This window comes from Neobacillus dielmonensis, assembly GCF_000612665.1.
GTDB lineage: Bacteria > Bacillota > Bacilli > Bacillales > Cytobacillaceae > Neobacillus > Neobacillus dielmonensis.
This window is the reverse complement of sequence record NZ_HG942018.1, coordinates 1-48189: the sequence shown is the minus strand read 5'-3', so window position 1 is coordinate 48189 and position 48189 is coordinate 1. Positions and strand designations below refer to the sequence as shown.

Sequence of the window (48189 nt, the reverse complement as noted above, 5' to 3'; positions counted from 1 at the left end):
TTAGTTTTCAAAGAGCAATGCGCCGCTTAAAGCGACCTTGTAATGATAACAAGTTATCAACTGAAAGTCAACAACTTTTTTCTTTTTGCTTTTGCGAAAGACTTAATGTCTCGCAACAACATTTAATACTATAACACCATTATTAGTTTCGTGCAATAGTTTTTTTACTAATCTTTTAAAGTTGGAATTTTCTAATTCTGTGGTATTGATTTATGACTATAATAAATCAACACATTAATGTACATAGAATTAAATACTATATAAAAAGCGCCGAATTAAATCGGCGCTTTTTGAATTAGCGATTACGCATTAGCGGGAATAACAACACATCACGGATTGATGGTGAATTGGTTAATAGCATCACCAAACGGTCAACACCAATTCCTAATCCACCAGTAGGCGGCATTCCATATTCTAATGCCTCAACAAAGTCCTCATCCATCATGTGGGCTTCATCATTGCCTTGTTCGCGTTCTTTTAACTGTGCTTCAAAACGTTCACGTTGGTCGATCGGGTCGTTTAATTCTGTAAACGCATTGGCATGTTCACGGGCAACAATAAATAATTCAAAACGATCGGTAAATCGTGGGTCTTCTTCATTTTTCTTTGCAAGTGGTGAGATTTCTACTGGGTGTCCATAAATAAAGGTTGGCTGTATGAGCTTTTCCTCTACCTTTTGTTCAAAGAATTCATTTACAATATGTCCATATTGCATATGCTCGGTAATCTCTACCCCATTTTCTTTTGCAAGGGTACGTGCTTCTTCAACACTCATTTCCTTCCAGAAGTCAACACCAGTATATTCTTTAATGGCATCAACCATATGAAGTCTCTTCCATTGTGGGGTTAAGTCAACCTCATATTCTCCATATGTGATTTTAGTAGTGCCTAACACTTCTTGAGCAATATGGGCAATTAGATTTTCTGTTAAGCTCATGATATCTCGGAAGTCAGCATAGGCTTCATATAGCTCAATCATTGTGAATTCCGGGTTATGTCGAGTAGACACACCTTCATTTCTGAATACACGTCCGATTTCATAGACCTTTTCTAGGCCTCCGACAATCAATCGTTTTAAATGTAGTTCAATGGCAATCCGCATGAATAGCGGAATATCTAATGCATTATGATGCGTGATGAACGGACGTGCTGCCGCACCCCCGGCGATAGCATGCATCATTGGTGTTTCCACTTCCAGGTACCCGTGGTCATCTAAGTAACGTCGCATAGCTTGAATGATTTTACTGCGGGTAATGAATGTTTCCTTGCTTTCCTGGCTCATGATAAGGTCCAAATAGCGCTGACGATAGCGCTGTTCAATATCTTTCAATCCGTGGAATTTATCAGGCAATGGACGCAGCGCTTTTGTTAGGAAAGTGAATTCTTTCACTTTGATTGAAAGTTCGCCTGTTTTTGTTCTAAAAACCGCTCCTTCAACTCCAACAAGATCACCTAAGTCGACAGAATTAAAAATTTGATAGGCTTCTTCTCCGACTGCATCCTGTCTAACATATATCTGAATTTGTCCTGTTAGGTCTTGGATGTGGGCAAATCCGGCTTTACCTTTTCCGCGCTTTGTCATGATACGTCCAGCAAGACGGACAGAGTCACCTTTTGCCTCAAGCTCCTCAGCTTCCAAATTACCGTATTGTTTCTGCACATCCCTTGCCGTATGAGTACGTTCATACCGTTTACCAAATGGGTCAATACCATTTTCACGCATTGCCGCCATTTTTTCACGTCTGACGATTAATTGGTCATTTAATTCTTCCTGACTCATGTTTTAATCAACTCCAATATTTCTAAATATGTATATCACTAGGTATTCTGCGTGGACATTTTTTCACATACTATATTATTTTACACAAAATCAATTGTTCAGACATCAAAAATGTTCAAATAAATAAAAACTGCCAGTTTTCCACTGGCAGTTTCAATTATGGCTGTATTCATTATAGGAAAAACATCCATCCACTGTCAAATAGCTGTTAATGCAGAGTTTTAACCTACTATTGCCTGATCTTCCTTTGCTTCCATGTCGGCAACTAATTCATTTAAAACACCGACCACCTGTTCACGTGTTTGACATTCGTTGATTGCACTGCGTGCATTTGCATTTCCGCGAATCCCCTTAAGGTACCAAGCGGCATGCTTACGCATTTCCCGTACGGCGATATATTCATCTTTTAGAGCAATCAATCGGTCTAAATGGAGAATGCATACATCCATTTTCTCTCTTACAGACGGATCACCCAACAACCTGCCCGTTTCTAGGTATTGAACCGTCCGATAGATCATCCATGGGTTTCCGAGCGCTGCCCGTCCAATCATGACGCCGTCAACACCTGTTTCATCCAACATTCTTTTTGCATCCTGTGGTGTTTTGACATCTCCATTGCCGATTACTGGAATGCCGACAGATTGCTTCACTTCCCGGATAATATCCCAGTTGGCTGTTCCCTCGTACATTTGAACACGTGTCCGGCCGTGGAGAGCCACAGCCTTTCCACCAGCACGTTCAACAGCTTGGGCATTTCTAACCGCGTAAATATGACCTTCATCCCAACCCATCCGCATTTTAACAGTAACAGGCTTTTCTACTGCATCTACAACAGCAGATACCATTTCATAGATTTTATTTGGGTCTAACAGCCATTTTGCTCCTGCATCACACTTAGTGATTTTAGGAACAGGGCAGCCCATATTGATATCAATAATATCTGCATTTGTATTTTGATCAACGAATTTGGCTGCTTCCACGAGAGTTTCCTTTTCGCCGCCGAAGATTTGCAAACTTAATGGTTTTTCCCGTTCATCAATATAGAGCATATTCATCGTCTTTTCATTCTTTAAAACGATTCCCTTGTCGCTGACCATCTCGGCACAGACTAAACCTGCTCCGAATTCCTTAACAGTCAGACGGAATGCAGAGTTGCAAACCCCAGCCATTGGCGCTAGTACAACGGGATTTTTCATCTCAATATTCCCGATTTTTAGCAATGAATCTTTTCCTCCCATCTTTTATTTAATTGTCTTTAGGTGTTAAATCATCAAGGCTTATATTTAAGCTCGCAGCTATTTTTACTAACAAGTCATTCCCAGGCAGACGGTTTCCTCTTTCAACTTCTCCTAAAATGGAAACTGATACACCTAGTTTTTTTGAAAAGCCTTCTTGGGTATACCCCTTTAGCTTCCGATAGGCTCGGATTCGTCTTCCCCATTTTTCCGCTTCCATATTCGGACTCCTTCTTTAGGTAATCTAGTAGACCATGCTGTAAGTAGTTCTTCATCGAACATACGTAAATCAGGATTTAATTCCAATAATGGCACCATCACAAATGCCCGTTCAAGCATTCGCGGGTGTGGGACTATTAGCTTATCTGTTTTAATATTTTCTTGATTATAGAGAAGAATGTCAAGGTCTACTGTTCTGGGCCCCCATCTTATTTCCCTTTTTCTCCCAAGACTTGTTTCAATCGATAGACACCGATCCAATAATTCAAATGGATTCAGTACAGTAGATACCTTAATCACCATGTTTAAAAATAAATCTTGGTCCTCATAACCAACCGGGTCAGTTTCATAGATTGAGGAGTAATTTACCAACTGAACGTCATGGTTAGCAGTTAATTGGCTGACGGCACTCATCATATTATCATAGCGGTTTCCGACATTTGAGCCAAGTGCAATAAATGCTGCGTTTTCCACATTTATCTCCCCCTTGTAATTTCTACCGCTACAGAATCATAATGTCCTGGTATTGGAGGGTCCGGTTTGATAACTTTAACTGTTGCTTCAACTACCGATTGAAACCGTTCGAGCACACTGGAAGCAATACTTTCAGCCACTGCTTCAACTAGTTTTTTCGGCTTTCCTTCCGTGACTTCCTTACACAGCTGATAAAGCTCACCATAATTTACGGAATAGTTGAGGTTATCCGTTTCACCAGCTCTTTTTAAATCCAAGGAAACAGTTAAGTCCACGATGAACCGCTGGCCTAGGACGGTTTCTTCTGGAAAAACACCATGATAGCCGTAAAATTCCATTCCTGTGACATAGATTTTATCCAATTTATTCACCTTTCCCCATTAACGCATCCATCATTCGCGCCATTCGGCTCATTTCCTTCACATCATGCACTCGAACCAACTGACAACCTTTTTGTATTCCATAACATACCGTGGCACCTGTACCCTCCATCCGTTCATTTACCGGAAGGTCTAGCGTTTCGCCAATTAGTCTCTTGCGGGAAGTAGCCAACAGCACCGGATAACCCAGCATCACCAGCTTGTCCAGGTTCTGCATCATGAGCAGATTTTCCGAATAGTTTTTAGCAAAACCAATGCCGGGATCCAAGATAATGTTCTCATCCTTTACCCCTGCTTTTTTCACTAACGCAATACTTTCATAAAGATCGTTCAAGACGTCCCTGACAAATTGAGTATAATGTGGGTCTTGCCTATTGTGCATTAAGATGATGGGGACTCCAAGTTCAGCGGCAACCCGAGCCATTTTTTCATCTGCCTTGGCTCCCCATATATCATTAATGATGTGGGCACCCGCCATAATTGCCTGTTTAGCCACCTCAGACTTATATGTATCAACAGATAAAGGCACGGGAACATGTTCGGATAGTGCTTCAATCACTGGGACGATTCGTTCAATTTCCTCTTCATCTGAGATTCTCGTATGGCCCGGCCGTGTTGATTCCCCGCCAATATCGATTATATCAGCTCCATCCGCCACCATTTGTTTCGCATGTTCAATCGCTAGGTTGATTTGATTATATCTTCCTCCGTCTGAAAAGGAATCCGGCGTGACATTTAAGATACCCATAATCATCGTTTTCTTTGAATAATCTAAAGCATATGGGCCGCATTGTATTTGTTCTAGTTGAACTTGTTTCATAGTTACCCCCCTATGCAAATTTCATCCCTTTTATCATACAGGAAAACCTATTTCTTTTCATAATTTGTGTATATAAAAAAAGTCCTGGCCATAAGCCAAGACCTTAATCATATTACTCCGCATCATATTGGTATAGTTGTGTACTTAAGTAACGTTCACCATTATCAGGAATGATGGCAAGCACTTTTTTACCTTTACCAAGTTCTTTTGCAACCTTTAATGCTGCGGAAATAGCAGCACCTGAAGATATTCCACCTAGTATGCCTTCTTCTCTTGCTGCACGGCGGGCAGCTTCGAACGCTTCTTCCGTAGAAACTTGAATAACCTCATCGTAAATATTGGTATTAAGTGTATCTGGAACAAATCCAGCACCTAAACCTTGCAATTTGTGCGGACCTGGTTTACCACCTGAAAGTACAGGAGAATCTTTAGGTTCAATTGCATAAATTTTAACATTAGCGAATTTTTCACGAAGAACACTTCCTGCACCGGAAATGGTTCCACCTGTTCCGATTCCAGAAACAAATGCATCAAGGTCATCCATCTGTTCAGCAATCTCTTTACCAGTTGTTCTGCGGTGAACTTCTGGGTTAGCTTCATTTTTGAATTGCTGTGGCATAAAATAGCCGTTTTCAGAAGCCAAGGCTTCAGCTTTAGCAATAGCACCCTTCATCCCTTCAGGACCTGGTGTTAATACAAGCTCTGCACCATAGGCACGCAATAGATTTCGTCTTTCTAAACTCATGGTTTCAGGCATAACGAAAACCGCTTTATATCCTTTAGCAGCTGCAACCATCGCAAGACCAATACCAGTATTCCCACTGGTTGGTTCAATGATCGTACTTTCGCCAGGTTTAATGAGACCTTTTTCCTCAGCTGCTTCAATCATTGCTAAACCGATACGGTCTTTTACACTGCTGCCAGGGTTAAAATACTCGAGCTTTAAATAAACATCTGCACTGTTTTCATCTACTATTCTGTTTAACTTCACAATTGGTGTTTGACCGATTAATTCGGTAACTGAATTTGCTACACGAACCATAATGGCACCTCTATTCCGAGTAATTTTATTGGATTTATATAAAATGTATCAGCTTACCCCTTGTATTGTCAATCAATTTGTATCAGGATTCCTAAATAATTTGAAATTTTTGGGGCCTGTCCCCCATTACGTTAATACAATACAGCAATGGGGGACAGGCCCCATAAATAAAACACAGAAGGGTTCTCTGTGTTTTATTGTTCTTGTTTTGTGTTGCCGTAAAACCAATCTACTTTGGCGGCTTCCCAGAGCGGCTCTGCTGATGCAGGGGTATTCATTTGTTCTAAGGCGATTTGCCGGCGGATTTGGTTTTTAACTTCTTTAAATGAATAGGTTTTGCCGCTGATTTTCCCTTCTAGTTTTACGATCGCATAGCCCTGGTCAGTTTTAATCGGTCCGCCATAAGCACCTTTTTTGAGTTTTTTTGCGGTTGTGATATAGCTGGAAGGGTAAAGCTCATCTTCACTTGTAATATATCCAATGTTTCCACCCTCATTCGCCGAAAATTCATCAATGGATCGCTCCATGGCTAATGCTTGGAAACTTGAACCTTGTTTTAATTCCTTTAAAGTCTTTTCTGCCTCTTGCTTCGTTTTTACCACAATATGTGACAAACGGTATGCTTCCGGAACATTATACAAATCTTTATTTTTCTCATAATAATTTTTTATCTCTTTTTCAGAGACGATTGCATCTTTGGTCAGTATTTCTTCTAGTAGCAAACTATTTTTGATTTGTTCCTTCCACTTTTTCTCTGAAGGGAAATTTTTTTGGTTAAAAGAGTTATTTGTAGCCTGAAGCAGCCGATATTCCCGGTCAACTTCTGAATCAGCAGCCTTTATGTGATATTTGTCCGCCAATTCTTGAACCACCTTCTGGTCCACCATTTCCTTTAATACATCTTTTCCATATCTCGTTTCGAGCTCGTGAAGCCAATCCTGCCGTGTTATTTCTTGAGACCCTATGGTTGCGACAGTCTCACTGCCGCCAGAAGCTTCTGTGTCCCTTGAAAGAAAATAGGCAACGGTCAAACAATTGAGCATCAAAAGCCCGGCAATTACCAACCAAAGCTGCTTCTTCCCCAATTTCTTTCTCCTCCACCGAAAAAGGTTATTTTGCCTGTTGCTTAAGTTCTTCAAGTTCCTCTTTTGTAAACAAGTATTTTTCATTGCAGAAATGACAGTGAGCTTCTGCCTGCCCATCCTCTTCGATCATGGCTGTAATTTCGGAGGCTCCGAGGCCGATAATGGCATCTGCAAACCGCTCTTTTGAACAGGTACATTGAAAATGGACCGGCATTGTCTCAATAATTTTGACATTTTCTTTATCAAATAATCTCTCTAATATTTGTTCTGGAGACAATCCCTGTTCAATTAATTTCGAGACCGGTGGAATGGTGTTTAGTCTTTCTTCTAATTTCGTGATCACCTCATCATCGGTACCCGGCATGATTTGTAAAATAAATCCGCCTGCCGCCAAAATCGTATCATCTGGGTTGACCAGTACGCCGACACCAACCGAAGATGGAGTTTGCTCAGATACGGCAAAGTAATAGGTAAAATCTTCTCCTAACTCACCTGATACAATCGGCACCTGGCCAGAAAAGAAATCACGAAGCCCAATATCTTTCACAACTGCCAATAAGCCATCCGTCCCAACCGCGCGGCGGACATCGAGCTTGCCGTGTTCATTGTGCTCAAAATCGACCTGTGGATTGCCAACATAACCTCGGACTTCACCTTTGGCATTACTGTCTACAATAATTGCCCCCAGTGGCCCGCCTCCATTGATTTTTACAGTGAGCTTGTCATCACCCTTTAACATCGCCCCCATCATAACCCCTGCGGTCATCGTGCGGCCAAGTGCTGCGGATGCGGTCCGCCATGTTTGGTGGCGCCGCTGTGCCTCGCTCACAGTCTCTGTTGTACACACAGCATATGCTCGGATGCTTCCATCAAATGCAAGTGCCTTTACTAAATAATCTTTCATTCTTATACCCCTTTCTCGCTGCCATTTCTTATAGTATCCATGTTCCGGGTATAGATAAGCTGTAAACCTTTTAAAGTTAAGAATGGGTCGACAATATCAATTACGGTTGATTCCTGGGCAATAAGGTTTGATAAGCCGCCTGTAGCAATGACGGTCGGCTTCTTTTTACTTTGATCAATCATCCGTTTTACAATTCCCTCAACTTGTCCTACATACCCATACACAATACCCGCCTGCATGGCTGATACCGTATTCTTGCCAATTACCCCTTCAGGGCGTGCGATCTCAATTCTCGGTAATTTTGCTGCTCGCGAGTATAGTGCCTCCGTGGAAATCCCGATTCCTGGAGCAATCGCACCTCCCATATATTGGCGCTCTTCATTGATATAGCAATAAGTAGTCGCCGTTCCAAAGTCGACAATGATCAACGGGCTGCCGTATTCATGAATGGCAGCCACCGCATTGACAATTCGGTCTGCCCCGACCTCTTTTGGATTATCATATTTTATGTTTAATCCCGTTTTAATACCTGGGCCAACAACCAGCGGTTTAATTTGAAAATATTTCTGGCACATTCTTTCTAAGGCAAACATAATCGGCGGAACAACGGAGGATATAATAATGCCGTTAATATCTGAAAAGCTTAAGCCTGAAAAATCAAATAATGCTTTGACATTCATGCCAAACTCATCTTCCGTCCGGTGACGGTTTGTTTCAATTCGCCAATGATATTTCAAATGATCACCATCATAAACCCCAAGAACAATATTGGTATTTCCCACATCAATTACAAAGATCACATCTATCACTCACTTTAACGAAATATTCTTTTCACATGGCAACATAATACCATAATATAAGTGCAGATGAAAAAAAAGAGTGCTTCTTTACGAAGCACCCAGATTGATTATTTATAATCGATATCCTCAGGAGGAAGGTCCAAAATAGATTTTTCTTCTTCATCCTTTTTCTTAATTGTAACCTTTACATCTTCGTCCTTTTTCATGCTAATCTTAACGGTTTCAAGCTCAGCAGGATTTTCTGGCAAGCGACCATTGTCGACGAGATAACGGATTTGCTCTGCATTTAATGTTTCCACTTCTAGAAGTGTCTTCGCAATCAAATCGAGCTTTTCACGGTTTTCAATAAGAATCTTTTTACATCTTTCGTAAGATTCTTTGATGATCCGTTGAATTTCAAGATCAATTTCATAAGCAATCGCATCGGAATAGTTTTGCTCGTTATGCAAGTCGCGGCCTAAAAATACCTGGCCACCTTGATTTTGACCAAACTGAAGTGGTCCAAGTTTTTCACTCATTCCAAATTCAGTAACCATTCTGCGGGCAATACCTGTGGCACGCTGGAAGTCATTATGAGCACCGGTACTTACTTCACCGAATACAATTTCCTCCGCCACACGGCCTCCCAATAGACCAACAATCTTATCAAGTAATTCCGGCTTAGTCATAAAATAACGGTCTTCTCTTGGAAGCATTACCGCATAACCGCCAGCCTGACCACGCGGTACAATTGTAACTTTATGTACCATATCCGCTTCATCTAAAATAAGGCCAATTACGGTATGACCGCCTTCATGGAAAGCAACAATTCTCCGTTCTTTCTCGGAAATGACCCGGCTCTTTTTAGCAGGACCAGCAATGACACGGTCTGTTGCTTCATCAATATCAACCATATCAATTTTCTTCTTATTTTGTCTTGCGGCAACTAACGCTGCTTCATTCAAAAGGTTTTCCAAGTCAGCGCCTGAGAAGCCTGGTGTACGCATTGCAATATTTTTTAGGTTGACGGATTCATCTAAAGGTTTATTGCGGGCATGTACTCTAAGTACTGCCTCACGGCCATTTACATCCGGACGGTCGACAGTAATCTGACGGTCAAAACGTCCTGGGCGTAATAGCGCTGGGTCTAAAATATCTGGACGGTTAGTTGCTGCAATAATAATAATCCCTTCATTGGCTCCGAACCCATCCATCTCAACTAACAATTGGTTCAAGGTTTGCTCCCTCTCATCATGGCCGCCGCCTAAACCGGCACCACGTTGACGCCCAACAGCATCAATTTCATCTATAAAGATAATACACGGAGCATTTTTCTTGGCATTTTCAAATAAATCACGAACACGGGATGCACCGACCCCGACAAACATTTCAACGAAGTCTGAACCGCTAATAGAGAAGAACGGAACACCTGCCTCACCGGCAACTGCACGGGCAAGCAAGGTTTTACCTGTTCCTGGAGGTCCAACAAGCAAGACCCCTTTTGGAATCCGTGCTCCTAATTCTGAGAACTTGCGTGGGTCTTTTAAGAACTCAACAACCTCTACCAATTCAGCCTTTTCCTCGTCTGCACCGGCTACATCTCTAAAACGAACCTTCTTCTTGTCGTCGTTATAGAGTTTTGCTTTTGATTTACCAAAGTTCATGACTCGGCTGCCGCCACCTTGAGCTTGGTTCATCAAGAAGAAAAATAATATAAAGATTATCACAAACGGAATAATGGAAGTGAAGAATGTAACCCAGCCGCTTGTTTCCTTTGCAGGCATTACTTCGACTTTTGAATCCGACTGGTTAATACGATCAATGATTTGTTCGCTGTTTGGGATATACGTAATAAACTTTTTACCATTGTCGACTTCTTTATCAAGTTGGCCACGGACTTCAAAAACGCCCCTTTCTGGCTGCATGGAGAATGAAGCGACTTCATTATTTTCCAAATGAGCAATGAACTCGTCATATTTTATATGATCGGTTGGTTCATTACTTCCGTTAAAGAAACTTACGACACCAATAATGACTAAAAATATCAATAAATAAAAGATGGTATTACGGAAAATCCGATTCATCTCTTACCTCCTCCCACTTAAACAAACTATACTAAATAGTATCATAGAAAATCTTGCTAATTCAAGGAATTGCTCTTACAAACAGCAGGATTTTGTACACCCTTTCACCGGAATAATAAACCGCCTGTCTATAGGTATGGCTTAAATATTATTGCTGTATACTTCCGGCTTCAAAACCCCAATATATGGAAGGTTTCGATACTTTTCCATATAATCCAGCCCATAACCTACTACAAACTCGTCAGGTACGTTAAAACCGACGTAATCTGCTTTAATTTTGCTCTTTCTTCCTGTAGGTTTATCTAACAATGTGACAATTTTAATTGATTTCGCTTTTCTGTAACGGAATAAATCCACCAAATAGCTTAAGGTTAAACCGCTGTCGATGATGTCCTCAATGATTAAAATGTCTCTTCCCTCTACAGAGGTATCTAAGTCTTTGAGGATTTTTACCTCTCCTGTGGAAACCATGGAGTTTCCGTAGCTGGATACATCCATAAAGTCCATTTCCAAATAACAATCCATCCGTTTTAATAAATCCGCCATGAAAGGCATTGCCCCTTTAAGGACACCAATAGCAAGCGGGAAGCGATCGTTATACTCTTCCGTTAATTGAGCGGCCAACTCCTTTATTTTTTGTTGTATTTCTTCTTCAGATACTAAAACCTTTTCAATGTCCTGGTTCATCATAAAGTGTCCCCCTAGAAGTTCATTCCTTCTCATATGTAAGTTGTATATGTGGTAGTGAAGTTGTTTCCATTCCTTCATATGAAGACTTTTTCAAGCCTGGAAGCCAAAGAATGCAGTTATCTCTGTCAGTAATGACAGGCCATGTATTTCGGTCTTCAAGCGGAATCTTTTGGTCAATAAAGATATCTTTCAACTTTTTTGACCCTTTCATTCCTTTTAGCGTCATCCGGTCCCCATTTTTTCGGGTCCGAATAATTAAAGGCCATTTAACAAGGTCTGCATCAAACAATGCTGTATGAATATGATTGGCGGGATGTATTTGATTTCCCATAATAATATTAATTCGAAATCCATTCGGCAGAATGACCGAACCAGGCTCTGCAATTTCAACATAGTACTCCTTAGAGCTGGGTTTGAAAAACTGGAAGATCAATTCATTATACGAACGATTGACTGTTAGCCCCTTGGGAAAATCTAGTTTTCCTGATGGCCCACCATGCTGGATTAAGTAAAATACATCATCAATATGTACAGCAGATAGAATATCTGCAGATTCTTTGTAAAGATAGTTTAATATTAGTTGAATCCCTCGCCTTTGTAAAGGAGAAGGCATTGCAGAAAAACGTTCTATATCAATGGTCATTTGCTGTTCTGTTCTGTTTTTCATTACTTTATTCATTTGTTGGACAGTTAATTCCTGAAGATATTTTTCATCAGCTTGCAAATCCTCACTGAACCGTTGAAAATGTTCATGGGCCTGCGGATTTTCTTTCTTTAAGAATGGAATAATCTGATGGCGGAAACGATTCCTAGTATACACAGTTTCCAAATTGGTTTGGTCAATCCTAGGAGCCAAGCCATGCCGCTCACAATAATCCTCTATTTCCGCTTTGGTTAAACATAAAAACGGACGGAAAAGCATACCGCCGGCGAACGGACGAGAGAAGGGAATTCCTGCCCGTGCCATTCCTGTACTGCCCCTAGTCAAACGCATCAAAACGGTTTCCATTTGATCATCGCCATGATGGCCAAGTGCTAAATAGGTGCAGTCATACTTTTCCATCACTTGTTGATAAAATTGATAACGCACCTCCCTTGCTGCCGTTTCGGCACTTTTTCCTTCCGTCTCCATGATTTGCGGAACATTTACTTGAGTCATTTCGAAGGCAACACCAAATTCAACACAAAACTTCTGAACAAATAAAGCATCATCAAAAGACTCCTGCCCGCGGAACATGTGGTCCACGTGAGCCGCTACAATAGTAAGATTCGATTTCTCCCTTTGTTTAATCAAATAATGCAGAAGTGCCAAAGAATCTGGCCCTCCTGATACACCGACTACCACTTTTCTGTTTTCAAGAGCAAATAAATGGCGCCTAAGAAAAGCCTTGACCTTTGTTTCTAGCATTTATGATGCACTCTTTCTGATAAAATTTTCAAACACCCTTCTACCTTGCTAAAACTCATTAATCCTTGAGGGGGCGATCCTTTTTGTTGGTTTCTTTATATACGATTTAGGTGAAGATAGGTTTCACTTTTCAAACAAAATAAGTTGCAAAAATTTGAGATGATCCGGCTGCCAAAGAAGGATTACAGTTCTAAAAAGTTCGAAGAGTGCTTGTGCTTTCTTAAAGTAATTTCATAAAGATGTATCCACCATATAAAGCCCCTAAAATAGCTGCGATAATAAAAAATTCCTTCCAGCTGCTTTTCTTCTTTTTCTTGCGGTAGGTTTGTCTGCTAAGAGGCTGCTTCGCTACATTGGTCTGCTTCTTTTTCTGGTTTCCTTGTGTGTATTGAGTGCTGGATTTGTTCCCGCTTTGTTGGAAACTGCCTCCACCTGAAGGTTTCGGCTGGGCAGCCACAGTCTGATTGGTGACAATTTCCAACAAATCATCTCGCATCTGTTTCGCAGATGGATAATACCCTTCCAACGCACGTAAAATTAACTTTTCATACGGCAAAAGTTCTTGCTTCTGCTTAATAGCGGCCTTTAACTGTGCCATCCCCCCGGTTTGTTTAGTAAATCGATTCGGGTAGGCAGTATTAATCATAATCATGGCACAAGCAAATAAATCATAGGTTGGTTCGGCTTTTCGCGACCCAAGCCCCCAGTAGCCGCGGTCATAAAACTCGGTAAACTCCTTTATTGCCCTGCCTTGAATAGTCGTCCCTCCCACATCGATACATCTTACTGCAGGTGGAGGACCTGTTACAATTAAATTTTCCGGCTTTAGGTCACCGAATACCCAACCGTTATCGTGAAGCTGTGCCAAATCATTTAACAGCTGTAAAAATACAACAGGCATCCATGACTTTCCTTTTTGCAGCAAAAAGGAAAGCAAATCGGGGCCCTGGATATATTCCATTACATAAAAGGAAACCTTAGTGCCGCCGGTTTGCCAATCATCCACATCAAGCAAAGAAGGCCCAAGGGATGTTCCCTGGACCTTTGCAAAGGATTTTAGTACGTTTACCTCCGATGTGATTGACATACTATTATCACTCATTTTCAATGCGGCATGACGACTGCCGTACTTTACAAGGTAGACCACCCCATTGGCTCCATATCCAAGTTCCTTAAGAATAGTATACTGGTTATTATGCCACTTCCCAACAACAGCTGTACCAGGCTGGACCTTATACCGACTCTTCAAAGAATGATTCATCATCATCTGACAGCAGGCTCCTTAAACTTCGCTTTTCACTAAATGATGACAGAGCGGCTCGAATGGCCGGACCTGTTGGTGTGATTCCGCCTGTCGTTAGTTTTGAGAAGATACTTGTCAAAGATTGTAGATTTGGCGTCCAGTCCAACAACCTTTCGACATCATTTCTTTTCCCGGGAAATGCATAAACAGAGAATTGATTTCCTCCCGTTCTGGCATTTAGACTAAGGGAGAGATCTAATAGCGCCTCTTTTACAGTCGGAAGCTTATGTTTCATGCTGGCACTCGTATCGACAAGAACCAACACCTCTAATTCGACAGTTTCCCCTAATTCATCAACAACTTCCATTACTTCTCCCCGCTTTTCAGGCGGAAGGTCCTCCATTGATTGCGAACGGCCAAGTATTTGCTGTAATTCACGATTGACGACACCCTGAATCGTCTGATTCATGGCTTTTCGGGTCACCATCTGAACCGTCTGTGACAACTGCTGAGCATAGACGATCTGGCTGACTCCGCCCCCTGACATCGCAATCCCTTCGATTTCAGTCATTCCTTTTTCATCTATAACATCATGTTCCATGACTCCAATGACATTAACTGTTATCCCTTGTTCCTTGGCGAGTGCAGCCATCGCTATCGGGTCTTCACCTTGATTGGAACAGCCATCAGTTATTAATAGAATTTGCCTTATTTTCCCAGTATGCATACCTTTCTCCCTCCACATCAAGTATTGTTACCATTTTCGACGGAATGAAGGGTATTTATACATAAGCAAACTCCAATTGGGTAAAATAAGTCCTTATGCCCTGCGTTTGACCCTTTGCACAGGGATACTCGCCCATTTAGGGGTATTATGCTTGATTTTCGCCACCATGACCGTCATATCATCATGGATTACATCTGATCTAGACCTTATGACCTCCTCTAATATTAAATCTGCCACTTCCTGTGGGTCGTCCGTTTCTAATTCGAGCAGTTTGCGTTTCATCCATAAATCATAGTTTTCTACATGTTTGGGTCCCTCAAATACCCCATCACTCATCATGATTAATATATCGCCAGCTTTTAGCTGCTCACTCACCACATCAACCTCAAACTCCTGAAGAATCCCCATCGGCAGATTGCTGGCAGAAATCTTAATAATTTTCTTTCCTCGTTTAATAAAACTGGGAGTTGATCCAATTTTGAGGAATTTGGCTGCGGCATTTTTTAAGTCAATCATGGCTAAGTCCAGTGTAGAAAAAATCTCATCTGTTGTGCGTAATGAGAGGATAGAATTAACGGATTTAATCGCAATTTTTTCTTCAATTCCGGTTTGGAGAATTTTTTGCAATAGCAGTAAAGTCTCTTCACTTTCATAATGGGCCCGCTCCCCATTACCCATGCCGTCACTAATCGCAATGGCGAACTTGCCAAAGCCCAACTCAATCGTGGAATGACTGTCACCCGATACCAATCCGCCATCCTTTGCCGCATGGGCAACACCCGTCTCTACCACATAGGCCTTTGAAGAACGGAAAACAGCATGGCAAAAGCCATTTGGATATTTAGCACAGTCTTCATGTTTAACAATGATATTTTCTCCCACAATATCTGAAAGCATGGGAGCAATTAATTTTTCACAGACGCCGCGCCCATGGCAAAACGGAACTGCCATTTCAATATCTACATTGCCTGGTTCCAAACTATAAATCTCTACATTTTCAATATGAACACCAAAACCTTGGAGAGCTTCCATGACCTGTTCTTCCTGCTTATAGTAATTTTCCCGTTCCCGCTGAATTTCCTCTGCAAAATTATTCATGACCTCTGATACGCCAAGCAGTTGGTCGGCTACTAGTTTTCTGCTTTCTTGCACCTTTTTCTTCAGCTTTTGGTTAGCTTGATAGAAGGTCAGTTCTGTTCCAATCGTATCATATACCTTTTTCGGTCTTGAACAGATTTTCTCCCATTCTCTCGTCAATTTTAGGGAAATATTCCCGTCATTGCGGTCCATTTCATGAATAATTTCTTCCATACAAGCATAGGTTGTATGGAAATTCTTTGCCCAGCATTGTTCTTTTTTAAAACAGGTTTGGCACGTTCGCTCGGTTACATGACTCATAAAGTAATCCATTTCCCGTTCAGATTCATTTTCCACAGGTTCATTGTCTAGTTGGGTAAAACTCATGGATAATGCATGAAACACATTCGAAAATTGCGAAACCCGCTGCGCGGTAACGTCTCGCATTTTCCGCATGAATTTTTGCTGCTCCGCAGTGTACTCAGGGGTTCCTGGTATATATTTTGCTAAACGAGCAGTTAAAGCCTGAGGTGTTAGGAGAAATAAAAGGATGGATGCTGCTGATTCCAAAATTGCCATCTTTAAGGAACCGCCGCCTTCACCGTACATTCCAATCAACAAGGTGGCGATAAATAATCCTATGGATACACCTATTTTTCTCCCTTCCTTCATCAGCCCTCCTAATACTCCTGAGAAAGCCAACAAGCTCATGTGGTAAAAATTAGACACACTTGCCAGACTGAAGATGAGTCCTGTAACGACTCCTACCGTCGAGCCAATCGTGGCACCGGCAATAAATGAAAACACTAGCACTAAATAACGGGACATAATATGTTCGAGTGAAAGCCCATAAATCTTCCAGCCAATCGTACCTGTTAGAATGGATGCTAGTAGAATAATTAAACAAACTATTTCTTCTGTCTTCAGTAATTGTCTGCGCTTATGGAACGTAAGTAAGGGCAGGCTTTGCAGGAAAATCATCGTCAGGATAAAAGCAAGACTTGCCTGGACGCCAGCCATCATTCCATCATATAGCGTTAATTGCTCTGACAAGAAAAAGGTTTCCGCCAATTTACCTAATCCTAGTATGATTCCTGTTAAATATGGCAGCGCCCTCATTTCACTAACCAGCCACTTTTTGCTGATTTGATAAACTAGCATAAAACCGAAGCAAACGATAAACGTAAACGCAGCATTTGCAAGAGATAGAGTAATAGCACCCGAAATTAATCCGATCAAGGCAAGCGGTGCCTTATCTCTTTTAATCAGATAGACAGAAGCAAAAAAGGGCAGACTAAATGGAGTTAATTTTGCTAGAATCAAGGCCCGTCCAAGCAAAAACCCAACCATTAACAACAGGACCCCTTTTTTTATAAAAAAAGTTTCCAGCATCCATTGAACTTTTTTGATTATTCTACTGATATCGGGCTTCGATGATTGAAGATTAACATCGCCAATTGGTTCAATCAGACTTTGCTCTACCTTTTCCATGTTCTCACTCCCTATCATTCACTTGTTGAAAACTATTATAAATTCGCTAGATTTAAAAGTTTGTCAAATTAGTGAACAGAGGGGTGAAAATCGTTCGACTGATTCCACTATATTTATTCAAATAATAGTAACTATCCCGAATTGCCGTCGATTGTTTCAATTTATATTGGCATGTTTTAAACTATTTTGTATAATTACAGACAAAATTTTATCTAAATAATAAATCCATCAAAGCCACTAGAGGCTCATATTATTGCGAAAAACAAATAAGACAAGTCATGAAGACTTGTCTTTATCTATTAAAACCAAGTAATCCTTGCGTTATCCAAATAAAAAATAAGCAGCAAGTTAACCCCGTCTAGCACCTCTTCCGCCGCGTTTGGACTCCGTATTTCTCTTCAAGGAAGATAAACGATCTTCACTGTCTTTTAAGAAACGGGCCATTTTCGATTCGAAAGTTTCTGGCTTATTATTATTACGGTCATTTGCCCTTCCTTGACGCGGACGCTGTGAGTGAGAATGTCTTCTTTCAGGTTCTGGTCTATCCTTTGCTTTCTTAATGGATAGTCCAATCTTTCCATCCTTCTCCACATTGAGGACTTTCACTTCTACTTGATCACCAACTTTTAAATGATCGTTGATGTCCTTTACATAATTGTCCGCAACTTCACTAATGTGGACGAGACCTGTTGAACCATCCGGCAGCTCCACAAACGCTCCAAAATTAGTAATACCTGTTACCTTTCCTTGTAACTTGCTGCCTACTTCAATTGACATAAAAAAATTGCTCCTCCTTAGAAATATAAAAAATCATACATACTATATATTATACAGAATGGGAAAATTGAGTGTCAATAATACGGCTATTTGGTTGATTTTTCCTTCTTCTCGTCCGGAATATTAAAGATAATTTCATTTTGATCAGAGAAAAAGTATTCCTTTCTGGCAAGCTTCGCGATATAATCGTCATCATTTAATTTAACGATGTTTTCTTTTAAGATCGCCTGCTGCTTTTTCAGATTAGAAAGTTCATGATCCAGCTTTGCCTTTTGTGCAACCTTTGCTTCAAGTTTAGCACTTTGGGAAAGATAACTGGAAATCATCAAGTACGAAAGTACGCTGGCAAACACAAAAAACAGGGAAAGCCTTCTCATTAACAGCTTTCTTTTTCTGGCTGAGGCAATTTCCGCATATTCCTGCTGCTTGGCATAGGCTGTCTCCATTTTGGATACAGTTCGTCGTTCAGCTCCCATTTATCCTTAATCCTTCCTGCTATTTTTTCCGCTTCCATTTTCCCAGAAACTTAGTTATATAATTCCCGATTTCCTTAAAATTTCCTGCCGTTTTATTATATAACTTCTCGACGGATTTTTTAAGTCCTTTCGGCAAAAGTTTCCAAAAAAATAACAATATCATGCGAATTACTTTTAATAAAAGTTTTGTAATCCATAATACTATCTTCCAAATAAGATTGACAAGGGATAAGAGTCCCCTGCCAATGGATAGAAGGATAAGGATAATCAATTGAATAAGTCCGGTAATGGGTTTATAGATCAGCAGAATGAATGTATCACGCAGGAAGCGGGAAATAGAAAAAACAGTTGAAATCAACATTTCCAAAAGCCGCAGATAAATGCCTTTGAATATGCTTTGATAGGCCGCAAAACCGCAAAGCAGTGCAATAAAAATATAAAACCGCAGTTCGCCGTTATTGACTAAAAATAAGGCATAAAAAATGAGCAGGGCTTGGATTGTCCAAAAAAGTAAATCGTTGAGGAAGACAATCCAAGTCCTTCTTTTCGGCCGTTTTAAGAACCGATGATACGTATCGAGCAAAGCTCCAAATAAAGAGCCCATTCCAATCATAGAAATCATTGTTAAAAATTGTGTAGAAAGGCTCATCGGAACAACTTGCTAAAGAATCCTTTAGCCTTCTCCCCATGATTTTCATCCAAATAAACTAAATCATATACCTTCCCTTTAATGGAAACAATGCCTTTTTCCACATCAAGGTTCTTCATTTGCAGATTTTGCCCTTTAATGGCTAAAAACCCCATCGATGTTTCAAGCAGAAACTCTTCGTTATCAAAGCTTTCTACTTGCTTCACACCGGTAATATCAAGAAGTTTTCTTCCTCTCATGATGACGTCATGGTCTGGAATACTACTTTTCGTTGAATTGGTTTCGTAATATTGACTCATTCCTCATCCCTCACAATCATTTGTACAACCATTCTGTACATACTATGTAAAAAACAAGGAATTTAGAACCTATCGATTATTGTTCCTCTTGGTAGTTTAAGCGTTCCTCTTTTATTACTGTATACATTTCAGCGGCTTCTTCTTTGCGGGTAGTTTCTTGAATCCGCTCAATGCGAACCGTGATTCTCCTTTGTCCCAAGCGTAAAGTCAGTTCATCTCCCACTTTTACTGTCGAACTGGCTTTGGCTTCCTTCCCGTTAATTTCAATTCTCCCTTGGTCAGAGACTTCTTTTGCCAAAGTTCTTCGCTTTATCAGTCTGGAAACCTTTAAAAATTTATCTAAACGCATCGCTTTCCCTCCACAATCTAAAGACCTGTAAGTTTTGCTTCATCCCAGAGGCGGTCTAGCTCTTCAAGTGTAAAATCCTTAAAAGGTCTACCGCTCTTGTTGACTTTCTCCTCAATATAACGAAACCGGCGGATAAATTTCTGATTAGCCGCAAATAGAGATTCTTCTGGATTCATATCTAAAAATCTGGCAACATTGACGAAGGCAAACAGCAAATCGCCATACTCCAGACGCGCCTTGGTTAATCCCGCGTCTGTGCCGTCTAATTCAGCGATAAACTCCTTGAGCTCTTCTTTCACTTTCTCCAATGCAGGGCCAATTTCCTGCCAGTCGAACCCGACCTTCGCTGCTTTCTTTTGCAATTCATAAGCCTGGAGCAAATTAGGCAAGGCCAGCGAGACGCCATCAAGAATCGATTCCGGTGGTGCATCCCCTTTTTCCTGCCGCTTGATCTCCTGCCAGTTTTGCACCACTTCTTCTGCGCTGTCAGCCTTTCCTTCCCCAAAAACGTGAGGATGCCTGCGGACCATTTTGGCCGAAATACCTTCGATCACATCATCAATTGTAAAAAACCCTTCATCCTCGCCAATTTGCGCGTGAAGCATCACTTGCAATAACACATCGCCAAGCTCTTCCACTAAATGGTCAATATCCCCGCTGTCAATGGCATCAATGACTTCATAACTCTCTTCAATTAGGTATTTCTTCAATGATTCATGTGTTTGCTTCTTGTCCCAAGGACAGCCATTTGGGCCGCGCAATATCGCAATGATTTCCCGAAACTTTGCGAAGTTTTTCCATAAGGTAGATTCTACCTTTACCGGCGGCACATAAACAGAGGTGAGATTGTTTACGGACATGTTTCGGTCCAATTCATATAGTGGAACCTTTTGGATGATTTCATTTTCACTGCCTGCTGCTGTGACAATGACCACTTCATAATCATCAGGGTATTTTTCCATCAACACCAGCTTTACGTCAGATGCGACAAATTGATCATATACCTGGCTAATGATGATATGTTGATCCATTTGCAACTGATTAGAAGAAATGCTCGTTCCATCCAGTAATTGAAATCCCTCAATGGGATCGACCTTCACAGAAGCAAATAAGGCATCTATAAAACTTTGTCCACCGCCAACTTTAATCTCAATTCCCTGCTTTGGTGCTTCTTCCAATAAAATCTGTACTGTTCGTTCTGCAACCAGCGGATGTCCTGGTACTGCATAAATGACATTTTCCGAGTTTGCTTGGTCTAGCAAAGTTTTGACAATTTCCTGATAAACAGCCTCAAATTGTTCATTTTTTTTATACACTTCATCAAAAGAACGGTAGTTCATTCCTTCCTGCTGTAAAGCACTGACTACCGGATGTTCCTTCGTGCGCAAATAGACTAACTCCGTATTGATTAGCTTTCGATAAACACCTAGAGGCAGTTGTTCAAGCTCTCCAGCGCCCAACCCTACAATTTCAATAGTTTTTACCATGATTAACTTCGATCCTTTCGAGCCATAAGATGAATAAGTTTACTCCCAAAAGGGAACAATCCAAGTTCCTCCTCCAGAAATACCTTTCTTCTAATAATGATAAACATAAACAGGATCCCGCCCAAGAACACAGCCGTTAATGATTCAAAAGCAGCACCAGTCCGGCCCCATTCCTTTAATCCTGCCCATTCCTCCAAGGTGTACAAATATCCTTTTAGAAATAACAGCATGAGGATGGCGGCTGTCAACACGGTCAAAAAATATCCCGCTGTTAAAAGCCTTATGTTTAACGACCTCTTTAATCGCAGCCATAAAAGAACAGTAATGATTCCAAGAGATAGCAGCGAAGATATAGCTGCTCCTTCAGTATGTAAAACGGGAATCAGCAGCTGGTTCAGCCCATATTTCAATGGGAACAGTGCGGTTATCGCCGCTGCTGGATAGAAGAGATTTCCTAACCCCTGCATAATGGCGACGATGGTTAAAATAATCGATGTAAAAAAGATGATAAAGCTTAATAATCCAAGTACAGAAGAACCTGATTCATTTTCAAACAGCATAATATTAACTGGCCGGATAATCGCCCACAGACCGACTGATGCACCCGCACCAATGACTACACTCACCTTCACGGCCAATCTGACTTTATGCTGCAGAAATTGCAGTTTCTCCGCCAATCTCTCTCGGGTAATTAACGGAACCAATGTCAATGACATGGAGGTGGCGGCTACCGTTCCTAACTGTATCAATGGCTGTCCCCGATCAAACACCCCTTTTAAGCTCTTGGCTGTATCAGGGGCTATTCCGTTTGAAGACAATAGAGAGTATAGATTAAGTGAGTCTGCCAATTGTAAAAAAATCATTAACATCCCGCTCAGACAAATGGCTAATCCCTGAAACGTAAGTGTTTTTAAGATGTGTTTTCCATCTTGAAGAGTTTCATTCCACTTTCTCAGTTGAGGGGTCAATAGTTTCCATTCTTTACGTTTCCTTAGAAACATAAACAAAATAATCCCGGCAACGACACTTCCGGTAAAGGATCCAAACATGGCTCCGCCGCCGATCAGATACAAAGAGACATGTCTTTGCATTAACAGATAGGATAAGCCTAGAATCGTTAACACTCGAACAGCCTGCTCCGCCACTTGCGATAGAGCAGTTGGAATCATGTCACCCCTGCCTTGATAATACCCTCTTAAAACTGAAACAAATGGCACGGTCAAAAAAACAACTGACACAACCCTTAGTAAAACCGCCAAATGGCTGTCATGCATCCAAACAGCAATCATTCCAGCCCCAAAATAAAAAATAGTAAAACAGATTAGTCCAAACAACTGGATATAAAAAAGCGAGAGAACCATAAGCAGCCGAGTTTTATCTTCATTGCCAGATCCCCCAGTTCCAAAAACGACGTGGAAAGCACAACCGCCATTCCATAGAACGGATAAATTTGCTGGTATATGTAAAAACCTATATCCCCTACAATATTTTGAAACGGGATTCGGTAAATCGCACTAAAAATTTTCGTGATCATGGCCGCAGCCGTTAATATAAACGCTCCCCTGACTAACGCCTTTGATGGGTTCACAGACTTCACCTGCCGATCAATACATCAAGGAGTATATTATAACATTAAAAAAGGCAGCGCCGGCTGCCCTTTTAAGTAAATATGCATAGAATCTATTGCTCCATTTGTCTAGCAAGAAATCCTGCAGCGGTTTCTACTGCCTTTTGTTCCACTTCACCCAAAGTTCCTTCTTTTGAAAAAATAATGACGGCGCCAATTGGGTCGCCATTAGCAATGATTGGTCCAATCGTATAGGAGGTGACCGTTTCTTCATTGCTTTCCACTAAGGCAACTTCCCCTTGAGAAGTAATAAGAACCGAGTTTCGGTCCTCCATTGTTTTTTCCACTAAATCACTAATATTTTTATTTAAGTAATCTTTTTTAGATCCGCCTGCTACAGCAATATAGGCATCACGATCGCAAATTAAGACAGGATTTCCGAGGCTGTCAAATAGGGCTTCCGCATATTCCTTGGCAAAATCGCTTAATTCGCTGATTGGTGAATATTTTTTAAGAATAACTTCCCCATCGCGGTCAACAAAGATCTCCAATGGATCTCCTTCGCGGATACGCAGCGTTCTACGTATTTCTTTAGGGATTACAACACGACCCAAATCATCGATTCGACGAACTATTCCAGTTGCTTTCATCCAATGTTGCCTCACTTTCATCTGATGATTTTTTCAACATGGTAATGGAAGATAATCCTTCGTATGTATCATTACCTGCTTTGAACTTAGTATCTTTCATCTGGAAAGTTCTATACACAATCGTTATATTTTTTCACCTTATGAAAGAAAATTCAAAGCTGGAAAAATTCGAAAGCGCCTTGAACCTGGGAATAGTCCCCAAGTTTAAGGCGCTAAAAGGCTTTATATACTGTGTGATTGATTTACACGGGATTCTCCTGTCCCTTTTTGGCTGATGGAATCCCTTTGACCATTTCTAAAACAATATGAAGCCATTGCGCTGGATGAAATTCCTTCGTATCAATGACAATAATTAATTTGCCATTTTCCATTCCTGGCGTTACAGACCTGCCAAACTGGCTGCCCAGGTGGAAGATTTTACTGCCGTCAATTGTATTGGTCATTTCATCGTTTAAAACGATGGTTACCTTTTGCTTTACCTGCTTGATTTGTTCCACACCATTTTGCAATGAGAACACTTTAATTTCTGCGACTTGGAACAGATAAGCTACTTCGTCTGGATATTCACCAAACCGGTCCTGCATTTCTGCTTGCAATTCTTCTACTTCCACAAGTGAGTCTGCACCTCTGAACCGTTTATACATTTCAATTTTTTGATTGCCATCTTTAATATAGGCATCAGGAATGTAAGCATCGATTTCTAAATCAATCTCGACAGTCGGTTTAGCCGTTTCCTTCAGATCGCCTTTTCTTTCTTCAATGGCTTCCTTCAACATTTGTGAATAAAGATCAAACCCTACAGAGTCAATGAAACCATGTTGTTGGGCACCGAGCAGGTTACCGGCCCCTCTAATCGATAAATCGCGCATGGCAATTTTGAATCCAGAGCCTAATTCCGTGAACTCTTTAATAGCCTCAAGGCGCTTCTCCGCAACCTCTGTCAATACTTTATCCTTTCGATATGTGAAATAAGCATAGGCCACCCGGTTAGACCGGCCTACCCGGCCACGCAGCTGGTAAAGCTGGGAAAGCCCCATCCGGTCTGCATCATAAACAATCAAGGTATTCACGTTTGGAATATCTACCCCAGTTTCGATAATCGTCGTGCTGACTAGCACATCAAATTCTCCGGAAAGGAATCCTAGCATAACTGACTCCAGTTCGTTTTCTGTCATTTGACCATGGGCATAGGTCACCCGTGCATCAGGGACCAGCATCGAAATTTCCTCTGCCTTGCGTTCAATATCTTCAACCCGGTTATACAAAAAGTATACTTGTCCGTCTCGCGCAAGTTCCCGCTCGATTGCTTCCCTGACCAGTGCTCCGTTGTACTCCATCACATAGGTCTGCACCGGGAATCGGTTTTCCGGCGGTGTTTCGATAACCGACAAATCCCTGACACCAAGCATTGACATATGCAGCGTCCTTGGGATTGGTGTAGCAGTTAGCGTCAGCACATCGACGTTGGTTTTTAATTTTTTGATTTTCTCTTTATGCGTAACACCAAATCTTTGTTCCTCATCAATGATTAATAGACCTAGGTCATGATAAACAATATCTTTAGACAACAGGCGATGGGTACCGATGACAATATCGACTGTCCCTGCCTTAAGACCTTTAATCGTTTCCGTTTGCTGCTTTTTGGTGCGGAACCGGCTTAGCAGTCCAATATTAATCGGAAAGTCTTGAAATCTCTCTCTAATTGTTTCGTAGTGCTGCTGAGCGAGGATGGTGGTTGGCACCAAGAGGGCCACCTGTTTTCCGTCAGAAATCGCTTTAAAAGCCGCGCGAATGGCTACCTCTGTTTTTCCATAACCCACATCACCGCAAAGCAGACGGTCCATTGGCCGGGACCGCTCCATATCTTTCTTAATTTCCTGTATGGATCTTAACTGGTCCTCAGTTTCCCTATAAGGGAAAGACGTTTCAAATTCACGCTGCATATCGCCATCCGGTGAAAATGCATATCCAACAGCCGCTTCCCGCTCTGCATATAATTTAATTAAGTCATCGGCAATATCTTCAACAGAAGATTGGACCTTCTTCTTAACCTTTTTCCACTCGGAACCACCCAGTTTGTAGACCTTGGGTTCTTTGCCTTCTGAACCAACATACTTTTGTACAAGGTCAATCTGTTCTACAGGTACATAGAGTTTGTCTGTCCCTTGGTAGCGGATATGCATATAGTCCTTATGAACCCCGTTAATAACAAGCGTTTCAATCCCCAAATACTTACCGATCCCATGATTGACATGGACTACATAATCACCAATTTTAAGTTCCGAATAGCTCTTAATTCGCTCCGCATTTGAAAGTTTTTGACGATTGCCGGACTTTTTAACCCGCTTTTTAAAAAGTTCCTCTTCTGTAATCAACGCCATCTTTTGGATGGTGAGCTCAAAGCCGGATTGCAGGCTTCCGTTCATAATTTGGACTTTACCAGGCACAAGCGGCTGATCTCCTGTTATCACCGATGCCTCAATCTCGTAGTCTTCGAGGACGCGTTCTAATTTACTAACTCGATCATCGTCTGCCCCTAAAAATAAAACTGAAAATTGCCCCTTTTTCCAGCGATCAATTTCTGCCTTTAACAAATGCATTTGTCCATGGAAATTCTGCATTGGGCGGCAGGACATATTGATAATGTTCTGCGGGTTGGTATTTGCCACATGTCGTAAAAATAATGACATATACAGAATTGGAAATTGCTTCTTCTGCAAAAATGCCTGCATATCATGGGAGATTTTAAGGTCATGAATAATCTTACCTTCACTAAGCAAAGAGGTATACCATTCCGCCTCTTCCTTCATAAGGGACTCATTCATCTCTTGAATGCGGCTGATTTCATCAATAATAACAATTCCATTATGGGGAAGGTAGTCTAGTAAACTAGCAGGCCTTTCGTATGCAAGCGATAGGTATTTGAATACTTGTTCAGGCTTTTGGCCGTTTTTTAACTGCTCTAATTCAAAACTGATATTTTGAGAGAGCTGAATTTTTGCTTTATCATCCTTTAATTTTCTAAGACTTTTGGCTAACCCTTCCTCTAGATGGCTGACGATCCTGCTATAGTGTTCGGGTTTTAAAAGGACTTCTGATGCCGGCCCAATAACCACCTCAGAAACTTTTTCACGAGAACGCTGGTCTTCTAGAGAGAAATAGCGAATAGATTCCACTTCTGTATCAAATAATTCAATTCTAATGGGGTTGTCTTCTGTGAGCGGATACATATCAATAATTCCGCCCCTTACACTAAACTCTCCCGGTGTTGTCACCATTTCTGCCCGAATGTATCCCATATTAACAAGGGTCAATAACATGTTATCAATATCCAGGTCTTGGCCTGTTTTCAAGAAAAACTGATTCTCTTTCCATAATTGTTTGGGGGGGAGAATCTTCTTTAAGCCAGCGACTGGAACAATTAAAATTCCTTGATCAGATTGACTCCAGTAATTTAACGCGTCAATTCTATGGGCTCTCAGCTCAGGGCTTGCAACACTCATTTCTGCCGCAATCAGCTCATTTGCCGGGAAAAGGAAGACTTCCTTTTCGTTTACTAGATTGGCAAGATCATCATAGAGTTTCTGTGCTTGCAGTAGATTATGGGTCACAACTAGAATGGGCCGCTTCATTTTTTCATAGATAGTAGCGGTAAGTACCGTTCTCGATGATCCCGATAACCCAGCAATCAACTGTTCCCGTAATCCTTCTTCAATACCGGCCACCACGGATTGGACCTCTTCTTGTTTGAGGAATAATGACTTTAAGCCATTCATGTCTTCTCTCCTCCTCTCCTGTATCCTATTTTCAATGTTGTCTCAACAAATTATTAAACAGAAAAATGCTTTGGAGTCCTTCCAAAGCTATCTTAATGAATCAGATAATCATATTGATGGTAATCCGGATTTCGTTCTAACGCTTCTTGACAGTCTTCACAAATGGCAGTGATATGAATATCACCAGATTGGTCATAGGCTACCATTTCCTGTCTTTCTTGCTCCGTTAATGTATGAAGTCCGAGGGATTCCGCATAAATCGAAGTTTGCTGAATTGAGCCAAGGTTTGTCCCGCAATGGCGGCAATGATAATGGATGGCCACATCTGTCCCTCCTATGTTTACTTAGTCGCTACTAGTATTAACCTGATTGGAGGAACTTATTCAGCATAACTTTTTAGTTCTTTAGGTTCAGTTTTGTTTTTTTATTTGTATGAAGCAGATGCTTGGTTAATGAATGAATTACTGATTATAATCATTCATCACTTGTAAAAAGGGTTTTTTCAGCCAGGTTTCGCATGCCTCCGCGCTGTTCTTCACCGCTTGCGCTATCAATGGCCTCTCTTCCTGAAGGAACTGACCCAAAACATAATCAGGAACGCTCATACCGCCCTGGGGACGGTCAATTCCAATACGAATCCGGTTAAACTGCTGCGTGCCAAGATGGGCCACAATTGACTTAATCCCATTATGACCACCAGGACTCCCCTTTTGCCGGAGTCGGATTTTTCCCACCGGCAAATCGAGGTCGTCATAAACCACCAGCAAATCTTCCTGTTCAATTTTATAATAATCCATTACGGCTCGAATCGATTCACCCGATAGATTCATATAGGTCAATGGCTTTAACAGCAGCACTTTTTCACCGTTAACTGCCCCTATCCCATATAAACCTTTTAATTTGGATTGATTAAGTGGTATGGCCAGACGGTTTGATAATTCTTCTATGACATCAAAGCCGACATTATGTCTAGTATGCTCGTACTGTTTTCCAGGATTCCCTAGTCCCGTGATTAACTTCAATTTCCCCACCTCTTCCAGCTTAGCCCGCTTGGTTAACATTTTCCAGAACATGATTCTCTCCCAGATAAGAATGAAAAGCATATGCGAGAAAAGACGTAACCCAAAATAAGGTTACGTCTATGTTTATTCTTCTTTCGTCACAGGCTCTGTTTCCCTGCCTTCTTCATTATCAGGGTGTCCACCTTCCTGCTGTTCGCCTGCATTAATTTCTTCCTCTTGTTTTGGAGGAAGGATGGAAGCAATCACATCAGCTGCCTCATGATTAATCGTAAATTGACCTTGAAATGGAATATCTTCAATCAATAATGTTTCGCCTACTTGTAAGTTGGTAATATCCATTTCAATTTGCTGCGGAATTTGATCTGGTGTGGCCGTGATGGATAGCTCATGGAACGGCTGCTGCAGCACGCCGCCATCTTTTACGCCGGCTGCTTCACCAGTTAGGACCAGTCTGACATCAACCGTAATTTTTGATGTCTTATCTACCGCAAGAAAATCAACGTGGAGAATTTCCCTTTTTATATGATCCTCTTGATAGTCGGATAAAATAACATCCTGCTTCGAACCATCAATATCTAGGGAAATGATTCCATTTCTCCCTACAGTCCGAATTGTCTTCGTGAGGTCCGCAGAGCTGACAAACACGGGCCTGCTTTCCAGCTTGCTGCCATATACTACCGCAGGAATGTCTCCATTTTCTCTTAATTTTCTCAAAGCGGAGCGGCGGAGCTCCTTCCGTTCCTTCGCTTGTAAAACAGCAGTCATGTCTATCACCTTCCTATTTTGTTAAAAACTGTCTCTATAAAATTGCCCCAAAATAGGAAGACCTAAACATGTTTTGTAAGAAAAACAACAAGGATGACTCCCGTCCGGGGGTTAGACCCCTGATGAGCCATCCTCCTTTAAAGATTAATCAAACAAAATGCTGACTGACTGTTCCTCATGAATACGGATGATTGCCTCTCCAATCAATGGTGCAACCGATAGGCCAATGATTTTTTCAATTTTCTTCTCTTCAGGTAGTGCGATGGAATTTGTTACAACCAGTTCCTTAATTTTTGAATTTTGGATTCGTTCAATAGCAGGTCCAGACAAGACTGGATGTGTACAGCAGGCGTAAACTTCTTTCGCCCCATTCTCTGCTAAAGCATTCGCCGCCAGGGTAATCGTTCCGGCCGTGTCAATAATGTCATCAATTAATATGGCTACTTTACCTTCAATATTACCGACAATATTCATAACCTCAGCCACATTTGGTCTTGGACGACGTTTATCAATGATGGCAATTGGTGCTTTCAGACGTTCTGCCATTTTTCTAGCTCTAGTAACCCCGCCGTGGTCAGGAGAAACCACCACAATTTCACCTTTCAACTCTTTGTTCTTAAAATACTCCGACAAGATTGGTACACCCATTAGATTGTCAATTGGAATATCAAAGAACCCTTGAATCTGCGGTGCATGTAAATCCAAGCAAAGAACGCGCGTTGCACCTGCGGTTTCAAGCAGATTTGCCACTAATTTTGCTGTAATCGGCTCGCGAGACCTTGCCTTCCGGTCTTGGCGGGCATATCCATAATAAGGCATGACAATATTAATCGTTTTAGCAGAAGCCCGCTTTAGGGCATCAATCATGATTAATAATTCCATGATATTATCATTGACAGGCAGGCTGGTGGATTGGATGACATATACGTCACAGCCACGGATACTTTCTTCGATATTGATTTGAATTTCTCCGTCACTGAAACGGTTAACCGAACACTTTCCCAGTTCAACCCCGATGACTTTGGCAATTTCTTTAGCAAGGGGTAAATTTGAATTCAAGCTGAATACCTTTAAATTTGGATCTAAATATTGGTTTGACATGAAGGCCCTCCTGAGATTCGCTTATTTCTTTCCGTTAAGCTTTTCTGCGTAATTTTCCTTGTTCACTTGGCGCGCACGTGCAATAGATAGAGCTTTTCCTGGCACATCCTTTGTAATCGTTGAACCAGCAGCAACATAAGCTCCTTGTCCAACAGTCACAGGTGCAACTAAATTGGAATTGCAGCCAATAAATACGTCGTCCTCAATTTTTGTTTTGTATTTATTTTTCCCATCATAATTAACTGTAATCGAACCACAGCCAATATTGACATTGCTTCCAACCTCAGCATCCCCGATATAGCTAAGATGTGACGCTTTGCTTCCTTGTCCAAAAACAGCCTTTTTAATTTCCACAAAATTACCGATCTTCACTTCATCAAGAATACTTGAATCCGGTCTGATATGCGCAAATGGGCCAATGTTGACTCTCGACCCGATTTCACTTTGATGGGCAACCGACTGCCTAACCGTTGTTCCACTGCCAATTTGGCAAGCAACAATTTCGGTATTAGGACCAATCTGGCAATCGTCCCCGATTACTGTAGTACCTTTAATCATTGTGCCTGGATAGATGACTGTATCCTGGCCAATTTCTATATCTGCCTCAATATAGGTATTGGACGGGTCGATAATCGTTACTCCATTGCGCATATGATTTTCATTGATGCGAGCACGCATCAGCCGCTCTGCTTCCGCCAAAGCAACACGGTCATTGACTCCTAGCGTTTCATCCAAATCCTCCGTTTGATAAGCGGTAACCACTTCGCCTTGTTTCTTCAGGATTTCAATCACATCTGGCAAATAGTATTCCCCTTGCACGTTTTCATTGGAAACATTTTTTAACGCTTCAAATAAAGCGATATTATCAAAGCAATATGTGCCTGTATTAATTTCATTGATTTTCCGTTCTTCATCAGAGGCATCTTTATGTTCCACTATCTTCTCAACAAGACCGCTTTCATTACGGACAATCCTTCCATAACCTGCTGGATTGCCAATACTTGCTGTGAGGATGGTTGCCTTTGCTTTCGTTTCTTCGTGGTGCTTAAACAAAGACTCTATTGTCCCCGCCTTAATCAAAGGGGTGTCGCCACACACAACTAGAGTCACACCTTCTTTCCCCTCGAGCATGCTTTGAGATTGCATGACGGCATGTGCAGTGCCAAGCTGCTCCTCCTGCAATGCATAATGACTCAATTCTCCTAATTGCGCTTGAACCTTCTCAGCACCGTGGCCTATGATGGTGACAATTTCTTCTATATCAAGCTTCCGAACCTGGTCTACTACGTGCTGAACCATCGGTTTGCCGCAAACAGGGTGCAATACCTTATAAAGCTTTGATTTCATCCGCGTTCCTTGTCCAGCGGCCAAAATCACAGCATAACGATTAGACATGAACAGTCCTCCAATTATTCACCTTTTTATCCATTAAAAATATTATCGTAAATATGGGTTCATTTCAACAATGGAACGATAATGTTAAAAAGACAGACTTTTTTAACTGTTAGGAGAAAGAATGAGGATGAGGATGAGGGGGCAAAATAAAAGACAATAAAAAGAGCCTAACCGAGAAGAAAGGCCCTAGTTGTTTATTAAATCTCTTACGAAGCTCCGGCTTCTTCAAATTCTACTTCTAATTCACCTAAACGGTGGTACTCAGCCAATACAGCTTCTTGAATTTTACCGCGTGTTCCTGAGTTGATTGGATGCGCAATGTCACGAAATTCTCCATCAGGAGTCCGTTTACTTGGCATAGCAACAAATAAACCGTTGTTCCCGTCGATAACACGAATGTCGTGAACGACAAATTCATTATCCAATGTGATTGATGCAATCGCTCTCATTCGACCTTCCGTATTAACACGGCGTAATCTTACGTCAGTTACTTCCATGTGCTCACACCCTTTTCCTTATGATAAAAAGCTAGTTAACTAATTCAACAATAATTTGCGTTTTCCTTCTTTATTTAAAAAAATTTTTGAAAATTTAGGTCAAAAAAGTGAACTTTTGTAAAAAATAGGTGTTTTTTAACAGTTTTGATTGTTATCGCTTTCATTTTTTGTCAGCCCAAGCCGTTTGGGCCGGGTTATTTCACTAGTGCTACTACCTCAATTTCGACAAGGGCATCCTTCGGCAGACGCGCAACCTCCACGCAGGACCTGGCTGGCTTGTGGGCTGAGAAATACTCACCGTATACCTCATTCACTGCGGCGAAGTCATCCATGTTTTTAATAAAAACAGTTGCCTTTACGACTGACTCCAAGGAACCGCCAGCTTCCGTTAATACCGCTTTAAGATTGCGGAACACTTGATGGGTCTGTTCTTTCACATCACCTGTAATCATGGTTCCTTCAGCGGTCAAAGGAATTTGCCCTGAGCTAAAGAACAGATTATTGACAATGATTCCTTGGGAATAGGGTCCGATGGCAGCAGGTGCCTGATTGGTTTGAACTACTTTCATAATAATTGCCCCCTTGTAAAAAAGTTTCCTTCATGAACATTAATTTTTTTCTCTTTTACGTCAACATTGGAAAGTTTGACCAGCGATAAATAGTCGTCCACCAGCCGTTCTTCTGTTTCTTCTGCCTCTACTAAAACAGCTATTCCAGAGACATGTGCATTGAATTCTTCCAGCATACTAATCATACCTAAAACAGTCCCTCCGGCTTTCATGAAGTCATCCACGATTAGGACTTGCGACCCTTCCTTTAGGCTTCGCTTAGATAGCACCATGGTTTGAATTCTTTTTGCAGAACCTGATACATAATTGATGCTGACTGTTGGTCCCTCTGTCACTTTGCTATCCCTGCGGACAATGACAACAGGAACATTTAGTTGACTCGCAACGGCATAGGCCAAGGGAATCCCCTTCGTCGCAATCGTCATAACCACATCGATTTTTGCATCTGCGTATGCCGAGGCAATGATCCGTCCGGCCTTTTGAACTATTTGAGGGTTACCCAATATATCGGTTAAATACAAATAACCCCCCGGCAAAAGCCGGTCAGGATCTACAATCATTTGACAAAGCTCTTCAACAAACGGCTTTGCCTTTTCTTTACTGACTTTAACAAAAAACTTTACTCCACCTGCTGCACCAGGAACGGTTTGCAAGGTGCCGATTCCTCTAGCCTCAAACGTTTCTTTGACAATGGCCAAGTCTTCACTGATGGAGGATTTGGCAGAGTCATAACGTTCTGCAAAAAACGTAAGCGGCACTAACTGGCGAGGATGGTCCAGCAGGTAATTGGTCATATCAATCAAACGTTCACTGCGCCTAAATTTCATAACAACCCCCATTAACCGAATGTTCTACTTAAAGAATACTATTATTGTGCGTCTTTAATCAAGTTTATTCCGGTCACCTAACATTCTGACAGCGAAAACCTGGTCACAAAATCCTCTTAGGCCGTTATAGATCCGGTGCATTCTCGAATCATGCTGGACCAGTCCAAACACAGTAGGGCCGCTCCCGCTCATTAAAACGGCGTCCGCGCCGAACCGTTTCATTTGGTCTTTTATTTGGGCCACTTCCGGGTGCAGATTTAAGGTCACATCCTCTAAGACATTCCCTACATTGCGGCACACCGCTTGATAATCGCTGTGATGGAGGGCGTCCACCATTGCACCAATGTTAGGATGGGTAACTGCATTCACATCGAGTCTGCGATAAACATCGGCTGTCGAAACACCGATAAATGGCTTGGCAAGAATGACCCAGCACGTTGGCGGTGCAGGCAATTCCTTAATTTGTTCGCCTCTCCCTTTCGCAAGAGCCGTTCCCCCATATACGCAAAAAGAGACATCGGAACCAATTTCACTGCCAATTTCAGCTAATTCGTCTAAACTGAGTCCCAGGTTCCAGAGTTTATTTAGACCTCTTAATGCAGCCGCCGCATCACTGCTTCCTCCCGCTAATCCTGCAGCTACTGGTATTGTTTTTTCAATGGAGATAGCCACACCTTGTTTAATCCCAAACCGATCTTTTAAAATTTGTGCGGCCTGATAAGCCAGATTTCGCTGGTCGTCCGGAACATAACGATTTTGTGAAATTATATGTATTTGATTTTGCTCTAATAAACTAAGTTCCAACCGATCTGCTAAGTCGATGGTCGTCATGATCATCTCAACCTCATGATACCCATCGTTTCTTTTATGTAAAACATCTAAAGCTAAATTAATTTTAGCCGGTGCCTTGACCAAAATCTTCACTGCGTCCACCTACTTCTACATAATCCGGCACAAATTTAAAGTTTGTGCATTTACTATCCGTAATCAATATATATTGTCCTATTTTACCACAAAAAGCTAATTGTAAGACGTCAGATAAAGGAATATCCCGGCAATTTTCATTATTTTTAACCAAAAGTGGATATAAAAAAACAACCAGGGAAATTTTCCCTGGTTTGCTGCTGCGACATTTTGCTTGTTTAAATTTTCAGTTGAAGTTTTTGTCTTAGGAGTTCGTTGTGTTATTCCGGGAGGCCAATTGCGATTGGGCCCGTTCAACGGCGCGCTTAACCATATTTCCTGCATCTTTTGACCGAATGCCGCCCCAGCCTTCCCTTTGGACAACATCATAGAAACCAAGATCTTTTGCAAGTTCTTCTTTAAACTGGTAAGACATGATCCCTCTTCTTCTGCCCACCTAAACAACCCCTTTCTAAGCCGCAGTATTCTTAGTATGAGTTGTTCATGGATGATTTAAAAATAATCCCATAAAAAAGCAAAAAGCAGTAAACCATGTTTACTGCCGCCGCTGCTTTATATTCTAGCTTAATGCTACATTTCCTGATGCATCTTCATAGAAGGTAATTTGAACTGTTTCCGTTAATACATCCGCATAACTGTAAGAAACACGTTCAAAAGCGTTTTCGTCTTGGTCTAACTCAATGACGAAAACAGAAGGATAGGTCTCCGCAAGGATACCGGAACGTTCAATGGTTTTACGACGTCCTCCATTTGCCTTCAATAACAATCTTTTCCCTAAGTTGGAGTCTAGGGCCTTTTTGATATCCGCTAAGGTTTTTGTCATTCGGTCCACCTCACTGTGTAAAGTATAACACGCTGACACGATTCTGTCAAACAAAAATATAAATTATATCAGTCCGACAAAAAGATTGTCAATCATTTTTATCCTATTTTTTTTGCTAAAATTCAACATTTCTATCGTTGCCTGAATATCAAATAATTATGTACTTACAAAAAAATAAGAATGGTGTGATATCGCCATACTTATTTTGTATGTTGTCGGCGCCCAATGGGCGCCTGTCAACATCGGGTTATTCATCTTTTATTGGCCGATAGGGCATACCCGTCCTTAAGACGCCCTTTGTATCTATTCCACCCAGCCCCTTCTCGCCTGTTAACGTATTGCGCAAGACTTCCCATACATTGATTCTTTCCATAAATGGTGTGAAGCTTATTTTTGCTACAATATAGACAGGATCAAGTGCGTGAATATTAACTCTTGCTGGGGAACTGGCAAAATTGGCACCGGCATGGATGAGCGATTCAAAATGGGACTGGCAGGCACCGGCAAAAATAACCAGTTGATCAAGATGGGGAACCTTCCTTCGTGCCTCCCGAACAGCCATGACAAAATGCTTGGAATGGCGATAAGCATTCAGATCCGATAGTTTTCCCTTAGCCTTCGAATAGGCATCATGTCCGGTGATAACCAATATTTCTGGACGATAATAATCAATCAATTCGCCAATTTTCATAGGCATCTCTTTCTCATTGCAATGAATGCCTAAGACAGGAACCCCGATTTTCTCATAAACAGCCATACATTTTTTTAAGTAAACCGGGTCTCCATCAAGATGCAGAACTTTACCGGGAATCTGAAAGTAGCTGCTTTCCACAGCATAGCCGCCTGTTGCTTCATATTCCTGCTTTTCCCTTAATAAGTTTACATCTTGAGTAAATAGCCGAAGTGATTGTTCCTCTAGTGTCCGATATTCTTCTGAGAATTTTGCCTGTTGCAAAGCATCGATAATGACCAAATCCTCATACGGTGCATCTGCTACAAGGCGAAAAGCCTCCCCATAAAGAATGGCATAGTTTTTACCGTCTATTTTTTGAAAATCAATCACCCGAAACAAAATATCACAGTTGTATGACCGTCTACCGACAATATCATTTATTTTTATAATCACTGCCGTCACTCCAATAGACCAGCAAAATAAGTTTTCTTTGATAGGCTATGCTTACACAAATGTCCATGTGAATAGGAAAGTACGGCAACCGTCGAATGAGGCCTTACGCCCCAAAAAAAATAGACCTATATAGGTCTATTGGAAGTGCGGGTATAAAGCATTACTTAACCTAGCAAACTCCTCCAGAGAAAGGGTTTCTCCACGTCTTGCCGGGTCGATTTCACAAGCAGCCAAAGCAGCAAGGATGTCCGCCTTTTTTTGCTTTCCGTCAGGAAGCTGACTGGTTAAATTATTTAGCAACGTTTTTCTTCTTTGTGCAAAGCTTGCCTTGGTTACCTGGAAAAAGAATGTTTCATCCTTGACACTGACAGCCGGCTTGTCCCGCTTGATGAGTCTGATGACCGCTGAGTCCACATTCGGCTGCGGTACAAAGACTGTTTTCGGCACAATCATCACTGTTTCTGCCTCGGTATAATATTGGATTGCGATGGAAAGTGATCCATAATCCTTTGTTCCCGGTTGTGCTGATATTCGGTCCGCCACTTCCTTTTGCAGCATGCAGACAATCCCGCGAATGGGCAAGTGCTCTTCGAGGAGCTTCATAATAATCGGTGTCGTGACATAGTAAGGTAAGTTCGCCACTACCATTACATTACCTGCGTCGTTAAATTCATCCTCCATAACGGACTGGATGTCCGCCTTCAACACATCTTGGTGAATGATTTTTACATTGGGATATGGCGACAAGGTATCCTTTAATATAGGCAATAGACGTTGGTCGATTTCAAACGCGACCACCTTTTTGGCGGTGCGGGCAAGCTGCTCGGTTAACGCCCCAATACCAGGTCCGATTTCAATGGCACCGGACTCATCCGTCAATCCTGCAAAACTGACAATTTTTTTTAAAATATTGGTATCGATTAAAAAGTTCTGACCCAAGCTCTTTTTGAAAGAGAAACCGTATTTTTTTAAAATAGCCCGAGTTCTCACAGGGGTTGCAATATCTTTATCCATTCTGTTCCTCCTCGAGGACGATAGCCAGCGCACTGGCAAATTCCTGTTTACTGATTTGAAACATCATTAACCGTTTATGCAGCTGTTTTCCATTGGTATAACCAATTTTCAACAGTTCTCCTAACCGAATTCGGCGTTCCTTGGCGCCTGTGCCGCCAATCAGCCCGGCTGTTACTAAATCATCTTGGGTAATTTCCTCTGTTAAGCCCTCCTGCATCATTTGGGCATCCTTTAACGCCTCTCTGATATCCTCCGGACTGGCATGCTCCACCCCAACGCCACGGCTGCCTTTGGCCAAGGCTTTTTCCTTGGTCAAAAACGCATGTTTACATCCCGGTACGCTTTGGGCAATCGTTTTACGAATCTTTTCTCCTGGATAATCGGGATCCGTAAAGATAATGACGCCTCTAGTCGCTTGGGCCCGTTTTATTTTTTCAATTGTTACTTGATTAACGGCAGAACCATTGGTTTCAATGGTATCGGCATCAACTGCCCTTCGGATCGCGGTTGTGTCATCTTTACCTTCCACCACAATAAACTCTTTTATCTTCATATTTCCTCCACTGAGAGTACCTTAGCATGATGCGGATAGTACTAAATTTAAAAATTAAAATAAAAATGAAAAAAACTGAAACATTTCTGTAATGTCCATCGTCTATATTATTAAAATTCCTCATATAGTAAAGTATAAACCGATTAAGGAACATTCGTTGTTAAGTATAATGAAAAACCATAAAAAAGTAAAAATGCAGAGGCCCCTATCCTCTGCATCCACGTATATTACTGCAAAATGGTTATTTTTACTTTCTTTCGTCCCCAGCGATAAGCTTCTGCATTTGATGGCACAAAAACATCAATCTTATACCCTTTGATCGCTCCGCCGGTATCGGCAGCTACAGCGTATCCATAGCCTTCTACATAAACTTTGCTTCCGAGCGGGATGACTTTAGGGTCCACAGCGATTACTTTCATATTCGGGTTGGCTCGCAGGTCAAGCCCGGTTGCCGTTCTTCCAGAGCAGCCATTACAATTGGCTGTATAAGCTGTTGCCGAAACATATAGATCCGTCCCTGTTGGCGCTGCTCCACGAGAAACCTGTGCGGCTAAATCCTTGGTGCCCACAGCCACAACTTGGTCTTGTTTAGCTGTAATCATTTGCTCATTCACTAATTTTCTCTCTACCTCTTGACCGTTTTCCAAGGTAACCTCATATTGTCTCGAAACACGCCCTTGTTTACCTGGAGTTAGCGTCTTTTTTGTCCCTTTTTCCAGGCTTTCATCCTTTTTGGTAACCACGGCAAATTCTACAGGTTCTTCCACTACATCGGTGACTTTTTCTACGCGAATGACGTTAACAACACCATTCATTGTGATGGGTTCTGTCAATGACGGTTCAACTCGGTCCAAATCATTTAGTTTAATGCCCTGATGTGTTAAAAAGTCAACGACCGTAGTCGAAGTGGACCATACTTCTTGCTCTTTCCCACCGTCAATTAGTGTAAGGTGATGTGCCTTCTTAACACCAATAGTCATTTTGTTTTGAATTGCCGTTTGCGGTTTCGGTGAGACTTGGTCATGGTCACTCACTGTGATGTTCAGCTCTTGTAATGCTTCAGCCACCGTTTTGGCTGTTGTCCAGATCGTTTTTTTCTCGTTGTCCTTGACAATGGTAACCTGCTTGGCTTGCATCCATACGACTCGAAGATCGTCCTTCACCCTCGATGCTGCTTTCGGATACAAGTAGTCTTTTGATTGAAGGGAAACACCCAGCTCTTCTTCCAACAATTCCTTAATGGTATCTGCATGTGTTTTGACAACCATGTCCTTATCATTCAAAGTAACTGCAACCGTTTTCTTGGAACTTTCATAAAATAAAGTCCCCAGGGTAGTCAGCATCACTATGAAACTAGTAAAAACAATGGTTAAGCTCCTTCCGTTCAAAGACTGAAGCAGGTTTTTCATGTGTTTGAATACGATGAAAAACGCCTCCTTTTCTTGGAGAGATTTAGAAAAACCCTGCTGTCGGCTGCCAGCCTTTGCCTATCCTGTGAACGTATTACTAATTATGCATAATACTGGGACACTTGCAAAGGAAAACTTCTCGACATGGTCATCCTATGTTGAAAAGGAGACGTGTAGAACTTTTTGTTTTCAGAAAAAATTAGGACAAGCTTCCTACCCTTTCGACAAAATCCTTTATCAAATGATGCCGAATAGTTTTTTAGCATTTTGTGTCGTAGCCTCAGCTACCTCCTCATATGTCAACCCCTTTATTTCGGCAATTTGTTCGGCAACCAGCTTCACAAAACCCGGTTCATTTCTTTTACCTCGGTAAGGATGCGGAGCCAAATAGGGGCAGTCAGTTTCGATTAGTAGCTTCTCTAAAGGCACTTCAGCTGCAACATCCTTTGGTTTTTTTGCATTTTTAAACGTAACTGGTCCGCCCAGCGAAATGTAAAAGTTCATGTTGATGCATTCCTTGGCCGTTTCAGGACTGCCGCTAAAACAATGCATAATCCCCCCCACTTCCTCTGCACCTTCCTGCTTGAGGATTTCCACAATATCAGCAGTAGCCTCTCGGTTATGGATCACAATCGGAAGCTTCACCTTTTTGGCCAGCCTGATTTGTTTACGAAAAACATCCTTTTGGATGTCCTTCGGGGACTTATCCCAGTGGTAATCAAGCCCCATTTCCCCTATCGCAACTACTTTGGGGTGGGCAGACAATTCTTCAATCCATTTCAAGTCTTCCTCCGTCATATCAATAGCATCTACAGGGTGCCAGCCTACGCAGGCATAAATGAAATCATATTGTTCCGTTAACTCCATCGCTCTTCTAATCGTAGGACGGTCAAATCCAACTACCACAACATTGGAAACCCCTTGTTCTTGCATTCTTTCAATCACTTCTTGTAAATCCTCATTAAATTGTTCGTCATTTAAATGGGCATGGGTGTCAAATAGCATAAAGTAAATCTCCTTTTTATTTTGATGTCAAAAATTACAAACCAATTACCAATATTATGACATATTTCGTCCGTTTTACATTTTGCTAACATAGGTATATCTTTTTCAACAAAACTCTATAGAAGTGTCTAATAATAGCGAAAATTGTTTCACGTGAAACATTTACCATGTGAGAGAAAAAGCTCCAGCACCATAGTAGGCGTTGGAGCTTTTTGTCATGAGACTTTTTTATTTTACCTTAGAACCGTTTGGCAGTGATTGATCAACTGTTGCGACTGATAACTGGCCATCCTTCGAACCAGCAAGGATCATCCCCTGAGACAATTCACCGCGTAGTTTAACTGGTTTTAGATTAGTTATGCAAATTACTTTACGGCCAACTAACTCTTCAGGTTTATAATATTGAGCAATGCCTGAAACGACCTGGCGTTTTTCATAACCTAAATCAAGCTGAAGCTTAAGGAGCTTATCTGCCTTTTTAACTGGCTCTGCCTCAATGACTTCTGCGACACGTAAGTCAATTTTCATAAAATCGTCGATTGTGATTTCCTGAAGTTCTTCAGGCTTTTCCTCCTGCTTCGCTTCCTTTGTTTCTGTATTAGTAGTGCCGCCTTGCATTTTTGCCTTAATGAATTCGACTTCATCATTTACTTCAAGTCTAGGGAAAAGCGGTGCATCTTTTTCCACCTTCGTGCCGCTTGGAATCAATCCGAATTTTTCTAGACTATCCCACGATTTAAGCTGATTTTCCTCAATCCCTAATTGCTTAAAGATACCTTCAGGGGTCTTGGTTAAAAACGGCTGCAACAGAATGGCAATTCTACGCAGACTTTCAGCCAAGTGAACCATTACACTTGCCAATTCCCCACTCTTTGCCTCATCCTTTGCCAAGATCCATGGCTTGGTTTCATCAATATATTTGTTTGTCCGGCTCACAAGCTGCCATACATTTGTCAAGGCAACGGAGAACTCCATTTTTTCCATAGCTTCTTCATACTTTTTAACCGTATCTTGATTGACTTGAAGCAACGCTTTGTCAAACTCCCCGGCAGAGCCAGCATAGTTTGGAATGATTCCATTGAAGTATCTTTCAATCATCGCTACCGTACGGTTTAACAAATTGCCAAGGTCATTGGCCAAGTCAAAGTTAATCCTTTCAACAAACCCTTCTGGTGTAAACACTCCATCCGCACCAAAAGGTACTTCCCGCAATAAATAATAACGTAGAGCATCGAGGCCGTATCGATCAATTAATGTCACCGGGTCCACTACGTTCCCCTTCGATTTAGACATTTTACCATCTTTCATTAACAGCCAGCCGTGTGCAAAAACTTTCTTCGGCAGCGGCAGGTCAAGTGCCATTAACATAATTGGCCAATAAATCGTATGGAAACGAACAATTTCCTTCCCAACCAGATGAACATCCGCAGGCCAATACTTCTTATATTTGGAGTCATCTTCTGTTCCATAGCCTAAGGCGGTTATATAGTTTGATAGTGCATCAATCCAAACATAAATGACATGTTTCGGATCGCCGGGCACCTTAATGCCCCAATCAAAGGTAGTTCGGGAAACAGCCAAGTCCTCCAATCCCGGCTTGATGAAATTATTAATCATCTCATTTTTGCGGGATTCCGGCTGAATGAACTCCGGATTTTCTTCATAATAAGCCAATAAACGGTCCACGTATTTACTCATTTTGAAAAAGTAAGATTCTTCTTTTACTTTTTCCACTGGGCGTCCGCAATCTGGGCAATTCCCATCGACTAATTGGCGGTCAGTGTAAAAAGATTCACATGGTGTACAATACCAGCCCTCATATTGATCAAGATAAATATCTCCTTGCTCAACTAACTGGGCAAAGATTTTTTCCACAACTTGTTTATGACGGTCCTGGGTGGTCCGGATAAAATCGTCGTAGGAGATATCAAGCTTTTTCCATAGTTCTTTAATATCTGCGACCATTCCGTCTACATAGGCTTGGGGAGAGACCCCTTTTTCTTCCGCCTTTCGCTGGATTTTCTGGCCGTGCTCATCCGTACCTGTTAAATACATCACATCATAACCGCGCATCCGCTTATAACGAGCCATCGCGTCACCAGCAACCGTTGTATAGGCATGTCCAATATGTAAATTTCCACTAGGATAATAAATCGGAGTGGTCAAATAAAATGTTTTTCTCTCCATAGTATCCCTCCTCAAGGATCACAATCCATCTATTCATTATTGCCTGTTTTTCCCCATCTATATCATCAAAAATATACCGAAAAATATGAAATTGTGCAACAAAGCGTATTTTTTAAGGCTAACAGAGCCTTTTAAAAAAAAAAGGATGCGGTACAGTCATAAAAAAGCTCAATCCTTCGAACATTTTTTTGTACGAGATTACAAGTTTTGTTGAATTTTGTCGAATTATTTCGATTGCAGTATTTTACCTGTTAGCATCACAATAATATTATAAACCTAATATTTGTAAATGCCTAGAAATCAAACCTTAGAAATACAACAATTTAGACAAATTTGATAATTTTTCCCTAATATTTCAAAATAAAATAATTGACGAATATGGGAATGGCTGGTATTATTAGACATATAAAATTTGTCGAATAATGACGAATCTATAAATATAAAAATATTGGTTTAATAGTGAGAGGAGCTAATAAATATGAAATCTACTGGTATTGTTCGTAAAGTTGATGAATTAGGCCGTGTGGTTATTCCGATTGAATTAAGACGTACACTTGGTATTGCTGAAAAGGATGCACTTGAAATCTATGTGGACGACGACCGCATCATCCTAAAAAAATATAAGCCAAACATGACTTGTGCCATCACTGGTGAAGTGTCTGATGACAATTTGAGCCTAGCAGGCGGCAAGTTAATTCTAAGCCGTGAAGGTGCAGAAATCCTATTAAAAGAAATCCAAAGCCAGTTTGTTGCAAAATAAGAACCTGGTTTTTAGCAAAGGCTCCAGTTTTCTGGAGCCTTTTTGTTTGCTCTATTCGACATGATAAGCCTGATAAACATCCCGTTTGTTCATGCCGCGGTCTTTAGCGGTTTGCTTAACAGCATCCTTTGAAGACATATTTTTGACAGAAATATAATGGTCCACATGTTCCACTACGGTGAGCTTATCCCACCAGGCTGATTCTTGTACCGCAGGCTCCTTGCTGCCTTCTACAATTAACACAAACTCTCCACGAATTTCATCTTGGTTCGCCCAAGCCCAAATTTCCTCGAGGCTTCCCCTGATAAATTCTTCAAATCGCTTAGTCAGTTCCCGACAAATCACGATTTGTCTGGAGCCCAATACTTCAAGTAACAGTGCCAATGTTTCCTTTAATCGGTGTGGCGATTCGTAAAAGATTAATGTTGCTTCCTGATGTTTCAATTCTTCCAATTCATGCCGTTTTTCCTTTTTATTTCGGTTGAGAAATCCATAAAAGTAAAAGGGCTGACATTTGAGGCCTGAAGCAATTAAGGCCGTAAGCGCCGCATTAGCTCCAGGCAGCGGCACCACCGTTAATCCCTCATTGACTGCTAGAGTGACCAACTCATACCCGGGGTCGGAAATAGCCGGCATACCTGCATCACTTACCAATGCAATATGCTGCCCTTCCCTTAATTTCTCAATTAGTTTTGCTCCGCTTGATTCCTTATTATGCTCATGATAACTGACAAGGGGAGTATCAATTTCAAAGTAATTCAGCAGTTTTCTGGTGTTTCTCGTATCTTCCGCAGCAATCAAGGCTGCCTGCTTCAGAATGTTGATCGCCCGAAACGTCATATCTTCCAGATTGCCAATTGGTGTGGGAACGAGATATAAAATTCCTTTACCATCTTCATTATCAAAGCTTTTCTGCTTGTGCATTATCATCACCCGATTCCCTACTTAAAAACTCTAGCTTCTTTTTGCGCGGCAGCCGTTTAAAGTGATATTCGGCTTTCAAGGCCTCGCTTTTTTGATTATAACGCTTGTAGAAGGTGAGTGTTACCGGGCCGCGTCCTCTTGTATACTTGGCCCCTTTTCCTTCATTATGCAGCCGAATGCGCCTCTCTAAATTATTTGTATATCCGCCATAAAGACTTCCATCTTTACAGGTAAGTACATAAAAAAAGTGTTCTTCATTCTCCATATAAAATCTCTCTTATTTCTTTGGTATATTCATCATTCTCCTGATAAACTACAAGTGAAGGGAGAATTTTCAAATCAGGACTTCCATCCTTAATTGCTTCCACTAATAACGTGTTTGCTTCCTTGCCCTGTTTAGGATAAACCAGTTGGATTCGCTTGGGCTCGAGTCGATATTTTCGCATCAATGTAACAATATCTAATAATCTGCCTGGCCGGTGGACAAATGCAACCTTCCCGCCTTGTTTGGCCAGATCACTTGATGCCTTTACCGTATCTTCCAATGTACAAAGAATTTCATGACGGGCGATTGCTAGATGTTCATTCGGATTAACGGTTCCCTCCGGCGGAGTCGTAAAATAAGGCGGATTACAAGTAACCACATCAAATTTGCCATATCCCAACTGTTTGGGCATTTCTTTAATATCTCCATGAATCATCTTCAGACGATTCTCGAGCCCATTGTATTGAATGCTCCTAATAGCCATATCATAAAGCCGTTCTTGAATTTCAACCCCAGTAATATTCCCTTTGGTTCTGGCACTCAAAAATAGTGGGATAACACCATTTCCACTGCATAGGTCAATCAAGTTTCCTTTTTGGATCGGCACATAGACAAATCTTGCTAAAAGAACAGCATCGAGTGAAAAAGCAAACACAGACGGACTCTGAATAATCCGCAAATTCTCAGCTAATAAATAATCAAGACGTTCATCGTCCCTCAACTGTACCACTCTCGATCAATCCTTCTCAATCAATATGTATGAAAATAGAGGCTGATGCACGTCAGCCTCTTAAAATTACTTCTTATTTAGAAACGAAAGGCAGAATAAACAGTCGCCATCTTTACGCAAGCTGCCAAAGTGAAGGTTGCAAATATGAAACCCTTCATGGTAAAGCCGGGCAAGATTATCATAGCCTTCCCCTACATCAAAAGGCTTTGCACTCGGACCTTCATTCTCAGCTTCCCTTTTTTTTAAATAAGCTTCCTTGATTTTTAAATCTGGAGTTACATTTAAACGGCGCCTTAGATGTTCATTCTCAAGTTTAAGAGCATGGTTCTCTTCTAGTATTTCAGCTAAATGCTCCTTTAATTCTCCAAGCTGCTGGTAAAGATGGCCAATTTGTGTCTCCATATTACTTACTGATTCAAATATCTCTTTTTTATCCACTTCTTCCACCTCATTAATCTGTGGATTGTATTGAAAAGGCACCTTCTTTTATTTCATCCAATGTGTACTCCAGGACTCTGTCATGGTCCATTAATTCAACCTGAAGCACCCGCTCGAGTATATTTAAGCCTACCACTTTACCCACTCCATGGGGGGTCTCAATTTTTTCCCCAAGATCTGGCAGCTGCTCTTTTGCTGTTTCATATTCATCATTTTCATATTTTAAACAGCACATCAATCTGCCGCATAATCCAGATATTTTGGTTGGATTTAATGATAAGTTTTGGTCCTTTGCCATCTTAATCGATACCGGGTCAAAATCCCCTAAGAAAGTTGAACAGCACAGCATTCTTCCACAAGGTCCAATTCCGCCAAGCATTTTTGCCTCATCACGAACTCCGATTTGACGCAATTCAATCCGGGTGCGGAAAATCGCTGCCAAATCCTTTACAAGCTCACGGAAATCAACTCTTCCATCAGCCGTGAAGTAAAAAATAATTTTATTTCTGTCAAATGTATATTCAACATCCACCAGTTTCATATCCAGTTGATGCTCGATCACTTTTTCATTGCAAACCTCATAAGCTTCTTGTGCAGCAAGCTTATTTTCTTCGACAATCATACGATCCTTCTGATCTGCAATTCTCACTACCTTTTTCAATGGCAGGACGACATCATGTTCCTCAACCTGTTTACGGGCAATGACTGCCTTACCGTATTCCACTCCGCGGACTGTTTCGACAATTACGAAGTCGTCTTTTTGAATTGGCAGGTCTCCAGGATCAAAGTAATAAATTTTTCCCGCTTTTTTAAAGCGTACTCCTATAACATCATACAAAAGAAGATCCCTCCTGCAATTTTAACACAAGCTGTTCCATCATCAGCTGAGGATTCATATTCGCTGAAAGCTTCTTCTTGGCGGCAAGAATAGCTGACATTTGATTTGATAAGCGCCGCCCGGATGTCTTCAGTGCAAACTGCTGCAGGCGGCCAAGCTCTCCCCTGAACACAATTTGCTCTTGCTTATCTAATTGTATATAAAGTAAATCCTTAAAGAAAAGAAGTAATAAATCTAAACCACGTTGTATTTGTTCTTTTTCTTTAAAGTGAGGAAACCAGTCGTTTTGCAAAGAAACAAGTGCTTCTAACTGGCTTTTACCCAACACCTCAAATAATTTTACCACTATTTTTTGGGCTTGTGCAAACCATTCATCGCCATTTAACTCGAGGGCTTCATCCAAACTGTTAGTCAACTGAGCTAAGAGTGGAGCCTTTTGCGAGTTAACCCCATTTTCTTCAAGCTGTTTTATTAACACTTGTGGCGATAACGGCTGGAAGGTTAATACTTGGCATCTTGACAAAATGGTAGGCAAAATTTGCTGCGGCTGTTCTGTTAGAAGAAACGCTGTCGTTCCCGGACCAGGTTCTTCTAAAAACTTTAGCAAACTATTAGAGGCACTAACACTCATTTTATCTGCAGAAATAAGCAGATAAACCTTTGTCATGGACTCTACCGCTTTTTTAGAAAACTCTGCTTGCAGTTCGCGAATTTGGTCAACTTTAATTGAGAGTCCATCCGGTTCAACCAGATGGACATCAGGATGGTTTCCATTATTAATTCGCCGGCACTGGTAACAGTTTTCACACGGTTTATAGCCATCAATTAACGATTCACAAAACAAAGCCTTGGTAAATAATAAACCGATGTCTCGTTTCCCTGTCCCTCTCATGCCCTCAAACAGATACGCATGGGCCACTCGATTTTTGACCAGGCTGTTTTTGATCATTCTTAATACGGCTGGCTGCAGCTCATCTAGTTGATCCCATGTTTTTGCCAAACTAATCACACTCGCTATTCTATATTACCGTCAAGATAACGGATATTAAAAATGCTGGAACTGTTCTATAGGCAGTACGAATACAGTTGCTCCGCCTACTTCCACTTCTACTGGATACGGGACATAAGAGTCGGCATTGCCGCCCATTGGTGAGATTGGCGAAACCAGTTGTTCCCTGGAACTGCAGTTATCTTTTATAATTTTAAGGGCACGATCAACTCGGATGTCCTCAGTACCAATCATAAATGTGGTATTTCCTGATTTTAAAAATCCACCTGTAGAAGCTAGTTTGGTTGCCCTAAAATTGTTTTCTACTAATGCCTTGGATAAACGATTGCTGTCCTGGTCTTGAACAACAGCGATAATAAGTTTCATCATATCCACCTCTCCTCTATTATTTCTAAATCTAGTATCCTTACCTATATTATAACAGGTTCTAGTCTGTCATTCATTCGCAATAATAGGAAGACCACGAATATTTATGGCAGGATTTTTTCAAAAAGCCCATGAGTTCAGTTCCCCTTTGGTATATCGAGTAGGAGGGGGTGA

General features: G+C 41.4%; 51 protein-coding genes. 1 reads left to right on the top strand and 50 read right to left on the bottom strand.

Annotated elements, in window-relative coordinates:
- Positions 1 to 295 precede the first annotated feature (295 nt).
- The 43 genes from lysS to metG all read right to left on the bottom strand — a co-directional run bounded on the left by lysS (position 296) and on the right by metG (position 42685).
- Complete coding sequence (lysS, locus tag BN2425_RS00380) at positions 296 to 1780, bottom strand: lysine--tRNA ligase (protein ID WP_042453879.1); 1485 nt, start codon at positions 1778 to 1780, stop codon at positions 296 to 298.
- 221 nt (positions 1781 to 2001) lie between these two features.
- Positions 2002 to 3000: a tRNA dihydrouridine synthase DusB gene (dusB, locus tag BN2425_RS00375; protein ID WP_042453877.1), complete on the bottom strand. Its 999-nt coding sequence runs from the start codon at positions 2998 to 3000 to the stop codon at positions 2002 to 2004.
- A 25-nt stretch (positions 3001 to 3025) separates the two neighbouring features.
- Positions 3026 to 3235, bottom strand: a complete 210-nt coding sequence (locus BN2425_RS00370; protein ID WP_042453875.1) for a helix-turn-helix domain-containing protein — start codon at positions 3233 to 3235, stop codon at positions 3026 to 3028.
- On the bottom strand, positions 3187 to 3708 hold the full coding sequence (gene folK / locus BN2425_RS00365) for a 2-amino-4-hydroxy-6-hydroxymethyldihydropteridine diphosphokinase (RefSeq protein ID WP_042453873.1): 522 nt from the start codon (positions 3706 to 3708) through the stop codon (positions 3187 to 3189). Before folK ends, BN2425_RS00370 begins: the two co-directional genes overlap by 49 nt.
- A 2-nt stretch (positions 3709 to 3710) precedes the next feature.
- On the bottom strand, positions 3711 to 4070 hold the full coding sequence (gene folB, locus BN2425_RS00360; protein WP_042453871.1) for a dihydroneopterin aldolase: 360 nt from the start codon (positions 4068 to 4070) through the stop codon (positions 3711 to 3713).
- Position 4071: 1 nt separating this feature from the next.
- Positions 4072 to 4908 carry a dihydropteroate synthase gene (gene folP, locus BN2425_RS00355; RefSeq protein WP_042453868.1) on the bottom strand — a complete coding sequence of 279 codons (837 nt, stop codon included), beginning with the start codon at positions 4906 to 4908 and terminating at the stop codon, positions 4072 to 4074.
- A 112-nt stretch (positions 4909 to 5020) separates the two neighbouring features.
- Entirely contained in the window at positions 5021 to 5950 is a 930-nt protein-coding gene (cysK, locus tag BN2425_RS00350) for a cysteine synthase A (RefSeq protein WP_042453866.1), read from the bottom strand.
- A gap of 194 nt (positions 5951 to 6144) precedes the next feature.
- Entirely contained in the window at positions 6145 to 7035 is an 891-nt protein-coding gene (locus tag BN2425_RS00345; RefSeq protein WP_042453864.1) for a peptidyl-prolyl cis-trans isomerase, read from the bottom strand.
- 25 nt (positions 7036 to 7060) lie between these two features.
- Positions 7061 to 7939, bottom strand: a complete 879-nt coding sequence (gene hslO, locus BN2425_RS00340; RefSeq protein WP_042453861.1) for an Hsp33 family molecular chaperone HslO — start codon at positions 7937 to 7939, stop codon at positions 7061 to 7063.
- Positions 7940 to 7941: 2 nt separating this feature from the next.
- Positions 7942 to 8739 (bottom strand): type III pantothenate kinase, encoded by a 798-nt coding sequence (locus BN2425_RS00335; RefSeq protein ID WP_042453858.1) that lies wholly within the window; start codon positions 8737 to 8739, stop codon positions 7942 to 7944.
- 107 nt (positions 8740 to 8846) lie between these two features.
- Positions 8847 to 10802, bottom strand: a complete 1956-nt coding sequence (gene ftsH / locus BN2425_RS00330; protein WP_042453856.1) for an ATP-dependent zinc metalloprotease FtsH — start codon at positions 10800 to 10802, stop codon at positions 8847 to 8849.
- A 141-nt stretch (positions 10803 to 10943) separates the two neighbouring features.
- Positions 10944 to 11489 carry a hypoxanthine phosphoribosyltransferase gene (hpt, locus tag BN2425_RS00325; RefSeq protein WP_454557338.1) on the bottom strand — a complete coding sequence of 182 codons (546 nt, stop codon included), beginning with the start codon at positions 11487 to 11489 and terminating at the stop codon, positions 10944 to 10946.
- 22 nt (positions 11490 to 11511) lie between these two features.
- On the bottom strand, positions 11512 to 12900 hold the full coding sequence (gene tilS, locus BN2425_RS00320) for a tRNA lysidine(34) synthetase TilS (protein ID WP_042453852.1): 1389 nt from the start codon (positions 12898 to 12900) through the stop codon (positions 11512 to 11514).
- Between the two features lie 220 nt (positions 12901 to 13120).
- On the bottom strand, positions 13121 to 14164 hold the full coding sequence (locus tag BN2425_RS00315) for a protein kinase domain-containing protein (protein ID WP_042453887.1): 1044 nt from the start codon (positions 14162 to 14164) through the stop codon (positions 13121 to 13123).
- Positions 14133 to 14870, bottom strand: a complete 738-nt coding sequence (locus BN2425_RS00310; protein WP_042453850.1) for a vWA domain-containing protein — start codon at positions 14868 to 14870, stop codon at positions 14133 to 14135. The genes BN2425_RS00315 and BN2425_RS00310 overlap by 32 nt, the downstream gene beginning before the upstream one ends.
- Positions 14871 to 14963: 93 nt before the next feature.
- Positions 14964 to 17438, bottom strand: a complete 2475-nt coding sequence (gene spoIIE / locus BN2425_RS00305) for a stage II sporulation protein E (RefSeq protein WP_042453849.1) — start codon at positions 17436 to 17438, stop codon at positions 14964 to 14966.
- 348 nt (positions 17439 to 17786) lie between these two features.
- Positions 17787 to 18215 (bottom strand): S1 domain-containing RNA-binding protein, encoded by a 429-nt coding sequence (locus BN2425_RS00300; RefSeq protein WP_042453847.1) that lies wholly within the window; start codon positions 18213 to 18215, stop codon positions 17787 to 17789.
- An 86-nt stretch (positions 18216 to 18301) separates the two neighbouring features.
- Positions 18302 to 18691 (bottom strand): FtsB family cell division protein, encoded by a 390-nt coding sequence (locus tag BN2425_RS00295; RefSeq protein WP_042453845.1) that lies wholly within the window; start codon positions 18689 to 18691, stop codon positions 18302 to 18304.
- 19 nt (positions 18692 to 18710) lie between these two features.
- On the bottom strand, positions 18711 to 19340 hold the full coding sequence (gene yabQ / locus BN2425_RS00290) for a spore cortex biosynthesis protein YabQ (RefSeq protein WP_042453843.1): 630 nt from the start codon (positions 19338 to 19340) through the stop codon (positions 18711 to 18713).
- On the bottom strand, positions 19337 to 19639 hold the full coding sequence (yabP, locus tag BN2425_RS00285) for a sporulation protein YabP (protein WP_042453842.1): 303 nt from the start codon (positions 19637 to 19639) through the stop codon (positions 19337 to 19339). Before yabP ends, yabQ begins: the two co-directional genes overlap by 4 nt.
- 76 nt (positions 19640 to 19715) lie before the next feature.
- Positions 19716 to 19988 carry an RNA-binding S4 domain-containing protein gene (locus tag BN2425_RS00280; protein WP_042453839.1) on the bottom strand — a complete coding sequence of 91 codons (273 nt, stop codon included), beginning with the start codon at positions 19986 to 19988 and terminating at the stop codon, positions 19716 to 19718.
- Positions 19989 to 20005: 17 nt separating this feature from the next.
- The gene (locus BN2425_RS00275; RefSeq protein ID WP_042453837.1) at positions 20006 to 21475 is read right to left on the bottom strand and encodes a bifunctional methyltransferase/pyrophosphohydrolase YabN; all 1470 of its coding nucleotides are present in this window, start codon (positions 21473 to 21475) and stop codon (positions 20006 to 20008) included.
- A 2-nt stretch (positions 21476 to 21477) separates the two neighbouring features.
- Entirely contained in the window at positions 21478 to 22836 is a 1359-nt protein-coding gene (locus BN2425_RS23270) for a polysaccharide biosynthesis protein (RefSeq protein WP_052352734.1), read from the bottom strand.
- Positions 22797 to 23063: an oligosaccharide flippase family protein gene (locus tag BN2425_RS23265; RefSeq protein WP_052352733.1), complete on the bottom strand. Its 267-nt coding sequence runs from the start codon at positions 23061 to 23063 to the stop codon at positions 22797 to 22799. Before BN2425_RS23265 ends, BN2425_RS23270 begins: the two co-directional genes overlap by 40 nt.
- Positions 23064 to 23155: 92 nt before the next feature.
- A complete protein-coding gene (spoVT, locus tag BN2425_RS00265; protein ID WP_042453835.1) occupies positions 23156 to 23692 on the bottom strand; it encodes a stage V sporulation protein T in 537 nt (178 codons plus the stop codon).
- A 242-nt stretch (positions 23693 to 23934) separates the two neighbouring features.
- Positions 23935 to 27468, bottom strand: a complete 3534-nt coding sequence (mfd, locus tag BN2425_RS00260; RefSeq protein WP_042453833.1) for a transcription-repair coupling factor — start codon at positions 27466 to 27468, stop codon at positions 23935 to 23937.
- Positions 27469 to 27560: 92 nt separating this feature from the next.
- Positions 27561 to 27791: an anti-sigma-F factor Fin family protein gene (locus BN2425_RS00255; RefSeq protein WP_042453831.1), complete on the bottom strand. Its 231-nt coding sequence runs from the start codon at positions 27789 to 27791 to the stop codon at positions 27561 to 27563.
- Positions 27792 to 27929: 138 nt separating this feature from the next.
- On the bottom strand, positions 27930 to 28490 hold the full coding sequence (pth, locus tag BN2425_RS00250; protein WP_042453885.1) for an aminoacyl-tRNA hydrolase: 561 nt from the start codon (positions 28488 to 28490) through the stop codon (positions 27930 to 27932).
- 123 nt (positions 28491 to 28613) lie between these two features.
- The gene (locus tag BN2425_RS00245) at positions 28614 to 29255 is read right to left on the bottom strand and encodes a 50S ribosomal protein L25/general stress protein Ctc (RefSeq protein ID WP_042453829.1); all 642 of its coding nucleotides are present in this window, start codon (positions 29253 to 29255) and stop codon (positions 28614 to 28616) included.
- 144 nt (positions 29256 to 29399) lie between these two features.
- Positions 29400 to 30356 carry a ribose-phosphate diphosphokinase gene (locus BN2425_RS00240; protein ID WP_042453827.1) on the bottom strand — a complete coding sequence of 319 codons (957 nt, stop codon included), beginning with the start codon at positions 30354 to 30356 and terminating at the stop codon, positions 29400 to 29402.
- Positions 30357 to 30377: 21 nt separating this feature from the next.
- Positions 30378 to 31751, bottom strand: a complete 1374-nt coding sequence (gene glmU / locus BN2425_RS00235; RefSeq protein WP_042453825.1) for a bifunctional UDP-N-acetylglucosamine diphosphorylase/glucosamine-1-phosphate N-acetyltransferase GlmU — start codon at positions 31749 to 31751, stop codon at positions 30378 to 30380.
- A gap of 206 nt (positions 31752 to 31957) precedes the next feature.
- Complete coding sequence (gene spoVG / locus BN2425_RS00230; RefSeq protein ID WP_042453823.1) at positions 31958 to 32248, bottom strand: septation regulator SpoVG; 291 nt, start codon at positions 32246 to 32248, stop codon at positions 31958 to 31960.
- Between the two features lie 194 nt (positions 32249 to 32442).
- Entirely contained in the window at positions 32443 to 32817 is a 375-nt protein-coding gene (locus tag BN2425_RS00225; protein ID WP_042453820.1) for a RidA family protein, read from the bottom strand.
- Entirely contained in the window at positions 32814 to 33644 is an 831-nt protein-coding gene (purR, locus tag BN2425_RS00220) for a pur operon repressor (RefSeq protein ID WP_042453818.1), read from the bottom strand. Before purR ends, BN2425_RS00225 begins: the two co-directional genes overlap by 4 nt.
- A 54-nt stretch (positions 33645 to 33698) precedes the next feature.
- Positions 33699 to 34568 (bottom strand): 4-(cytidine 5'-diphospho)-2-C-methyl-D-erythritol kinase, encoded by an 870-nt coding sequence (gene ispE, locus BN2425_RS00215; RefSeq protein ID WP_042453817.1) that lies wholly within the window; start codon positions 34566 to 34568, stop codon positions 33699 to 33701.
- Positions 34569 to 34812: 244 nt separating this feature from the next.
- Positions 34813 to 35004 (bottom strand): small, acid-soluble spore protein, alpha/beta type, encoded by a 192-nt coding sequence (locus tag BN2425_RS00210; RefSeq protein ID WP_042453816.1) that lies wholly within the window; start codon positions 35002 to 35004, stop codon positions 34813 to 34815.
- A gap of 123 nt (positions 35005 to 35127) precedes the next feature.
- The gene (gene veg / locus BN2425_RS00205; RefSeq protein ID WP_042453815.1) at positions 35128 to 35391 is read right to left on the bottom strand and encodes a biofilm formation stimulator Veg; all 264 of its coding nucleotides are present in this window, start codon (positions 35389 to 35391) and stop codon (positions 35128 to 35130) included.
- Between the two features lie 247 nt (positions 35392 to 35638).
- Positions 35639 to 36526, bottom strand: coding sequence for a sporulation peptidase YabG (yabG, locus tag BN2425_RS00200; protein ID WP_406603179.1), 888 nt, complete (start codon positions 36524 to 36526; stop codon positions 35639 to 35641).
- A gap of 126 nt (positions 36527 to 36652) precedes the next feature.
- Positions 36653 to 37531 carry a 16S rRNA (adenine(1518)-N(6)/adenine(1519)-N(6))-dimethyltransferase RsmA gene (gene rsmA, locus BN2425_RS00195; protein ID WP_042453811.1) on the bottom strand — a complete coding sequence of 293 codons (879 nt, stop codon included), beginning with the start codon at positions 37529 to 37531 and terminating at the stop codon, positions 36653 to 36655.
- Positions 37524 to 38084 (bottom strand): ribonuclease M5, encoded by a 561-nt coding sequence (gene rnmV / locus BN2425_RS00190; RefSeq protein ID WP_042453809.1) that lies wholly within the window; start codon positions 38082 to 38084, stop codon positions 37524 to 37526. The genes rsmA and rnmV overlap by 8 nt, the downstream gene beginning before the upstream one ends.
- 227 nt (positions 38085 to 38311) lie before the next feature.
- Positions 38312 to 39493: a ubiquitin-like domain-containing protein gene (locus tag BN2425_RS00185; RefSeq protein WP_042453807.1), complete on the bottom strand. Its 1182-nt coding sequence runs from the start codon at positions 39491 to 39493 to the stop codon at positions 38312 to 38314.
- Positions 39494 to 39730: 237 nt separating this feature from the next.
- Positions 39731 to 40498 (bottom strand): TatD family hydrolase, encoded by a 768-nt coding sequence (locus BN2425_RS00180; RefSeq protein WP_042453805.1) that lies wholly within the window; start codon positions 40496 to 40498, stop codon positions 39731 to 39733.
- A 228-nt stretch (positions 40499 to 40726) separates the two neighbouring features.
- Entirely contained in the window at positions 40727 to 42685 is a 1959-nt protein-coding gene (metG, locus tag BN2425_RS00175; protein WP_042453803.1) for a methionine--tRNA ligase, read from the bottom strand.
- Between the two features lie 472 nt (positions 42686 to 43157).
- Here metG and BN2425_RS00170 point away from each other — a divergent pair, with 472 nt between their 5' ends.
- Entirely contained in the window at positions 43158 to 43445 is a 288-nt protein-coding gene (locus tag BN2425_RS00170) for an AbrB/MazE/SpoVT family DNA-binding domain-containing protein (protein WP_195891876.1), read from the top strand.
- A 51-nt stretch (positions 43446 to 43496) separates the two neighbouring features.
- Here the strand turns inward: BN2425_RS00170 and rsmI are convergent, their stop codons facing one another.
- The 7 genes from rsmI to BN2425_RS00135 form a co-directional block, all read right to left on the bottom strand.
- Positions 43497 to 44369 carry a 16S rRNA (cytidine(1402)-2'-O)-methyltransferase gene (gene rsmI, locus BN2425_RS00165; RefSeq protein ID WP_042453883.1) on the bottom strand — a complete coding sequence of 291 codons (873 nt, stop codon included), beginning with the start codon at positions 44367 to 44369 and terminating at the stop codon, positions 43497 to 43499.
- Positions 44347 to 44634: a GIY-YIG nuclease family protein gene (locus BN2425_RS00160; protein ID WP_042453799.1), complete on the bottom strand. Its 288-nt coding sequence runs from the start codon at positions 44632 to 44634 to the stop codon at positions 44347 to 44349. The genes rsmI and BN2425_RS00160 overlap by 23 nt, the downstream gene beginning before the upstream one ends.
- On the bottom strand, positions 44624 to 45364 hold the full coding sequence (locus tag BN2425_RS00155) for a tRNA1(Val) (adenine(37)-N6)-methyltransferase (RefSeq protein WP_042453797.1): 741 nt from the start codon (positions 45362 to 45364) through the stop codon (positions 44624 to 44626). The genes BN2425_RS00160 and BN2425_RS00155 overlap by 11 nt, the downstream gene beginning before the upstream one ends.
- A gap of 66 nt (positions 45365 to 45430) precedes the next feature.
- Positions 45431 to 45802, bottom strand: coding sequence for a DNA replication initiation control protein YabA (yabA, locus tag BN2425_RS00150; protein WP_042453794.1), 372 nt, complete (start codon positions 45800 to 45802; stop codon positions 45431 to 45433).
- A 13-nt stretch (positions 45803 to 45815) separates the two neighbouring features.
- Positions 45816 to 46640 carry a PSP1 domain-containing protein gene (locus BN2425_RS00145; RefSeq protein WP_042453792.1) on the bottom strand — a complete coding sequence of 275 codons (825 nt, stop codon included), beginning with the start codon at positions 46638 to 46640 and terminating at the stop codon, positions 45816 to 45818.
- Complete coding sequence (holB, locus tag BN2425_RS00140) at positions 46633 to 47640, bottom strand: DNA polymerase III subunit delta' (RefSeq protein WP_042453790.1); 1008 nt, start codon at positions 47638 to 47640, stop codon at positions 46633 to 46635. Before holB ends, BN2425_RS00145 begins: the two co-directional genes overlap by 8 nt.
- Positions 47641 to 47685: 45 nt before the next feature.
- Complete coding sequence (locus BN2425_RS00135) at positions 47686 to 48015, bottom strand: cyclic-di-AMP receptor (RefSeq protein WP_042453881.1); 330 nt, start codon at positions 48013 to 48015, stop codon at positions 47686 to 47688.
- Positions 48016 to 48189 lie beyond the last annotated feature (174 nt).

Excerpts from the sequence above, each read along its gene's own strand:
- glmU (WP_042453825.1), bottom strand. The coding sequence starts at position 31,751 with ATGTCTAATCGTTATGCTGTGATTTTGGCCGCTGGACAAGGAACGCGG.
- BN2425_RS00245 (WP_042453829.1), bottom strand. The coding sequence starts at position 29,255 with ATGACTGCTGTTTTACAAGCGAAGGAACGGAAGGAGCTCCGCCGCTCC.
- lysS (WP_042453879.1), bottom strand. The coding sequence starts at position 1,780 with ATGAGTCAGGAAGAATTAAATGACCAATTAATCGTCAGACGTGAAAAA.
- BN2425_RS23270 (WP_052352734.1), bottom strand. The coding sequence starts at position 22,836 with ATGGTTCTCTCGCTTTTTTATATCCAGTTGTTTGGACTAATCTGTTTT.
- BN2425_RS00225 (WP_042453820.1), bottom strand. The coding sequence starts at position 32,817 with ATGAAAGTAGTTCAAACCAATCAGGCACCTGCTGCCATCGGACCCTAT.
- BN2425_RS00160 (WP_042453799.1), bottom strand. The coding sequence starts at position 44,634 with ATGGAGAATGAAGAACACTTTTTTTATGTACTTACCTGTAAAGATGGA.
- BN2425_RS00240 (WP_042453827.1), bottom strand. The coding sequence starts at position 30,356 with ATGTCAAACCAATATTTAGATCCAAATTTAAAGGTATTCAGCTTGAAT.
- spoIIE (WP_042453849.1), bottom strand. The coding sequence starts at position 17,438 with ATGGAAAAGGTAGAGCAAAGTCTGATTGAACCAATTGGCGATGTTAAT.
- BN2425_RS00180 (WP_042453805.1), bottom strand. The coding sequence starts at position 40,498 with ATGCTATTTGACACCCATGCCCATTTAAATGACGAACAATTTAATGAG.
- BN2425_RS00315 (WP_042453887.1), bottom strand. The coding sequence starts at position 14,164 with ATGATGAATCATTCTTTGAAGAGTCGGTATAAGGTCCAGCCTGGTACA.
- BN2425_RS00310 (WP_042453850.1), bottom strand. The coding sequence starts at position 14,870 with ATGCATACTGGGAAAATAAGGCAAATTCTATTAATAACTGATGGCTGT.
- hpt (WP_454557338.1), bottom strand. The coding sequence starts at position 11,489 with ATGAACCAGGACATTGAAAAGGTTTTAGTATCTGAAGAAGAAATACAA.
- hslO (WP_042453861.1), bottom strand. The coding sequence starts at position 7,939 with ATGAAAGATTATTTAGTAAAGGCACTTGCATTTGATGGAAGCATCCGA.
- BN2425_RS00370 (WP_042453875.1), bottom strand. The coding sequence starts at position 3,235 with ATGGAAGCGGAAAAATGGGGAAGACGAATCCGAGCCTATCGGAAGCTA.
- rnmV (WP_042453809.1), bottom strand. The coding sequence starts at position 38,084 with ATGAAGATAAAAGAGTTTATTGTGGTGGAAGGTAAAGATGACACAACC.
- spoVG (WP_042453823.1), bottom strand. The coding sequence starts at position 32,248 with ATGGAAGTAACTGACGTAAGATTACGCCGTGTTAATACGGAAGGTCGA.
- purR (WP_042453818.1), bottom strand. The coding sequence starts at position 33,644 with ATGAAATTTAGGCGCAGTGAACGTTTGATTGATATGACCAATTACCTG.
- ftsH (WP_042453856.1), bottom strand. The coding sequence starts at position 10,802 with ATGAATCGGATTTTCCGTAATACCATCTTTTATTTATTGATATTTTTA.
- metG (WP_042453803.1), bottom strand. The coding sequence starts at position 42,685 with ATGGAGAGAAAAACATTTTATTTGACCACTCCGATTTATTATCCTAGT.
- BN2425_RS00300 (WP_042453847.1), bottom strand. The coding sequence starts at position 18,215 with ATGTCAATTGAAGTAGGCAGCAAGTTACAAGGAAAGGTAACAGGTATT.
- BN2425_RS00295 (WP_042453845.1), bottom strand. The coding sequence starts at position 18,691 with ATGGGAGCTGAACGACGAACTGTATCCAAAATGGAGACAGCCTATGCC.
- BN2425_RS00185 (WP_042453807.1), bottom strand. The coding sequence starts at position 39,493 with ATGAAAAACCTGCTTCAGTCTTTGAACGGAAGGAGCTTAACCATTGTT.
- rsmA (WP_042453811.1), bottom strand. The coding sequence starts at position 37,531 with ATGGATAAAGATATTGCAACCCCTGTGAGAACTCGGGCTATTTTAAAA.
- BN2425_RS00280 (WP_042453839.1), bottom strand. The coding sequence starts at position 19,988 with ATGCGTTTAGATAAATTTTTAAAGGTTTCCAGACTGATAAAGCGAAGA.
- yabP (WP_042453842.1), bottom strand. The coding sequence starts at position 19,639 with ATGAGTCAATATTACGAAACCAATTCAACGAAAAGTAGTATTCCAGAC.
- rsmI (WP_042453883.1), bottom strand. The coding sequence starts at position 44,369 with ATGCACAAGCAGAAAAGCTTTGATAATGAAGATGGTAAAGGAATTTTA.
- folP (WP_042453868.1), bottom strand. The coding sequence starts at position 4,908 with ATGAAACAAGTTCAACTAGAACAAATACAATGCGGCCCATATGCTTTA.
- tilS (WP_042453852.1), bottom strand. The coding sequence starts at position 12,900 with ATGCTAGAAACAAAGGTCAAGGCTTTTCTTAGGCGCCATTTATTTGCT.
- cysK (WP_042453866.1), bottom strand. The coding sequence starts at position 5,950 with ATGGTTCGTGTAGCAAATTCAGTTACCGAATTAATCGGTCAAACACCA.
- mfd (WP_042453833.1), bottom strand. The coding sequence starts at position 27,468 with ATGAATGGCTTAAAGTCATTATTCCTCAAACAAGAAGAGGTCCAATCC.
- BN2425_RS00135 (WP_042453881.1), bottom strand. The coding sequence starts at position 48,015 with ATGAAACTTATTATCGCTGTTGTTCAAGACCAGGACAGCAATCGTTTA.
- veg (WP_042453815.1), bottom strand. The coding sequence starts at position 35,391 with ATGACAAAAACCTTAGCGGATATCAAAAAGGCCCTAGACTCCAACTTA.
- BN2425_RS00275 (WP_042453837.1), bottom strand. The coding sequence starts at position 21,475 with ATGGTAAAAACTATTGAAATTGTAGGGTTGGGCGCTGGAGAGCTTGAA.
- yabQ (WP_042453843.1), bottom strand. The coding sequence starts at position 19,340 with ATGAGCCTTTCTACACAATTTTTAACAATGATTTCTATGATTGGAATG.
- spoVT (WP_042453835.1), bottom strand. The coding sequence starts at position 23,692 with ATGAAAGCAACTGGAATAGTTCGTCGAATCGATGATTTGGGTCGTGTT.